Here is a 55,803-nt window from a genome sequence, read left to right as displayed (position 1 = left end):
GGTACGCGTTCCTCGCCAACCGGGGGCACAACAGCCTCGCGCGGTACGCCGTGGAGGCCGACGGGGCCCGGCTTCGGCTGCTCGGCACGGTGCCGGCGGGCGGGGACTTCCCGCGGCAGATCGCGTTCTCGCCGGACGGCCGGCTGCTGTTCGCGGCGAACCAGCGCTCCGGCACGGTCACCGTCTTCGAGGTCGACGCGGACGGCGGCGGACTGCGGCGGACCGGTGAGCCGTTCCGGTCACCCGTCGCCGTCTGCGCGCTGCCGCTGTAGCGCGCGCGGGCAGCCGGCGGCCGCGGCCTGTGCCAGCAGGGCGTGCATGCGCTCGGTGAGCCGGGCGACGTCGTCGGCGGGCGCGTGGAAGGGCAGCCGTACGTCACCGTGGGCGCGGGCGCGTTCGATGCGCAGGGTCAGTCCGTGCCGGTCGACGGCGAGCGGCACCACCCGGGTCGCGGCGTGCAGGCTCTCCGGCCGGACCAGGCGGGTGAGGCGCTCGACGGCGTCCGGGTGGGCGTCGGCCAGGTGGGTGAGCAGCCGGGGCTCGGCCTCGGTGAGCGGGTCGGGCCGGGCGGCGGTGAACTCCTCCGGGTCGACCACCACGGGCCCGGAGGACTGCCTCAGGACGATCCGGGTGGGGTGCAGGACCAGGGCGCCCCCGGACGGGGCGAACCAGCCGGAGAGCCAGAGCCGGGCCCGGATGCGGCCGCGCACGGGTACGGGGGCCGCGTCGGCGAACTCCAGCAGGGCGGAGGGCTCCTGGCGCGGTGCGCACAGGACCGCGGCGAGCAGTCCGCTGTCGTCGGGGACCGTCAGCCGGACCCGGCCGTCCTCGGTCACGGTGTGCGCGCCGGCGTACTCCTCGCGGACGCCGTCCGCGGTCACCGCGCACGACCACGCCGCGGCCAGCACCGAGCGCGCCCGTTCCGCCGCGCCGGGGGCGGCCGTCCAGTCCTGCGTGTCACCCATCCCGGGCCCTCCTTAAGGTAAGCCTTACCTAACCTATCGGAGATCGGGGTGTGCGCCAACCACGCCGTACCGGCGCACGGGGTTACGCGAGGACGCCCAGCAGCGCGCGGGCGCACAGGTCGCGCACCTGCTCGCGGCTCAGCCCGCCCTCCCCGCGCAGCCACTCCAGGCAGACGGCGGTGGTGAAGGCGAGCCAGCCGCGCACCGCCAGGCGCACCTCGGGAGCGGCCTCGTGGGCCGGCCCGAACTCGGGGTCGGCGGCGAGGGCGGCCAGGATCTGCGTCTCCTGGGCGGCCAGCGCCTGCCGGTAGACGCGGCGCACGGCCCGGTCACCGGCCGCGTCGGCGCGATGGAAGGCGCGGAAGCCGTGGGCGTGGGCCTCCACATGGCCGAGGTAGGTGTCGAGGCCGGTGGTGAGCTGTTCGCGCACCGGCACCCCCGGTACGGCCGCCGTCATGCGCAGCATCCGCTCGCTCTCGCGCTCCACGACCGCGGCGAAGAAGTCCCGCTTGGTCGGGAAGTAGTGGTACAGCAGGCCGCGCGACACCCCGGCGATCTCGGCGACCTGCTCGATCCACACGTCGTCGTAGGGGCTCTCCGAGAACAGCTTCGCGCCCACCGACAGCAGTTGCTCTCGGCGTTCCCCGGTGCTGAGGCGGCGCCGGGCGCGTTCCCCCTGGTTCGCGGGCATGGCGTCACTTTACTTGACGTCGGTTCAACGGCGGGATCACACTGGGACACGCTATTGAACTCACGTACAACACATGCTGTGCAGCCTCAACCAGCCGCTTGATCAAGGGAGATCGCGCCATGGCGGGGACGACGGAGACCACCGGGAACGCACTGCCGAAGGGTTTCCGGAGCGCCGGGCAGGGCTGGCCCGAGCTGCACCGCATCCCGCACCCGCCGCGCCGGCTGCCGCTGCTCGGCGATGTGCTCGGTGTCGACCGGCGCACCCCGGTCCAGGACTCGATGCGCTTCGCCCGCGAGCTGGGCCCGATCTTCCGGCGCCGGGTCTTCGGCAAGGAGTTCGTGTTCGTGTGGGGAGCGCCGCTGGTCGCCGACCTCGCCGACGAGGCCCGGTTCGCCAAGCACGTCGGGCTGGGCGTCGCCAACCTGCGGCCGGTGGCCGGCGACGGCCTGTTCACCGCCTACAACCACGAGCCCAACTGGCAGCTGGCGCACGACGTCCTGGCGCCCGGGTTCAGCCGGGAGGCCATGGAGGGCTACCACGCGATGATGCTGGCCGTCGCCGGTCGGCTCACCGACCACTGGGACCGGCGGCTCGCGGCCGGACGGACGGTCGACGTGCCCGGCGACATGACCCGGCTGACCCTGGAGACCATCGCGCGGACCGGCTTCGGACACGACTTCGGCTCCTTCGAACGGGACCGGCCGCACCCGTTCGTCACGGCGATGGTGGGCACGCTCGGCTACGCCCAGCGGCTGAACAGCGTGCCCGGCCCGCTGGCCCCGCTGCTGCTGCGCGCCGCCGCCCGGCGCAACGCCGCCGACATCGCCCACCTCGACCGCACGGTGGACGAGCTGGTCGCGGCCCGGCGCCGGTCCGGGGGCGGCGAGGGGGACCTGCTGGACCGCATGCTGGCCACCGCGCACCCGGTGACCGGCGAGAAGCTGTCCGCGGAGAACGTCCGCAAACAGGTGATCACCTTCCTGGTGGCGGGTCACGAGACCACGTCGGGCGCGCTCTCCTTCGCCCTGTACCACCTCGCCCGGCACCCCGGGATCGCCGCCCGGGCCCGCGCCGAGGTGGACGCCGTCTGGGGCGACGCCCCGCTGCCCGACTACGACCGGGTCGCCAAGCTGCGCTACGTCCGCCGGGTGCTGGACGAGTCGCTGCGGCTGTGGCCGACCGCGCCCGCCTTCGCCCGCGAGGCCCGGCAGGACACCGTGCTCGCCGGGCGGCATCCGATGCGCCGGGGCGCGTGGACCCTGGTGCTGACGCCGATGCTGCACCGGGAGCCGGAGGTGTGGGGCGAGGACCCCGAGCGGTTCGACCCGGACCGTTTCACCCCGGCGGCCGTCCGGGCCCGGCCCCCGCACTCCTTCAAGCCGTTCGGCACCGGCGCGCGGGCCTGCATCGGCCGCCAGTTCGCCCTGCACGAGGCGACGCTGGTCCTCGGCCTGCTGCTGCGCCGCTACGAGCTGCACGCCGACCCCGGCTACCGGCTGACCGTCGCCGAGCGGCTGACGCTGATGCCCGAGGGGCTGCGGCTACGGCTGGAACGGCGGCCGGTACCGCCGGTCGCGACCGGCGAGGACCGCCGCCGAGGAGCGCGGGACGGTGCCGGCCCCACGCTCCGCCCCGCGGGCACGGCCCGCCGCGGCCAGTCCGCCGACGACTGACCGCCCACGAGGGACGGATGACGGCTGCGGCGCGGCACGCACCCGGCGTCAGCGAGCCGCCGTCCAGTGCGCCGGACGGGTAACCGTCCCCGGCAACCGGGTGCCCGCACCGCCCCGAGCCGCGTCGAGCTGCGGCTGGGTGAGGAAGAAGGCGCCGGTGAGATCCGCGTCGGTCAGGTCGGCGTCGCGCAGATCGGCGCCGATCAGGTCCGCGCCGCGCAGATCGGCGCCGGTGAGGTCGGCCGCGATCAGATAGGCGCCGCGCAGGCTCGCCCCGCGCAGGTCCGCGCCCCTGAGCCGGGCCCCCATGAGGTCCGCGCCCCGCCGGTCCTTCCCCCTGCCCTTGCCCTTCCCCTTGCCGCCGGCGCCGGCCCGGGCCAGCTCGCTGGTGCGCAGCAGGAGCACGTTGACCTCCTGCCGGTGCGCGGCCACGTCCAGCGCGGCCAGCTCCTCGGGGGTCCCCGAGGCGAGCCGCTCGGTCTGCTCCAGCGCCTGCCGCAGCTCGGGGTGGACGGGCCGGGCGGCGGGCAGGCCCAGCGCCTCGGTCAGGTACCACAGCAGCTCGTGCAGCTGCCGGACGACCGGGAACACGTCGGACATCAGACGCGTCCGCCCCGCCGGGCCGGTACGCCGGTTCTGGCCCCCGAAGGTCACCTGGGAGACCCTCTGGCCGGCGCCGAAGCAGTCGTAGACCGTGCACCCGGTGAAGCCCTTGCGCCGCAGGTCGGCGTGGATGCCGCAGCGGTGGTCGGCGCCGAGGTTGGGGCACGGCTGACCCGCGGGCTTGTTCAGCGCGAAGTCGGCCGAGCGGGCGAAGGGCAGGGCAACGCAGCACAGCCCGAAGCACTGCGCGCAGTCGCCGCGCAGGTCGGCGAGGTCGGTCGTCTGGTCCGGCATGCCGACCAGCCTACTGACCCGCGGGTCCACCGCGTGCACCGCTGTCCCGGCCCCCCGCTCGCCCGCACCGGACGCCGCGCCCGGCCGCCCGCACCGCTCAGACCTCGTCGCGGACGAGCGCCAGCAGCCGGTCCAGGACCCGGGGCGCGCCCACGCGCAGGCCGTCGTGCTCGAACTCGTCGGTGACCCAGGTGCGCAGGCCCCGGACGGCGCGGGCGGTCGTGAGCGAGTGGGCGGTGTCGACGTACATGTCGTCGTGGTAGACCGCGGCGGCGACGGGGACCTCGTTGGCGGCGAGGCGGGCGGGGTCGTACAGCGGGCGCCAGTCGGTGCGGGCGGCGAGCAGTCCGGCCGTCTCGCGCAGCGGCCGCAGCGCCGGGTCGGTCTCGAACATCCAGGGATGGACGGTCTCGCCGGTGAAGAGCACCGGGCCGTCACCGGTGAGCGCCTTGGCCGCGTCGAACTGCGGGAACTCGGCCCGGACCCGTTCGGCGGCCCAGGCGGTGGGGCGCGCGTCCTGGCCGTAGATCGACTCGTGGACGAGGGCGTAGAGCGGGTTGGCGGCGTACGACAGCAGGGACTGCGCCTGCTCCTGGAAGGCGTCGGACAGTTCGACGCCGGCCGGCGTGCGGACGAAGGCGTCCTCCAGCAGGTGGTGCAGGCGGTGACTGCCGTCGGCGGTGCCGAGCATCAGGCCCAGGGACTGGAAGGCCTCCACCGTGAAGCGGTAGCCGTTCGGCAGGACCACGTCGTGGCCGAGGAGGTGGTCGGCGATCCGCCGGGCCCGCTCCACGTCCTGCGGGTAGCGGTCGTAGTGGGCGGCTACCTTGCGCTCGATGCGCGGGTAGGCGGCGCGGTAGACGTCGTCGGCGTGGGCGTCCAGGGAGGGCAGGCCGCCGGTGACGATCGCGGTGTGCACGCCCTCGGGGGCGAGGGAGAGGTACGACACCGTGCAGAAGCCGCCGAAGCTCTGGCCGAGCACGGTCCACGGGGCGCCGCCGGTGAGCCGGGGGCGGATGGCCTCGCAGTCGCGGACGATCGAGTCGGCGCGGAAGCGGGTGAGGTAGTCGGCCTGTGCGGCGGGGCCGCCGCGCAGCGGGAGCGTCTGCCGGGTGGCGGGCGTGGAGCGTCCGGTGCCCCGCTGGTCGAGCAGCAGGACGCGGTACTCCTTCAGGGCCCGGTCGAGCCAGGACTGCCGTCCGACGAAACGAGTCGCCCCGAACCCGGGGCCGCCCTGGAGGTACAGGAGCCAGGGCAGGTCCTGCCCGGCCTTGTCGCTCGCCACCGCCTCGCGGGCGTACAGCTCGATGGTCTCGCCGTCCGGGTCGGCGTGGTCGAGAGGCACGGTGAAGCGGCGGTCGGTGAGGACGACACCGGGCTGGCGGTAACTGTTGCTCAACGGGGCTCCCGGGACGGGCGGTACGGACGCGTCCCAGTTCAGCACATGCCCCGGCACGGGCCGCGCCCCGGGGATCACCGCCCGGCACGCCCGGCCCCGGGCGCGGCTCGCCGCACCGAGGGCCGCGGTCTGCCCTCGCCGGGAGCCGCCGACTAAGGTCTTCCCTGGATCCGGCTTGACCCAGGCGAGCGGCCATGACCCGCGCTCGTCCGACGACCGACGCCGAGGAGGCGCGATGCGCGTCGCCCTGTTCCTGACCTGTGTCAACGACACGCTGTATCCGGACACCGGCCGGGCCGTGGTGAGGCTGCTGTCCAGACTGGGGGTCGAGGTCGACTTCCCGGCGGCCCAGACCTGTTGCGGGCAGGCGCACTACAACACCGGTTACCGGCACGAGGCGGAGCCGCTGGCCCGGCACTTCTCCGATGTCTTCGCGGAGTACGAGGCGATCGTCACCCCGTCCGGGTCGTGCGCGGCGATGGTGCGCGAGCTGTATCCGCGGCTGGGTGAGCGGGCCCGCGCCGAGGGACGCGGGGACGCGCTCGCCCGGACGCTGGCGCCGGTGGTGCCGAAGACGTACGAGCTGACGGAGTTCCTGGTGGACGTGCTCGGGGTGACCGACGTCGGCGCCTGCTACCCGCACAAGGTCACCTATCACCCGACCTGCCACGGCCTGCGCGGACTCGGGCTCGGCGACCGGCCGCGCCGGCTGCTCGCGGCCGTGAAGGGCCTGGAACTGGTCGAGCTGCCGGGTGCCGAGGAGTGCTGCGGGTTCGGCGGCACGTTCGCGCTGAAGAACCCCGACGTGTCGGCGGCGATGGGCGTGGACAAGGTGCGCAACGCCGAGTCGACCGGCGCCGAGGTGCTGTGCGCGGCCGACAACTCCTGCCTGATGCACCTCGGCGGGACGATGAGCCGGCTGCGCACGGGCCTGCGGCCGGTGCACATCGCGGAGATCCTGGCGAGCACGGAGGAGGAACCGGCGGTATGAGCGGAACGTTCGTGGGCATGCCCGCCTTCCCGGAGGCCGCGCGCGAGGCGGTGCGCGACGCGACCCTGCGCGGCAACCTGCGGCACGCCACGCACACCATCCGCGCCAAACGGGCCCGGGCCGTGGCGGAGTTGTCCGACTGGGCGGAGCTGCGCGAGGCGGGCCGGCGGATCAAGGACCACACCCTGCGCCATCTCGACCGGTACCTGGTGCGGCTGGAGGAGTCGGTCACGGCGGCCGGCGGCACGGTCCACTGGGCGGCGGACGCCGACGAGGCGAACCGGATCGTGGCCGACCTGGTGAAGGAGACCGGCGAGTCGGAGGTCGTCAAGGTCAAGTCGATGGCCACGCAGGAGACCGGGCTCAACGAGGCGCTGGCGGCCGAGGGCATCCGGGCGTACGAGACCGATCTGGCGGAGCTGATCGTGCAGTTGGGGCACGACCGCCCCTCGCACATCCTGGTCCCGGCCATCCACCGCAACCGGGGCGAGATCCGGGACATCTTCCGCTCGGAGATGGGCGCGTGGGGCCGCCCGGCCCCGGACGGCCTGTCGGACGCCCCCGCCGAACTCGCCGAGGCGGCCCGGCTGCACCTGCGGGAGAAGTTCCTGCGGGCGAAGGTCGGTGTCTCCGGCGCCAACTTCATGGTCGCCGAGACCGGCACGCTGGTCGTCGTGGAGTCCGAGGGCAACGGCCGGATGTGCCTGACCCTGCCCGAGACGCTGATCTCGGTGGTCGGCATCGAGAAGGTGGTGCCGACCTGGCGGGACCTGGAGGTCTTCCTCCAGACCCTCCCCCGCTCCTCCACCGCCGAGCGGATGAACCCGTACACCAGCATGTGGACCGGCACCACGGACGGCGACGGCCCGCGCACCTTCCACCTGGTGCTGCTCGACAACGGCCGCACCGACACCCTCGCCGACGAGGTCGGCCGCCAGGCCCTGCGCTGCATCCGCTGCTCCGCCTGTCTGAACGTCTGCCCCGTCTACGAGCGGGCGGGCGGGCACGCCTACGGCTCGGTCTACCCGGGTCCGATCGGCGCCATCCTCAGTCCGCAACTGCGGGGCGTCACCGACGACATCGACGCCTCCCTGCCGTACGCGTCGTCGTTGTGCGGGGCCTGCTACGAGGTCTGCCCGGTCGCCATCGACATCCCCGAGGTACTGGTCCACCTGCGGGAACGAGTGGTCGAGGGCGGCCCGGCGGTGCGCCGGGGCAACCGGGTGGTGCTGCGGCCGGCCAAGGGGCACGCGGCGGAGCGGGCGGCGATGCGGGCGGCCCGCTGGGCGTTCAGCCGTCCGGGCGCCCTGCGCGCGGGCCAGCGGCTGGCCTCCCGGACACGCCGGCTGCACCCGCGCACGCTGCCGGGCCCGGCCGGCGCGTGGACGGACACCCGGGACCTGCCGGCCCTGCCGCCGGAGCCGTTCCGGGACTGGTGGCAGCGCACGCGCGGCGGACAGGAGGGCGCCGAATGAGCAGCAGGGAGCGGATCCTGGGCCGGGTGCGACGGGCGCTCGCGGACGTGCCGCCGGACGAGCGGCCGTACGAGGAGTCGGTGCCCCGGGAGTACCTGCGCCGGCACGGGGAGCGAACGGTCGAACAGACGGTGGAGCTGCTGGCCGGGAACCTCGCGGACTACCGGGCGGTGGTGCACCGCTGCGCCGGGGACGAGGTGCCGGACCTCGTCGCGCGGCTGCTGGCCGCACACGGCTCCCGGGAGGTGCTGGTCCCGCCCGGGCTGCCGTCCGGGTGGCTGGCAGCCGCCGACGCCGTCCGGATCCCGGACCGGACGGCGGACACCGCGGCGCGGCTGGACCGGGTGGACAGCGTGGTGACCGGGTGCGCCGTGGCGATCGCCGAGACCGGCACGATCGTGCTGGACGGCTCCCCGGACCAGGGCCGGCGCCGTATCTCGCTCGTCCCGGACCACCACATCTGCGTGGTCCGCGTCCCGGACCAGGTCGTCGCGTCCGTCCCGCAGGCCCTCGAACGCCTGGACCCGGCCCGCCCGCTGACCTGGATCTCGGGCCCGTCGGCCACCAGCGACATCGAACTGGACCGGGTGGAGGGCGTGCACGGGCCCCGGAAGCTGGAAGTGGTCCTGTGGGGGTCCGCCGGGCGGGGCACGGCGGGATGAGGCCCCGGGCGCCCTGCCGTAATGTGAGGGAATGATCCGGTTCGAGCACGTCACCAAGCGGTTCCCGGACGGTACGACCGCCGTGGACGACCTCTCCTTGGAGGTGTCCGAGGGGGAACTGGTGACGCTCGTCGGGCCGTCCGGGTGCGGCAAGACGACGACCCTGATGATGGTGAACCGGCTCGTCGAGCCGACCACCGGCCGCATCCTGGTCGACGGCGAGGACATCGCGGCCGTCGACCCGGTACGGCTGCGCCGCCGCATCGGGTACGTCATCCAGCAGGTGGGCCTCTTCCCGCACCGCACCGTCCTGGACAACACCGCGACCGTGCCCGCGCTGCTCGGCTGGAAGCGGGCCCGGGCCCGGGCCCGGGCGGCCGAGCTGCTGGAGCTGGTGGGCCTCGACCCGAAGACGTACGGACCGCGCTATCCGCCGCAGTTGTCCGGCGGGCAGCGGCAGCGGGTCGGCGTGGCCCGGGCGCTGGCCGCGGACCCGCCGGTGCTGCTGATGGACGAGCCGTTCGGCGCGGTCGACCCGGTGGTCCGCGAGCAGCTCCAGGAGGAGTTCCTGCGCATGCGGGCCGCGGTGCGCAAGACGGTGCTGCTGGTGACGCACGACATCGAGGAGGCCGTACGGCTCGGCGACCGCATCGCCGTGTACGGACAGGGCCGCGTCGAGCAGTTCGACACGCCCGGCGCGGTACTCGGCGCGCCCGCGACGCCGTACGTCGCCTCCTTCGTGGGCGCCGACCGCGGGCTGAAGCGGCTGTCGGTCACCGCGGTCGAGCCGGCGGACCTGGAGCAGCCGCCCGTGGCCCGCCCCGACGAGCCCGCCGCCCGGGCCCTTGGGCGGCTGCGGTCCGCGGGCGCGCGGTGGGCGGTGGTCCTGGACCGGAACGGTGGACTGCACGGCTGGGTCGGCGTCGAGGAGCTGGCGGCGGGCGGCACGGTCGCCGGTCTCGCCCACCGGATGACCGCCTGGGTGCCGGTCGGCGCGTCGCTGAAGCAGGCGTTCGGGGTGATGCTCCAGTACGACGCCGGGTGGGTCGCCGTGCTGGACGGGGCGCGGTTCCTCGGCGTGCTGACCCCGGCGAAGCTGCACGAGGCGCTGCGCCGCTCGGTCGACGCGGAGGCGCGCGGGGTGCCGCGCGGGCAGGTGCCGTTCGACTCCGTGGCGGGCGCCTGAGGGGGTCGGGCGCACGGGCTCAGTCGGCCAGGCCCTTGTCCTCCAGGTAGGCGCGGGCCACGGCGGCGGGCAGCCGGCGCGCGCTGTCGACCAGCCGGTTCATGGCGGCCAGGTCGCCGGTGGTGAGCACGGCGTCGAGCCTGCCCAGGGCGCGCGCCACGCGTGCGCCGCCGGCCCGGGAGCGGTTGACGACCGGGACGACGTGGTCGGCGTTCTGGAGGTGCCTGTCGTCGGCGAGCAGGACCAGGCCGAACCGGTCGAGGGTGGCGTCGGTGGTGGTGGTCAGCACCATCTGGTCCCGGCCGTCCTGAACGGCCCGCTTGGCCTGGGTAGTGCCGACGCCCAGGGGGTCGATCCCGGTGATGTCGATGCCGTACACCCTCCGCAGCCCCGGGGCGCAGTACGGCCGGCGCACGCACTCGTCGCCCGCCGCGAGCCGTACCGGCAGTTTCGCGGCGCCGAGGTCGCCGAGGGTCCGCAGGCGGTGCCGCCGGGCGTAGGCGGCCCGTACCGCGAAGGCGTTCTGGTCGACGGCCCGGCCCGGCGGGAGCACGGTCAGGCCGCGGGGCGCGGCGAGGGCGCGCAGGGCATTCATCGTGACCTCGAGGTCGGGCGAGCCGACGGGCCGCGCGGCGGCGCCGTGGGTCTTGGCGTTGAGCCAGTCGGCGAGGGTGGCCGCGTACTCGGGGACGACGTCGATCTGCCCGGATTCCAGGGCCGGTTCGTACAGTTCCCGGTTGGCGACGGTGAGGACGGACGTCCGGTAGCCGGCCTGCTGGAGGAGCTGGGCGTACAGCTGGGCGAGCACGTCGCTCTCGGTGAATCCGGCCGAGCCGATGGTCAGGTGGCGGCTGTCGCCGGGCGGCCCCGTGACCCGGCCGCGGTTCTCCAGGGAGGGGCCGGTGGCGCAGGCGGTGAGGGCGAGCAGCGCGACCGCCGTCACCGCGGCCCGGCCGCCCCTCATCGGCCGCCCCCGGCCCAGGCCGGCGCCAGCCGTTCGGCGGTCTCGAAGACGCCCTCCACCACGAGGGCGAACCCGGCCACCAGCAGGGCGCCCGCGACCACCTGGGGGGTGTCGGCCAGGTTGAAGCCCGCCGTGATGATCCGGCCCAGGCCGCCGCCGCCCGCGAGCGCGGCGATGGTGGCGGTGGCGACCAGCTGGACGGCGGCGATCCGGACCCCGTTCAGCAGCAGCGGGAGCGCCAGGGGCAGTTCCACGTGGAACAGCAGTTGCCGACCGGTCATCCCCATGCCGCGGGCGGCCCGTACGACGTCCCGGTCCACCTCGCGCATGCCGACGTAGGCGTTGGTGAGCAGCGGCGGTACGGCGAACAGCACCAGCGCGACCACGGTGGGGCCCTCGCCCCACGTCCCGACGGGGGTCAGCAGGAGCAGGACGAGGACGGCGAAGGTGGGCACGGCACGGCCGACGTTGGCGAGGTTCACGGCGAGTGCGCCGCCCTTGCCGAGATGGCCGAGGACGAGCGCGACGGGCAGCGCGATCAGACAGCTGAGGAGCAGGCAGACGGCGGTGAGCGCCAGGTGCTGGAGCAGCCGGTGCCGGATGCCGTCCTCGCCCGGCCAGTGCGCGGGGTCGGTGAGCCAGTCCCAGGCCGCGGTGAGGGTGCTCATCCGGGGGCCGCCCTGGTCCAGGGGGTGAGCAGCCGCTGCACGCCCAGCAGGAGCAGGTCCGCGGCGACCGCGATCAGTACGCACAGCACGGACGCGGTGAGCACCTGGGCCTTGAAGTAGGTGTTCATGCCCGCGTAGATGAGGTTGCCGAGGCCGCCGTAACCGACGATCGCGCCGACCGTGGCCAGGGAGACCGCCGAGACGGTGGCGATGCGCAGGCCCGCCATCGCGGCGGGCAGGGCGAGGGGCAGTTCCACGGTGAGCAGGAGGCGGACGGGGCCGTAGCCGAGGCCGCGCGCGGCCTGCCGGGTCTCCTCCGGCACCGCGCGCAGGCCGGCGAGGATGTTCCGTACGAGCAGGGTGAGCGAGTACAGCGCCAGCCCGGCGACGACCAGGGTGGGCGAGAGGCCGTAGAGGGGCAGGAGCAGGGAGAACATGGCGAGCGACGGAATGGTGTAGAGGATCGTCGTCACGGCGAGGACCGGTCCGGCCGCCCAGCCCCGGCGCCGGGCCAGCACCGCGAGCGGCAGCGCGACGACCAGGCCGGTCAGGACGGACAGGAAGGTCAGCTGGAGGTGCTGGAGCACCGCGTCGAGCAGGATCTGCCGGCGGGTGGTCAGATAGGCGCCGCAGATCCATTCGTTGCGCGCGAGGCAGTCGTCCGGAGGCGCGGTCACGGGTCCATTGCACCGGCCGGAGGAGGGGGTACGCGCGTCGGGGTGACCCGTACGGGGGGTGCCGGCCCGTCACCCTCGTACCGGGGGGGGCCGGCCCGTTGCCCGCTCGATCCGGCCGGCCGCGTGCGGTGCGCGTCCGCCGGTTTCTTCCGGGGCCGTGCCGTCCGCCGGTTCCGGAAGGTTCCGTCCGGCCCCGCACCGTCCGCTTCCGCCCTGTCCGTCCGGCGCCGCGCCGTCCACGTCCACGTCCACCCGATCTGTCCGGGTCTGCGCTGTCCGGGTCCACGCCGTCCGGGTCCGTTCCGTCTGCTTTCGTCCGCCGTGGCCCGGCGGCGCCCCGGGCGGCGGGTTCAGGCGGCCGGGGCCGGGCGCAGGCCGGCCGCGTCCAGCAGCGCGGACACCGTGGTCGTGACGAGGCCGTCGTCCAGGCGCTCCACCCCGGCGCCGGCCCGGGCGCTGGCGCCGTCGAAGACCAGCAGCAGCTGGCGGGCGAGCAGCCCGGGATCGCGGGCACCGCCCTGCTCCGCGTCGGCACGCAGCCGTGCCGCCAGGGCCTCCTTCACCCCGCGGGCGACCACGCTCGCCGGATGGCCGGGGTCCTTCAGCTCCACCAGCACGGCCAGGTAGGGGCAGCCGTGGTAGTCGGCGTCCACGGAGGCCGCCACCAGCCGCTCGAAGACGTACAGGATGCGTTCGCGCGGGGTCGCGGAGTCCGGGTCGGGGTGGGTGAGCTGGGCGACGTACCACGGGACGCGCCGCTCCAGACTGGCGGCCAGCATCGCGTCCTTGCTGTCGAACAGCTGGTACATCGACCGCTTGGACACGCCCGCCGCCCGGCACAGCGCCTCGATGCCGACGGAGACGCCGTCGCGGTAGGAGAGCCGGCCGGCGGCGTCGAGCAGCCGGTCGCGCGGTGACGCCTTCCGGGGTGCCGCCGTCGTCGACGCCTTCTCAGGCGTCTTCTCCGGCACTGCCTTCGGCGTCTTCTCCGGCACTGTCTCCGGCGTCTTCTCCGGCGCCTTGTCCGTGGTGGCCATAGAGCGAAGGGTACCGTGGCGCGGCCGTGGTGAAACCGATCGGTGTATATCGTGGCGCGGGAACTGAACAAGCGCTTAGATAGGGCCCGGAATCGCTTGCTCGCCCCAGGACTTCGTTCCCGACCCGCCGGAGGCCCCGTTGTTCACGTCCGTCGACGACGTCGCCGCCCGCCTCGCCGACACCGGTTACCTCGCCTCGCCCGCCGTCGCCACGACCGTGTTCCTCGCCGCCCGGCTGGGCAAGCCGCTGCTGGTGGAGGGACCCGCCGGAGTCGGCAAGACCGAGCTGGCCAAGGCCGTCGCCCAGGTGGCCGGGGCCCGGCTGGTGCGGCTCCAGTGCTACGAGGGCGTGGACGAGTCCCGCGCCCTGTACGAGTGGAACCACGCCAAGCAGCTGCTGCGGATCAGCGCGGGCCGCGGCGAGGACTGGGACGAGACCCGCACCGACATCTTCGGCGAGGAGTTCCTGCTCCCCCGCCCGCTGCTGACCGCCATCCGCGGTGACGAGCCGACCGTGCTGCTGATCGACGAGACCGACAAGGCCGACGTCGAGATGGAGGGACTGCTGCTGGAGGTGCTCAGCGACTTCCAGATCACCGTCCCCGAACTGGGCACAGTCACCGCCACCCGCCGCCCCTTCGTCGTCCTCACCTCCAACGCCGGCCGGGAGCTGTCCGAGGCGCTGCGCCGCCGCTGCCTGTTCCTGCACATCGGGTTCCCGGAGGAGGAACTGGAGCGGCGGATCGTACGGCTGAAGGTGCCGGGCCTCGGCCCGGCACTGACCGAGTCGCTGGTCCGGGTGGTCGGGGCGCTGCGCGCGATGGACCTGCGCAAGGCGCCGTCCGTCGCCGAGACCGTCGACTGGGCGCGCACCCTGCTGGCCCTGGGTGCCGGCACCCTGGACGAGACCGTGGTGCGGGACACCCTCGGGGTGATCCTCAAGCACCAGGACGACATCCAGAAGGCGGCGGCCAAACTCGACCTGGACGCGCTGTGACCGCCGTCGCCGACCGGATCACCGGCCTGGTCGGGGCGCTGCGCGCGCACGGGGTGCGGATCGGCACCGGCGAGACGGTGGACGCGGCGCGCGCGGCCGAGGCGCTGGGGCTCGCGGACCGGGCGCTGCTGCGCGAGGGGCTGGCCGCGACGCTGCTGCACGGTCCGGGTCAACGGGCTCTTTTCGACTCGGTCTTCGACCTCTACTTCCCGCGCGGCGTCGGCGGCCCCGAGGGCGCTGCCCCGGACCGGGAGGGGCTGCGCGACCGGCTCGCCGAGGCGCTGGCCGCCGACGACCGGGCGCTGCTGGCCCGGTTGGCGGCCGAGGCGGTGGACGGGCTCGGCGGGTACGGGAGTTCACCGGGCTCGGACGGCTGGTCGGCGTACCAGACCCTGGAACGGCTGCGCCCGCAGACGCTGTTGGCCCGGGTGCGGGCCGACGTCCGGGGCCGGGACGGGGGCGGTGCCACCTTCGCCGACCGGCTGCTGGACGACGAGATCCGGCGCCGGATCGAGGAGTTCCGGCTGATGGTCGGAGCGGAGGCGCGGCGCCGGGTGGCGGAGCGGCGCGGGCGGGACGAGATCGCGCGGCGGGCCGTCCGGCCGACCGCCGACCGGGTCGACTTCCTGTCCGCCGGCCGTGACCAACTGGCCGAGCTGCGCCGGACGGTCGAGCCGCTGGCGCGCAAGCTGGCGACCCGGCTCACCGCGCGCCGCCGCCGGGCCGCGCGCGGCACGGTCGACCTGCGCCGCACCCTGCGCTCCTCGCTGTCCACGGGCGGTGTGCCGATGCGGCCGGTGCTGCGCCGGCGCCGCCCGGTCCGCCCCGAACTGGTGCTCCTGTGCGATGTCTCCGGCTCGGTGTCCGGCTTCTCCGACTTCACCATGCTCCTCGTGCGGGCCCTGCACGACCAGTTCGCCAAGGTGCGCGTGTTCGCCTTCGTCAACCGGCTCGACGAGGTGACCGGCCTCCTCGGCCACGGCCGCGCCGACCCGGACGGGCTCGGCGCCCGCATCCGCGCCGAGGCGACGCTCACCGGCTGGCACGGCAGCAGCGACTACGGGATGGCGCTGGGCGAGTTCGCCGAGCGGTACGGCGGTGCGGTCGGGCCGCGGACGACGGTGTTCGTCCTCGGCGACGCCCGGACGAACATGAGCGACCCGAACCTCCCCGCCGTACGCGACATCGCCCGGCGGGCCCGGCACGTCTACTGGCTGAACCCGGAGCCGCGCGACCGCTGGGGCACCGGCGACTCCGCCGCGCCCGCCTACGCCGGCGTGGTCGAGATGCACGAGTGCCGCACGGCCCGGCAACTCGGCGCGCTGATCTCCCGCCTGCTTCCGGTGTGACGGGGGCACGGGGGCACGGGGGCGGGACGGCCGTACTCCGAAGGCGCCGGGGTGGTCGTGGCATGGGTGACGTCGAGGAGGCCGCCGTGATCGACTGGGCACGGCGCCGGCCGTACCCCGTCGGCCGCCCCCAGCCGACCACCGAGCCGAGGACGTCCCCATGAGCCAGCACCCGCCCGTGCCGCTGGGCACCTTTCCCACCCCCGTCGAACCGGCGCCCCGGCTGGCCGCCGCGCTCGGGCTCGGCCCCGACGACCTGTGGGTGAAGCGGGACGACCTGACCGGCCTGGGCGGCGGCGGGAACAAGATCCGCAAGCTGGAGTGGACGGTGGGTGCCGCCCTCGCCGAGGGCGCGGACACGCTGGTGACGACCGGTGCCCCGCAGAGCAACCACGCCCGGCTGACCGCCGCCGCGGGCGCCCGGCTCGGACTGGACGTCGTCCTCGTGCTGCGCGGCTCCCCGGGCGCCTCACGCTCCGGCAACCTGGCGCTGAACGGGCTGTTCGGGGCGCGGCTCGCCTGGGCCGGCGAGGTGGACCGGGCCGGCCTGGACGCTGCGGCGGCCGAGGTCGGCGCACGGCTGCGGGCCCGCGGCGCCCGGCCGGCGCTGATCCCGTTCGGCGGTTCCAGCACGCCGGCCGCGCAGGGGTACGTGAGCTGTGGCGCGGAACTGCGCGAGCAGCTCCCGGACCTGCGCACGGCGGTGGTCGCGCTCGGCTCGGGCGGCACCATGGCGGGGCTGGTCGCCGCCCTGGGCAGCGGTTCGGTGCTCGGCGTCGACGTGGGCGCGCTGCCCGACCCGGCCGCCGCCGTCGTGGAGTTCGCCACACCGCTCACGGCGGAGCGGATCACGGCGGAGGGGCTGCGGGTACGCCGGGACCAGGTGGGCGCGGGCTACGCCGCGCTGACCGGGCCGGTGGCGGAGGCGCTCCGGCTGGCCGCCCGCACCGAGGGCCTGGTCCTCGACCCGATCTACACGGGCCGGGCCATGGCGGGCCTGCGCGCGGCCGTCCGGGACGGGGACATCCGCCCCGGCGAGCGGACGCTCTTCGTCCACACCGGCGGCCTGCCCGGTCTGTTCGGCCACCCGGCGGCGATCGGCTTCGCGGAGGAGGAGACGGCGGCCTTCGAGGGGTGACGACAGGAATCGGCCGGTGCCGACGGGGATCAGCCGGTGGCGCCAGGGCCCGGCCGGTGACGAGAGGGCTCAGCCCTTCGCGTACTCGTTGGCCATGGTCCCCGCGAAGTCGTAGACCACCACCTGTTCCTCGCCGACCACCCAGGCGTCGTGGCCCGGCGGGCACACGAAGATGTCGCCGGGGCCGACCTCGACCTCGCCGCCGTCGTCCATGCGCAGACGCATCCGTCCCCGCGCCACGAATCCGTTGTGGTGGACCATGCAGCTGTCGGTCCCCGCGATCGGTGCCACGGACTCCGACCAGCGCCAGCCCGGTTCGAAGGTACCCACCGCGAAGTCGAGCCCGGTCAGGTGGAACGCTTCGAGGTGGCCGCGGGGGAAGTCACGCCGTTCGTCCGGCTTGTCGACCGTCTTCACTTCCAACATGACGGTGCCTCCCTTCCGGCCGCTGACCGCGGCCGGGGCCGGCCGCCGGGGGACGGAGGCCGTACCCACGAGACCATCGTCGGCCCGGTGCCCCTGGCTCGCCACCAGGCGGGGACCGGCAGCGCCTACCAGGTGCGCGCCGCCCGCAGCAGGAAGGTGCGGACGCGCGCCACGTCGGGGTTGTCGGAGGCACCCGGGCGCTGGACCAGGAAGCCGGTGTTGATCGGCGGGTCCTCCGGTTCCAGCAGTGCCACGAGCGCGCCGGACTCCAGCGGCTCCCGGCAGAGGTACCGGGGCAGCACGCCGAATCCGGCGCCCGCGACCACGGCCGCGAGAACCCCGCGCAGGTCGGGCACGGTCACTGCGGCGGTACGGGTCAGACGCCGGCCGAAGACGTGCCGCCAGTAGCGGCGGGCGATCGGGAGATCCTCGGCGTAGGTGATGAGCGGCACCCCGTGCAGAGCGGCGGGCTCCAGCGGGCCTTCCGCGAAACCGGGCACCGCCCGCCCCCGTCCTCCCTCCGACCGCGGCCCCCGCACCCCCGCGCCCGTCGGCTCCACGCCCTCCGGCTCCACGACGGCGAAGCCTTCGGCCTCCGTGCCGGGGACGGCGGGGCCGTCGGTCGCGGGTCCCCGCCCGATGGGCCGCGCGTCGGTGTCCCGCGCGGCCCGGCCGTCGGCCTCCGGCTCCCGCCGCCGCCCCCGTATCGCGGGCCGCGGCCGACGCTCGTCCGCGTCCTCCGCGGCGGGCTCCCCTCCCTGGGCTCCTCCCTCCTCTTCCTCCTCCGTCCCGCGTTCGCGCCGCGGTCCCGTCAGTCGCTCGGCCCAGACCGGGGCGGCCACGAGGACGAACTCCTCGTCGGTGAGCGGAACGGCGTGCAGGGTGCGGCCGCGTGGTCGGGTGGTCGCGATCACCAGGTCGTGCCGGCCGGCGCGCAGCTCGTCCAGCAGCGGATCGGTCAGCCCGGTCGACACCCGCAGCCGTACCCCCTCGGCGACCAGCGGGGCCAGGGCCGGCAGGACGGTGGTGCACAGCAGTTCCGCCGGCCCGGCCAGATGCACGGGCTCGGCGCGTGTCCCGGCCGCCGGGGCGGGCCCGGCGACGGTGGCCAGCTCGTCCAGGGGCGCGGCGATCCGGGCCGCCAGCTCGTCGGCCACCAGGGTCGGCGTGACCCCGCGCGGCAGCCGCTCGAACAGCTCCCGGCCGGTCTGCCGCTCCAGCGCGCGCATCTGCGCCGTCACCGTCGGCTGCGACAGCCCGAGCAGACGGGCGGCGCCGGTGAAGGAACCGGAGCGGTACACCGCGAGGAACGTGCGCAGCAGGTTGAGGTCGAGCGAAGCGGTCTCCACGGGTCCGAGTATCGCGCCGCCCCTCCCCCGTCACCCATAGGAGTTCCTATGCCGGACATCAGGTCCTTCATTGGCTGGCCGTGGGTCGTCTCGCTTACGTTCGTTCGCAGACCCCGGCTTCCCGGGACCCCGCCCCTTCCCCTGGAGTGAACCCATGTCGAAGATCCTCTTCGTGCTGACCGGCGCCGATCATTGGACGCTCGCCGACGGCACCGCGCACCCGACCGGCTTCTGGGCCGAGGAGGCCGTGGTGCCCTACCGCGCACTGAAGGCCGCGGGGCACGAGATCGTCGTCGCCACGCCGGGCGGCGTGCTGCCGCCGGTCGACCGGGCCAGCCTGGCCGCCGAGGTCAACGGCGGCCAGGACAAGGCGGACGAGATCGCCCGAGCACTGGAGGAGATGACCGAGCTGCGGACGCCGGTCAAGCTCACGGAGGTGGACCTCGACGACTTCGCCGCCGTCTTCTACCCGGGCGGCCACGGCCCCATGGAGGACCTGGCCGTGGACGCCGAGTCGGGCAGGCTGCTGGTCGCGGCCCTGGACTCGGGCAGGCCGCTGGCCGTGGTGTGCCACGGCCCGGCCGCGCTGCTCGCCGCGGTCCGGCCGGACGGCACCAACGCCTTCGCCGGCTACCGCGCCGCTGCCTTCACCAACGAGGAGGAGACCCAGGGCGGTCTCGCCGGACGGGCCCGGTGGCTGCTTGAGGACCGGCTGACCGAGGCCGGCGTCGACGTCCGCACGGCCGAGCCGTGGGCGCCGCACGTGGTGGTGGACCGCAACCTGGTCACCGGTCAGAACCCGGCCTCCTCGGCGCCGGTCGCCGAGGAACTGCTGAAGCGGCTGGGCTGAGACGCACCGGGCGGGCGCGTCCGGTCGCCGGCACCGGACCGGGCTGACCGGGCACGCCCGGCGGGACCGCCGCCACGACCGGGGGCCGGACCGGGTGACATCCGGGTCTCCGCGCCCCCGGTCCGGCTTCCGCGCCGCTAGGTTGGGCGGCATGAGCAACCTTGACCGCGCGCCCGTGCCCGGTGTCTGCGGTGGCCGTGGATTCGTCGTCGCCGAACCCGTCCGCGAACTGCTGAGTCCGCGCCGCGTCAAGCTCGGCGGCTCGACGGAGGTGCGCCGGCTGCTGCCCAACCTCGGCCGGCGCATGATCGGCGCGTGGGCCTTCGTCGACCACTACGGTCCGGACGACATCGCCGACGAGCCGGGCATGCGGGTGCCGCCGCACCCGCACATGGGCTTGCAGACGGTGAGCTGGCTGCACGAGGGCGAGGTGCTGCACCGCGACTCGACGGGCAGCCGGCAGACCATCGGCCCCCGGCAGCTGGGGCTGATGACCTCGGGGCGCGCGATCAGCCACTCCGAGGAGAGCCCGCGCCCGCACGCCCGCCTCCTGCACGGCGCCCAGCTCTGGATCGCCCTGCCCGACGAGCACCGCGGCACGGAGCCGGCCTTCGAGTACCACCCGGACCTGCCCACGGTCACCGCGCCCGGCCTGTCCGCCACGGTGCTCCTCGGCGACCTCGACGGCTCCGCCTCGCCCGGTACGACGTACACCCCGATCGTCGGCGCCGACCTCACCCTGAGCCGGGGCGCCGAGGCGTGCCTGCCGCTGGAGCCCGACTTCGAGTACGGCGTCCTGGCCATGTCCGGCGAGGTGCACGTGGACGGGGTCCCGGTGCTGCCCGGTTCGCTGCTCTACCTCGGCTGCGGCCGGTCCCGGCTCCCCCTGCGCGCCGAGTCGGACGCCGGGATCATGCTGCTGGGCGGCGAGCCGTTCGCCGAGGAGTTGATCATGTGGTGGAACTTCGTCGCCCGCACCCGGGAGGAGATCGCCCAGGCCCGCGAGGATTGGATGAAGGGGACGCGTTTCGGCGAGGTGAAGGGCTACGACGGGGGCCCGCTGCCCGCGCCGGAGCTGTCACAGATGCCGCTGAAGCCACGCGGAAGGGCGCGCTGACCCGGGGTGATGCTGGCACGCATGGTTCATGCCCACTGCCCTACCTCCGCCTGGGGCGACCATGATGGCCGAGTTTGCCAGATGGGCGCCGAATGGTCCGGGGATTCGGTGTGGCCGCCAGGAGGCTCGGACCGCCTGGCGGAAGGCGGCTCAGCCCGGCGGTCGCCAGGCGGGTCCGGCGCCGCGACGACGCCGGGGAACCCATACCCGCAACGCCCGAGGACTGATGCGGCACCTCACGGGGGTCGGCAGGCTGACGGCTTCGCCGTCCAGCCCGGCGGGGAGAGCCGGGACGTCGGCGTAGACGACGACGTCGCCGGGCGTGGCGAGACGGGTGAGACCGTGCGGTTGCCCGCTGCGCAGCCTCGTGGCGGTCTCGGCGGGCGTCTCCGCCCTGGCGGCCAGTACTCCCAGCAGACCGGAGTCGAGGTGCGCCCGCCTGCTGAGCCCGACCGGCTCGTCGGACTGGTAGGGATTGTTGCTCACCAGCACGGCATCCGGCCCGTCAACGGTGAGCAGCCCGGTGCGGACCACCAGCTCCGGGCCCTCGTGGCGGGCCAGGAATTCCGGAAGTACGCGCGCTGCCGTGCCAAGCTTGTCGTCCCGATAGGCCGGGTCGTGCACCAGGGCGGCATAAGCACCGAACGAGACGTTGTTGACGAACGCCCGCTCGCCTGCGTATCCGAGGTCCACAGGCAGCTCGACGCCGTCCGTGAGAGCCTCCAGCGCGGCCGCAGGGTCCTCCCGGTCCAGGCCGAGATCCATGGCGAAGTGGTTGCGGGTACCCGCCGGAACGACCACGAGGGGCAGGCCGCTCTCCGCGGCCACCTCGGCGACAAGCGCTTGTGTACCGTCTCCGCCGGCCACGCCCAGCAGATCCGCACCGTCGTCCACCGAGCGTCGGGCGACCGTCGCCAGGTCCTGCGGCAGGGAAGGATCGATCAGGACCACCTGGGCTCCGAGCATGCGGGCGCGTTCCGCGATCCGGAAGCGGCTCGCCTTTCCTCCCCCCGAACGCGGATTCACGATCAGACAGGGCCGCCGCGCGCCGGTTGTCGGCCGCGGCGCGTTCTCGGTCACGGCGCGTACCCTGACGCGGCATCCATCAGCCGAGCACCCCTCACTGACGAGAGCAGGTCTGCCGCGCCCACGCGCGCAGCCGACGGCCGGAGCATCCGTACGGTCCGGCTCCGCCGGTCAGTGCTGAGCGTGCGGACGTGCGTGGAACAGGGAGCGCCGCTGGGGGGCCGTGCCGGCAGCCAGATGGCCGATCTCGACGCGTGTCCTGATGGCGCGGACCACTTCGGTCAACCCGACGACAATGGCCATGACGCCCGCCACCAGCGTGAGTGTCGCGATGGAGGCGAACGGCATGACGATCATCACGATGCCGGCCATGGTGCCGATGATGCCGAAGGCCACGTGCCAGCCGCGCGCCGGCATGGTCTGGTCCGAGGCCGCCGCGACCGTCTCCAAGGTGCCCCGGAGCAGCCAGCTGAAGCCGATCCACAGGGCGAGCAGGAAGACCGACTCCAGGGGGCCCCGGAAGCAGACCAGTCCCAACAGGACGGAGGCCGCGCCGCTGATGAAGTGCAGGACGCGAAGATGCCGGGGGACGTGGGTGCCGAAGGCGGCGGCGAGTTGGAAGACACCGGTGGCCAGCAGGTAGACACCGAAGAGCACGCCGACGACGCGGAGCGTCTCGCCCGGCCAGACCAGGGCGATGACGCCCAGGGCGATGGTGGCGAGGCCCATGGTGAGCAGGATCTGCCAGCCCGCGTTCGCCAGGGCGGCGATGCCTTCGGCCGCGGGCCCCTTTGGTGGCTCGGCGCCGCGTGGCGGAACGGCACCGGGGGAATCGGCAGGAGATGTCATGGCACCTACCTCCTAGTGTGAGCAGCGTGGTCACGTCACTACATGTTCATCGTCACCCGATCGGCCTCATGTCGCTCGGCGGGAAGGGCAGGGGCCGTGGGCATGAGGTATGGCGGGCAAGTTCCTCCGTCCTGCGGGAGTCGGGGTGCGTTCCGCCGGACCGCCCGATGGCGGCGGCCGGGCGCAGTCGTGTGGTGGTGTCCCGTCCGGGTTGACGACGGCGTTCACGCGTGGGGGTGATGACGGCGCGTCCCTGGATCCCGCCGTCGTGCAGGAGCTGGTGAGCCTCGTTGGCGCATTGGCGCGTTGCAGGGGCGGGCCGGGCTCGGGTACCGGCACCTCGCGCGGGTCGGGCGGTTGCCGCCGGCCGACGAGCCGGGAAGCCCGCATGGCGATCCTTTGCGCGACGCTGGTCAGTCGCGGATGCCGTCGATGTCGACGAGGACGTGTCGCGGACCGCGGAAGATCTGGTTGTGCCGGTACGGCGGCGGGTCCTCGACCAGCCGGGGATTCTGCACGCGGCGGACGAATTCACCGACCGCGATCTGGACCTCGAGCCGGGCGAGCGGGGCGCCGAAGCAGAAGTGGATGCCCTGGCTGAATCCGAGGTGTTCGTTGTCCCGGCGTTCGAGGTTGAGTCGGTCGGGGTCGGTGAAGCGTTCAGGGTCGCGGTTCGCCGAGCCGTACGCCAGGAAGATCGGTGCGCCTTTCGGGATGGTGGTGCCGGCGATGTCGATGTCCTCCATGGCGGAACGGGTGTGCCAGAACTGCACCGACGACTCGAAGCGCAGCAGCTCCTCCACCGCGGGCACGATCAGCTCGGGCCGGCGGCGCAGCTTCTCCAGCGCGTCGGGGTGGCGCAGCAGGGTGAGGACGCTGTGGGCGATGAGGTTGACCGTGGTTTCGTGTCCCGCGAAGATCAGGAGCAGGGCGTTGCTGGCGAGCACGCCCTTGGACATCCGCCCTTCCGGGCCGTTCTCGTTCGCCATCGCGGAGAGCATGCCCGGGCCGGGCTGCCGGGTGTACCGGTCGAGCAGCTCGTCCGCGAACCGTGCGAACTCCTGCACGGCCTGCCGCCCTCCGGCCTGTCGGCTGCGGATCTCCTCGGAGGCTGCCTCGGGGCCGAAGTCCAGGGCGTCCAGGGCCGTCTCGACCCAGTGGTGGAAGCGTGGCTCGTCCTCCATCGGCACGCCCAGCACCTTGCAGATCACGGTCACCGGCAGGGGGTAGGCGAAGTCGTCGACGGCGTCGATCCGGTTCTTCCCCTTCATGTCGTCCAGGAGGCCGTCGACGATGCGGCGGATGTCGGGCTCCAGGTCGGAGATCAGGTGGGGAGCATGGGGCGGGCCGACGAAGTGCGGCATCATCAGCCGGCGGTCCCGGTCGTGCTCGGGAGGATCGCAGGTGATGATGTTCGGCTCGGTCAGCACCTCCCTGATCGGCTCTGCCGCCTGCTCTCCCGAGCCCTCCGCGTGGGCCGCGGCCGGGGCGGGGCACTTTCGTGGATCGGAACTGACCCGGGGATCGTGCAGCAGCGTGACGACTTCCCTGTACGTGCTGACGACGTAGGTTCCGTCCGGCTGACGTGCCACCGGTGTCTTGCGGAGTTCCTCGTAGAAGGGGTACGGGTTGGCGCGGTTGGCGTAGCGGAGGGCCTGTTGCCAGGGGGTTTCCTCGACCACGAGGCTCCCCTCCTTCCTCCTGTCGGTGCTGTCCGCTTGCACGCTCGCCCCGGCGGGACGCATCAGTGGCGCCGGGGCCGGAACTCGGCCGTCCGCTCGCTCGGGGCGTGGCCGGTCAGGACGACGTCGGGGATCGCCGTCGGGACCCTCGGGTCCGGGAACTCGGCCGGCATCGGCTTGGTGTCGGCCGGCTGGTCCCAGCCCGGCGGCGGAGGCGGGAACGGACCGGACCGCTCGATCAGCTTCCCGTAGTACTCCAGCCACTTTCCGTGGTCGAAGGTCACGGCCGCGACGATGCGGCCCCGGCGCCCGTAAGCGGCGGCGAAACGCCGGTCCGCCATGGACCCTTGGGTGAAGACGATCTCGTCACCGAAGGGAGGCACGCCGACGGACTTGATATTGACGCCGAACTGCCCGGACCAGAAGCCGGGCAGCAGCAGATGCGGCCGGTAGTGGGGCTCGAGGTTCACCATGTTGTGCGCCGCGACCTCGGCGCCGAAGACGGCGTTGTCCCAGTGCTCCATCGCCAGGAACTGGTACTCGTACAGCACATGCGGCGCCCGCGCCACATCGCCTGCCACGAAGATGCTGTCGGTGACCACTCCGTTGATGTCGAAGGCCCGTCCACCGGCGTCGCACCCGACGCCCCAGAATCCGGCCGCCAGCCCGGAGCCCTCCAGCCACTCCACGTTGCGGATCGACCCCAGCGAGGCCACCACCACGTCGGTCTCGACGACCGTTCCATCGGACAGGTGCGCACGCCGCACCTGCCCGCCCGAGTCGCCCTCCAATGACGACACACCCAGCCCGCAGCGCAGGTCCACGCCGTGGTCGCGCTGCATCTGCGCGGCGATCTCCCCGACCACCCCGCCCAACGCGCCGACCAACGGGGCCGACCCCCGCTCGACGACGGTCACCGGGATGTCGAGCTCCCGGCACACAGAAGCCACTTCCGAACCGATGAAGCCGGCACCGATGACCACGACCCGCGACGGCGACCCTGCCAGCTCCTTCTGCAACTGTGCGGCGTCGTCACGCGAGCGAATCGTGTGGACCCCGTGCAGCGCCGCCTCGGCCGGGTTCGGCCACTGCCGCGCGCGGGTGCCGGTGGCGATCAGCAACCGGTCGTACGGCACCTGCTCACCGTCGGCCAGACGCACCCGCTTGGTGGCCCGGTCCAGCCCGACGGCGGCCACCCCGAGCCGCCAGTGCGCATCCACTTCCCGCATACGGGGCAGCTCGGTGTGGTCGGCCGGCACCCAGCCCTTGAGCACCTGCTTGGACAGCGGCGGACGGTCGTAGGGCTCGTACGGCTCGTCCCCGATGATGGTCAGGGAACCGGTGAAGCCCTCCTCGCGCAGTGTCTCCGCCGCCCGGAGCCCCGCCAGGGAGGCCCCCACGATGACGATCCGGCCGCCGGCCCTGAACTCGCGCACCAGCTCCGCGACCGTTGCCGGCAGGCTCATGACGTCTCGCCCCGCTCCGCACCGTCCACGCGGCCGATCATGATCGCCTGCACGGGGCAGGCCGCAGCCGCTCGCTCCACCTGCAGGCGCCGCGCGTCATCGGGGTTCGGCTCATAGGTGAGGGCCTCCTGACCACTCAACCGGAAGACTTCGTGCGCCAGGTACACGCATTGGGCGTATCCCTGGCAACGATTCAGGTCCACGACGATCCGCATGCACCGACTCCTTCAGGCTGGCGCGCTCGGTACGGCGCGGTCTTCAGGTGTCGCCGCAGCGAGATTTCGGGAACGACCTCTTCACCGGTCTCTCGAGGGCCCATCTACGCGTCATTCGCTTGATCAGTTCTGTGGCCGGGAGTCCGGGAAGCCTGTGAGCGATAGACACAGGCCGCGTCGTTCACTGCGGCTTTCGCTCATAAAGGCTAGCCCCGCTTGCGCTGCACGGCATGTCGAGCGAAAGGCGGCGGAAACGACTGGAGTTCTGGAGGCCGCCAGGGGCGTGGATTCGGTGCCCGATGCCACCATGAACCTGAACCGGCACCTCCGCCCTGACAGGGGGATGAATGATCCCCGGGCCCACGCGGGGTTGTCGCGTACCAACCCGGACTCCTAGCCTGACGGCATGCTGGGTATCGGGCACTTCTGGGGCTTCCTTGGCGTGGTCGCTGTGCTGATCGCCGTGCCGGGGCCGAGCGTGGTGTTCGTGGTCGGGCGCGGGGTGGCACTCGGGCGTCGGGCGGCGCTGGCCACGGCGGTGGGCAACAACGGCGGGGTGCTGATCCAGGCCGTGCTGGTGGCCTTCGGGTTGGGAGCAGTCGTCGCGCGGTCGATCGTGGTGTTCTCGGTACTGAAGTTCGCAGGCGCGCTGTATCTGGTCTATCTCGGCGTCCAGACGTGGCGGCATCGCGGGGAACTGGCCGTTCCGGACGCGCAGCAGCGGCCACCCACGAACGTGCGGCGCATCGTCCGGCAGGGTTTCGTCGTCGGAGTGAGCAATCCGAAGGGCTTCCTGATCTTCTCGGCCGTGCTGCCCCAGTTCGTCGACCGCTCGGCGGGGCACGTGACGCTGCAACTCCTGCTCCTCGGCGTCGTCTGCGCCGCTGTCGCTCTGGTTTCCGACTCGGCCTGGGGGCTCCTCGCCGGAACGGCGCGTGGCTGGTTCCTCGGCTCGCCCCGCCGCCTGTCCGCGATTGGCGCAGTGTCCGGGACGGTGATGGTCGGCCTCGGCGTCCGTCTGGCCCTCACCCGGAACGACGTGTGACAACACGGTGCGTGGGGCTCAACATGTGGCGGTTGACCGCATCCAGCAGCGTTCATCCGTCCCGACGAGTGCGCTGACTGCGCTGATGGGCGATCGGTGACCATCGATGTCATGCCCGCGCCCCTTTGAACCGGGGTGAGGCCGGGGAAACACACCCGGATCCAGCGCCGGGCCCATCCCTGACCGTCCCGGGCACCGGCGCTGCCCCAGCTGCCCCAGGGGAGGTGGGGCTACCGCCGGCGGGTTGGCTTTGCGTTATGCGGGTCAGCCCTCGCCGCCCACAACGCCCTGCGGCGGGCCGGGGCGTCTGGGCAGCTCTCGTGGTGTTCCAGCTCGCGGTTCCGGTAGTGCCGGCTGCGAACTCCGCGGTCGCCGCTCCCGCTCCCGACTCCGCGGCGGTCAGGTGCGTGGCGTTGACTTTCGACGACGGCCCCACCCGGTACACGCCGTCCGTCCTGAAGCTGCTGGAGGCGCACCACGCAGTCGCGACATTCAGTGGTCCAACGCGAGCTGCACGACAGTGACGCGATCGGCGACCACACCGTCACCCATCCGCACCTGACAGCCGCCTCCTCCGCCAGGATCCGGTCCGAAGTCGACGGCGCGGCCCGGGACATAGCACCGTCCCCGAGATGTTCGCCGACCGCGGAGGAACTCGGCCGGGCGGGGTCTACCACCACGGCCCGCGAATCTGACCCTGGCCGCCTCGGATGAGAAACCCGCGGGCAGGAGCGAGACTGGGGGCGCGGTGCGCGTCAGCCGGCCTCGTCACCGGCCAGGGCAGCCCTCACGAGGGCGAGCGACGCGTCGAGGTCGGCCAACTGCCGTGGTGCCAGCGAGCCGAAGAGCTGGTGAAGTACGCGCGATCCCGCCTCTTCCGCGGCTGCCAGGGTCGTACGGCCCGCGTGCGTCAGCGCGACGGTCTTGCGGCGGCGGTCCTCGGGGTGGCCGGTGCGGCTGACCAGTCCGAGGCTTTCCAGGCCCTCCACGATCTGGGTGACGGAGCGCGGCGCCTGTCCGAGGACGGCGGCGAGTTCGGCCTGGTGCAGCGCGCCGCGGCCGGCCAGCGCCTGGAGGACCTTGGTGCGGGACAGAGACAGTCCTGCGGTCGCCGTCATGTGTCGGTCGACTTGTTCGCGCACGCTGCGAGCGAGGGTGAGGAAGGACAGGCCCACCTGCTCCGGTGTGCCGGCCGTGGCCGTTGGTTCGTGCTGCTCCATGGTTCAGGTATCCTCCCACAGTGTAATCATGAGGTACCTCACGAATGGAGTGACGAAATGGACCGTCCCGTCGCCGTGATCACCGGAGCCACCTCCGGGCTGGGTCGCATCACCGCCTTCGAGCTGGCCCGGCAGGGCTACCGCATCGGCACCGTTGCCCGCTCGCGCGGCAAGGCCGAAACCCTTGTCGACGAGCTCGGGGCGGTGACGGACGAGCCCGTCGACGTCTTCTACGCCGACCTCGGCCTGATTTCCGACGCACGTCGCGTGGGCGGGGAGATCGCCGCGCACTACCCTCACCTGGACGTCCTGGTCAACAACGCCGGCCTCCACGCCTTCGCGCAGCGCATCACCTCCGAGGGCCTCGCAGAGATGACGGCGGTGAACTATCTGGGCCCGTTCGTCCTGACAGAGGCACTCATGGGCAAGCTCGGCGCCTCGGCGCCGGCCCGGATCGTCAATGTCGCCTCCGAGGCCGCCCGGCAGGCGAAGACCATCACACCGGCCGTGGACCTGCGGCGTACCGACGCATACACCCGCCGGGAGTCGATGTCCCTGTACGGGCGCACCAAGCTGATGACGATCATGTGGACGCAGGAGCTCGCCCGGCGTCTGGACCCGGACAAGGTCACGGTGAATTGCTGCGATCCCGGCTTCAACGCCACCGGCCTGGGCCGAGACCTGCCCGGCTCCGCCGGGCTGCGACGGGTGCTGAACTTCCTGAAGATCGGCGATCCCCGCAAGGGGGCCGGCATCATCACGCGACTCGCCACCGACCCGGCGCTCGCCGGGACCTCCGGGGGCTACTTCTCCGTGCGCGACGCCCGCCCGCTGCCATGCCCCGAGCCCGGCCGGTCCCCGCTCGCGCAGCAGGAGTTGTGGGACGAGACCGTGGCCTTCCTCGCCGCCCGCGCGGCCGACTGAGGCCCAGTGCGCCGTCACCGCCGCGTCATCGTTCGTCCACGTGGCCTCCGGCGCACGGGCTCCGGCACCCATGCCGGGTCCGGGGTGGTGATCGGCTACGCCCACTTCACCGTCTTCCGCGACCGTACGGACGCTCCAGGCGGGCCATCAGTCCGGGGAAGCCGCCGGGCACTTAATGAGGTACCACACATTATGCTAGCGTTCGTGAGGCACCTCACGAATACGGCCACCGTCGGACCCGTCACCGGTGTCGCCTTGATCCGGCCTGCCGCGGCAAGGTCACGGCAAGGGGGCCGCGCGAGACGGCATGCCGTCCCCGACCTGTCCTCCGGGACGCCCTCAGGCATCGCGTCGCGCTCCCCCGAGGCCGCGGACGGGGACTGACCCGCCACTGCGCACGTCCGGCGCACGCGACTTCGGCGTGCGGCACGAACTGCGGTAACCAGCGAAGGAAGACACGCCCATGAGAATCCAGATCGACGAGCACAAGTGCGTGGCCAGCGGACAGTGTGTCCTGGCCGCCCCGGACGTCTTCGACCAGCGGGACGAGGACGGCGTCGCCGTCCTGCTCAACGCCTCACCGCCCGCCGCGAGGAGCAACGACGTGCGGGAAGCAGTCGTCATCTGCCCGGCCGCCGCCATCCGCCTGGAAGACTCATGAACCGAGTGGTCATAGTCGGAGCCGCGGCCGGCGGACTCGCCGTAGCCGGCTCGCTGCGCCAACAGGGCTTCGACGGACGCATCACCCTGATCGGCGACGAACCGCATCTCCCCTACGACCGCCCGCCCCTGTCCAAGCAACTCCTCACCGGCCAATGGGAACCCGAACAGCTTCTGCTGCGCTCCGAGCCGGAGCTCGACGCACTCGACCTCGACCTCCGGCTCGGCACTGCCGCGACCTCCCTCGCTCCGCGTCACGGCACCGTCACCCTGGCCGACGGCAGCACCGTGCCCTACGACGAGTTGGTCATCGCCACCGGCGTACGCCCCCGTTCCCTACCAGGCGGCGCGAACACGGCCGGCGTACATGTCCTGCGCACTCAGGAGGACGCCCTCGCACTGCGGGAGCGCCTGCGACCCGGCCTCCGCCTGGTCATCGTCGGCGGTGGATTCGTGGGCACGGAGGTCGCCGCCGCCTCCCGGCAACGCGACGTCGATGTCACCCTGGTGGAACCCGGGCCCGTGCCTTTGGCCCGCAGCATCGGTGATGACGCCGGCCGCTTCCTCACCGAGGTGCACCGCAGCAACGGTGTGCGTATCCATACCGGGGCGAGAGCCACGGCCCTCGACACGTCCGGTGGCGCCGTCACCGGCATCCGGCTGGACGACGGGATGCGCCTGCCCGCCGACACCGTGCTGATCGCCACCGGCTCCCTGCCCAACGTCGACTGGCTGCGGGACAGCGGACTCGACATCGGCGACGGCGTGCTCTGCGACGCCTACAGCCGCAGCGCACCCGGCATCCACGCGGTCGGCGACGTGGCCCGCTGGTACAACCCTCTCTTCGGCTTCGCCATGCGTGTCGAACACCGCACGACCGCCTCCGAGCAGGGAGTCACCACCGCCCACAACATCCTGCGTCCCGCCTCTCCGCGCCCGTTCGCGCCCGTGCCCTACTTCTGGACCGACCAGTACCACTTGAAGATCCAGGCCTACGGCTACCTACGCGGACACGAGGAGACCGTCCTCCTCGACGGTGACCTGACCGACGGTCGGGCACTGATCGGCTACCGACGGGGACGCCGGCTGTCCGGTGTGCTCGCGGTCGACATGCCCTTCAAAGCCGTCCGCCCCTGGCGCACCGCGCTTGCCCGCCGCACCGAATGGGCCGACGCCATATCCGCTCCAACACCCGCTCGATGAACGGAGAATCCATGACGACCCCCCACGACCACGCCGCCGTACACCCTCGCTTTCCCCAGGCCCGGCCTGCGTCCTGCCCGTTCGACCCGCCCGAGGACTACCGGGACTGGCGCCTGCGCGAAGGGATGCAGCGCGTCACCTTGTGGAACGGCTCGACCGCCTGGGTGGTGACCCGGTTCGAAGACATCCGCGCCGTCCTGAGCGACCCGCGCATCAGCGCTGACGGCCGCAACCCCGGTCTGCCCCGGCTCTCCGCGGCCGGCCAGGACCAGACCGGCGCGGAACCGCCCTTCGTCCGCCTGGACGACCCCGAACACGCCCGGCAACGCCGCATGCTCACCGCGGACTTCACTGCCAAACGCGCCGCGGCACTCCGACCCCAGGTGCAGGCGCTCGTCGACGACGCGCTCGACGAGATGATCGTCAAGGGCCCACCGGCGGACCTCGTCACCGACTTCGCCCTCCCCGTGCCCTCCCGCGTCATCGCGGTACTGCTCGGCGTCCCCTACGAGGACCACGCCTTTTTCCAGCAGTGCAGCAACACGCTCCTCGACATGTCGCTGCCCTCCGACCAGGTCAGGGAGACCAGCGAACACTTCAGCGCCTACCTGCACGAGCTGATCGCCAAGAAGGCGACCGACCCCGGCGACGACCTGCTCAGCCGACTCCTCACCGAACGCGTCGACACCGGTGACCTCACCCGCCGGCAGCTGACCTCCATGGCCCTGCTCATGCTGATCGCCGGGCACGAGACGACCGCCAACACGATCGCCCTGGGCACCCTCGCCCTGCTCCGCCATCCCCGGCAACTCGCCCTGCTGCGCGACACCGAGGACCCGGCCGTCGTCGGCCGGGCCGTCGAGGAACTGCTGCGCTACCTGTCAGTCGTCGAGAACGTCGTCGTCCGGGTCGCCGCCGAGGACCTCACCATCGCGGGACAGGAAATCCGGGCCGGCGACGGCATCATCGTCAGCCTCCCGGCCGGCAACCGCGACACCGCCCTGCTGCCCGACCGGCCCGACGTCCTCGACCTCACCCACAACTCCCGCGCCCACCTGGCCTTCGGCTTCGGTGTTCACCAGTGCCTGGGACAGAACCTCGCCCGGATGGAACTCCAGGTGGCGATACCCGCACTGCTGCGACGCCTCCCCCACCTGAAACTCGCCATCCCCTTCGACGCCGTGCCCTTCCGGCAGCAGATGTCCGTCTACGGCGTCACCCGGCTTCCCGTCACCTGGTAGGCCGGCACGCCGCCCGCATCCCGCGGACGGCATGGGTTCCTCGCCAGGTCGCAGGTGCAGCCGACGGTGGAGCAAGCGGCTGTCAACAGGTCTTCAGGTGGGGCACCTTCGGTGCGGCTCCGCGCACATAGTGGTTGCTCACCCAGGCCGGGTCGCTGCCGGACAGCAGGGAGACCTTCGTCCACCACTTGTTTCCCGAGACCTTGCTGGTGTGCCGGTCCGTCTGGCAGTACGCCCGGAGCGTCGCATTGGACACCCTGACGGCGACCCCGCAGCTCGTGCGCGGGCACTCCCGCAGGGCCACGTGCGTACCCTTCACGCGGATCTTCTTCACCGCGGCGGCCGACACGTCGGACACCGGTGCCGAGGCGAGGCGTTGGTCCCGGCGCTCGTCGCAGGTCTTGCCTCCTCCGCTCCTGGCGTCGAGGGAGAGGCCCGTGCGCGTGTCCTGCCACGCGGCCTTCTGCGCGCAGCGGTGGGCCGCCGCGGGTGCGACCGTGGGGGCCGCGGCCGCGGGCAGTGCGCCCAGGCCCCCGGCCAGGACGGCTCCGGCTGCTGCGACGGCGATGCTCTTGATCCGCACGATGCTTCCTCCCGTTGGTGTCGCGGCACGGCGGCTCGGACCGCCCGGCTGGTGGCCGGCACACCCGCCGCTCGGTATCCCATAGGGCGAAGGTGTGCCTGAATCGGCCGCGGTCACTCGATCATCGCCAAAAGGCGTCCGCGGAGCCTTGGCCGGGTGCGCCAGGTACTTGGCTTTGTGTGCCAGTTCGGGAGCCGTGGCGGTGTACGTGGTTGCGGTAGTCGCTGGGGGTGATGCCGTGCGCGGTTCGGAAGGCACGGGTGAAGTCCGCGGGCTGGGGGAATCCCCAGCGTGCCGCGATGGCGTGAATGGGCACGTGACGCTTCAACGGGTCGGCCAGGTCGCGACGGCAGCGTTCGAGCCGTCGGCCGCGTATCCAGGAACGGACAGTCACTCCGTGCTGCTGGAAAATCCTGTGCAGTGAACGAACAGAGATGTGGTGCGCTGCTGCTACCTCAGCCGCGGTAAGGCGCGAGTCGGCGAGGTGACGCTCGATGAAGGAGGTGATCCGCATGTACAGGACGCGTTGACGGGAGTCGGAGGGCATGTCGTCCTCGCGCTCCAGGAAGTGCGCCAGTGTGGCGGTGACCAAGTCCAGGCCCACGGTGCCGAGTCGCGCGGCGTCACCCGGCGTGTAGCTCGTGCTGTCTTCCGCCAGGTGGGTGAGGAAGGCTGTGAGCAGCCGTCCCATGCCCTGGTCTCCGGGAAGGGCCTGGCAGATGAGCCGAGTGACGTGGCGGTTCGGCAGGGGAAGCAGCGTACGGGGGAACTGGATGAGGATGCATTCGCCGTCGGCGTGGGTCTCGAAGGGGCGCGAGCTTTCGAAGAACAGGAGTTCACCCGGTCGGACCGCTGCACGATGGCGATTCTGCTCGATCACATGCGAGCCGGAGCCCGTGACACCGAAGGCAAAGATCTCCGGGTCCGAGACGCGGATCAGCTTCGGTGTCCTCCGGGTGAGGTAGGACGAGTACGCCATCGCCGATACCTGGACCGCTCCCAGCGACATCGTGCTGACCCGTCCACGGAAGACATCCGTACCGATCAGCTTGAAGGATGTCGGCATCACCGCATCCGCGGTCGCCTTCTCCCACGCGGAAAAGGCATCCTCTGCCGGGAAGTCGTCGCTGTCGAAAACCTTCTCCACAATCGCCCCCCGTCACGGGTCGAGGCCGGACCGGGCCTGCGCGTGGCCGTGCACGAAGCACGATACCGACATCCCCTGACAAAGAGCGTCGCAATCGGCCAAGGCACGGAATGGGGACGCTGTGTGGAGACGCCGGCCCCGGCATATCTCGATCCGGGTTTTCCACGTTGGTCGACAGGGTCCGGTGGGGACGACGTGGCATGTGCGCACAGCGGCTGACGCAATGAGGTGGATCGCCCCTCGGCGGTCATGGTGTCGGCCGGTGCGAGTGTGTCAGCTTCACCCGGGTCGTGGTCGTCTCGCCGCCCGGATCCGGCCCGTGGCGCTGTGACGAGCCCGGCCTCGTCCGCCGAAGCCGGGGGCCCGTCGGTCCCCCGGCTTCGGCGGCCTGCCGACGAGGTCGCTCACGCCGCGTTCGGGCCCACGTCGGACACGGTCAGGGGGCGGCGGACCGGGGCCTGGGCCGAGTACTCGTCGGCGCCGACGTCACGGGTGCCGCCGCGCGGGTGGCCGTCGATGTCCTCGCCCGGGAACATGGTTCCCAGCGTCGCCGCGTCGATCGCGGGGCTGCCCGCCGACAGCCGGAGGATTCCGTCGGAATCCTGTCGGAGGAGCGGGTCGACCCGGCGGTAACCGCCGGACGGTATGGTTCCGTTGGACGCCGCACCCCACAGGATGTTGCCCTGCCAACGGAAGCCGCTGGTCTCCCCCATGGCGACCAGGTTGCCGGTACTGCCGACCAGGAGGTTGTCGGCGATGACCGCGTCCTGCGGCGCGTAGGTCCGGTCCTCGCCCGAGATCGGTCTGGCGCTGTCGACGAAGGTGTTGTGCGTGATGAGCGCGCGGTCGCACGCGTCGTTGCCCCGCCTCTCCTCGGTCGTCTCGCCCGAGTGGTGGTCGCGGGTGGTGCCGCTGCCGATCACCATGGCCCGGCCCGACAGGCGGCCGAAGTAGTTGTTGACCACCGTGTGGTCGTTGCCGTAGAGGCGCACACCGTCGGTGCCGTCGAGCAGGTAGTTGGCCTCCACCGTGGACTCGTTGCCGTGCCGCAGCACGATGCCGCCACGGCTGTCGCGGATGGTGTTGTACCGGATGGTGTTCCCGGACGACTTCACGGAAACGGTCTCGGGGTCTCCGTCGCACCGTTCGAACAGGTTGTACTCCACGACGGCGTTGGCGCTGGACAGCGCGCGGCCGCTGACGCCGAGCCGGATGGGCTCGCCACCGTTGTCGCCGGCGTAGCTGTGGTCGGAGAAGTGGTTCTTGAAGATGTGCAGGTTCTGGGCCATGGCGGTCGAGCCCGGACCGTCGACGATGACGAAGATGCCCATGGTCGTCTTGTCGTGGAAACGGTTGCGGTCGATCTTGGTGTCGTCGCCCCGCACGACCACCCAGTCGAGTCCGCTGACGTCGGCGAACCGGAAGTCGTTGCGGGTCAGCCGGATCCCCGTACAGCTCGCCGGAATCTCCAGGGTGGTGCTCTGCCGGAAGGCGAACCCGCTGATGGTGATGTTGCTGGAGTCGCTGAGGACGAAGCTCTGCCCGCCCTGGAGCACCGCTCCGCCACGGGACTGCGCGACGATGGTGATCGGCGCGTCGGCGGTGCCTGCCTTGCCGGAAACGCTGATCGGGTTGTTCGAGGGAACGGTGTACGTACCGTCGGCCAGGACGATCCGGTCGCCGGGCTTCGCCGCGTCGATCGCGCTCTGGAGGCCGGCCAGGGAACCCACGGTCACCGTGGCCGCCGACGCGCCGGACGACAGGGCCGGGACGGAGGCCAGCGCGGCGGCGCCCAGCAGGGTGCCGGTGAGGAACGAGCGTCGTTGCATGATGTCTCCTGAGAAGCGAGAGGTTCCGAGCCGGCCCTCCGGGCAGGGGAAGTGCCGTCGGCTGGAAGGTGTAGGTGTGACCGTCACGCGGCCGTGGATCGGCTACTTCGGGTCCGGGTTGCGGGCCCAGTCGGTCCAGTACCCGTTCACGTCGCGCAGGCGGTACCACCCGAAGCCGTCGGGCATGATGACGTGGATGGCGAACCGCCAGGGCGCTTCGTCCGTTATCACCACGGCGCTCACCGCCACCCCGCCCATCGACTCCCACTCGCTCCAGTCGCCGTCCGAGTCGGTCCAGCGCGTCCACACCGACCGGTCGACACTCACCACGAAGACCTGCTTGGTCCCGTCCGGCAGCTTCTTGGTGGTGATGCCGAACTCGCACATGTAGGACCGGCCGCCGGTCTTGCAGCCGTTCGCGGCCTGCGCGGCCGGCGGGACGGCCACGGCGAGGCCCGCCACGGCGGCGACCGTGACAACGGCGGCCCTGAACTTGTTCACGACGGTGTCCCCCACGAAGGTACGTACTTTCGGTCCTGCCTCCTGACGTCGTACAGCCAACCCGCCGCGCTCGCGTGTGACCAGGAAGTTCCACCAGCAGAAGTCACGCCCTGCCTACTCCTGCCGGATTCCCGCCGGATGGCCGGGAGTGGTGGCCGGGAGCGGTCTTTCGCGGTTGAACGGTCGGTCACCGCCTCAGTAGTCGATGGTGTGGCCCGCGATGATGCTTCTGGCTGTCCCCGTGGTGCTCAGGGGAGGTGAGGCGGTGGGCCGGTCGGTCATGAAGTACTCACGGAAGTCGGTGCCGGCGTTGTAGGTCATCAGGCGGATGGTGCGGTTCCAGTTGCCGCCGTCGGGTCCGTTCGCCGCCCACAGATCGAGCAGGGAACTGCCGACCCTGCCCTGGACCGTGTCACCGGCGTCCCAGCCGGGGGTGGAACGCCCGTTGGCGAAGCTGTACGAGGTGCCGTCGGGATAGACGAAGCGGTAGTCACCCAGGACGTAGGCGGCCACCGCGTCAGCGAATCCCTCGGTCCAGGCGCAGGTGGTGGAGCTGCTCCTGTTGATGTAGTGCGGGTTGCAGTTGGTCACCCGCGGGAACCAGTGGTTGTACAGCTGCCACTGCCACCAGTGGCCCGCCTCGTGCAGGACCAGGTGGTGGGAGTCGGGCATGTCTCCGGCGAGGATGACGTAGTTGGTGTTGCCGTAGTCCCAGTAACCGCCGTCGCCGGCACCCGGGTCCCAGACCACGGTGAGCTGGTCGCAGGCCCCGTTGGCCTGATGGCTGGTCCAGCAGCCGGAGTCAGGGTTGGCGCGGTTCCAGTACAGCAGGTTGAGGGTGTCCTCCACGTTCCAGGCACCCTGGATCGAGCTGGGTACCTTGACCGTGCCCAGGTTCCGGCTGGTGGCGACGTCGGTCAGTGACGCGGTGGTGAACGAGTACGGGGTGGTCGACCGGCGGTCCGGGATGACGCGCCACGTCCGTGTGCTGGCGGAGAGGAATTTCATATGGAGCTCGGGCAGGGACCCGGGGGCCTGGTAGCAGGCGTTGAACGTTCCGCCGTCCACACCGGTGAGTCCGGATGCCAGCAGGCGCGAGGCGGTACCGGGGGACGTCTGGCCCCACAGCTCCCAGTTGGCGTTGCGGGCCGGTGAGGTGACCCAGGGCTTGGCGGTCCCGGCCTCGGCGTCGCGGTGGTCGAACACCAGGGATCCGCTCAGGCAGACGGGGGACGCGGCGGCACTCGCCTGGGGTGTGGCGAGGGGAGTGCCGGACAGGAGAAGGCCCAGCACTGCGGGAACCAGCCCACGGGCGAGGGCACGTGCGCTTCGGCCCCGGTCGGTGAGGGCGTTTCGGTCCGCGGTGTGGTGCGCAGGGCCCGGCCGCCGTCGCTGACGGGGCCACAGGGCGGCCAGCCGCGAGGAGAAGGACGGTTGTGGCATGCGAACTCCCTTGGGGGAAGAGTGAGGGGTGGCGGCTCCCTGGTGGCGGGTGGCACGAGCCGACCGTGCGTGCGTGCGTGCGAGCGAGCGAGCGAGGACGCGACGGTCTGCCCGGTCACCGGTCACGCGGCGCGCGTATGGCGTGGGTGGTGGGTGGGGTGCCTGCCGCCCAGGAACACGGTTGAGCTGGATCTGGAAGACGGTCGTCAGAGGCACGCCGCCGAGGCTGACGATCTGCTCGGAGCCGCCCGGGACGCCTCCGGCGGGAGGACATCACAGCGCATGCGTCTGATCGGGGAAAGCGGCCGATCGCTTCTCCCGGCCAATTCAGCGACGCCGGTTTATCAGGCACTTGCCCGATACGCGGCGGAGCGCCGGCTCGGTCCGACCCATCTTCATTTCACTCGGACCACAGATGCCCGGGTGCTACCGACTGCCGCAACGTGAATGGCCGGGAAGTGATGATCGATACGTCGGGCGCATCGTCCGCAGGAGTGAATAGTCGCACCACGAGTTGACGGTGTCCGGCGGGCCGGACCAGGCACCCGGTCGTCCTGACCATCCCAGCGCGCTCACCGGCCCTGTGCGGCCGATCCGCAAATTTCGTTGAGCCCGCGCCCCGCGATCGTGTTGGCTGGCGGCTTCGAACTGTCGGTACCGCAGGTGTCCGCCTGCCTGTAGCAGGGAGTTGAACGTGCAGGACATTGCTGTCGATCCCGTTGCCCATAACCGGGCAGCCTGGGACAAGTACGTCCAAGAGGGCAACGAGTGGTCGAGGCCGGTGAGTACTGAGGATGTCGAGCGCGCCCGCATGGGCGACTGGTCGATTGTTCTCGTCGGGCGTGAGCCGGTCGACCGCTCCTGGCTGCCGGCGGATCTGACCGGCAAGGACGTGTTGTGCCTCGCCTCCGGCGGTGGCCAGCAGGGTCCGATCCTCGCTGCCGCAGGGGCGCGGGTCACCGTGTTCGACAACTCACCCCGCCAGCTCGGCCAGGACCGGATGGTGGCGGCGCGCGACGGACTCGAGCTGCGCACCGTCCTGGGCGACATGCGCGACCTCAACGCCTTCGGCGACGCGACTTTCGACGTCGTATTCCATCCGGTCTCCAACCTGTTCGTACCGGACTTGGCACCGGTGTGGCGTGAGTGCTTCCGCGTCCTGCGACCGGGCGGAACTCTGCTCGCGGGCTTCCTCAATCCTGATGTGTACTTGTTCGACCACGAGGCACTCGACGAGCGCGGCGAGCTGATCGTCGTGCACAAGCTGCCCTACAGCGATGTCACGGAGTACTCCGCCGAGGAACGCGCCACGAAGTTCGGCGCGGATGCCGCTCTTGAATACAGCCACACCCTCACCGACCAGATCGGCGGGCAACTCGCCGCGGGGTTCGTCCTCACCGGCTTCACGGAAGCCCCGCACCAATCCAACGCGTCCGCCGCATACATGTCGAACTATTTCGCGACGCGGGCGGTCAAGCCCGGCTGACCCAGCATGGGGCCGGCCTGGACGTTCGTGTCATCTCTTCGAGGTCGACTCCGGGTGCCGCTTCCGGAACCGGCGCGTCACCGACCTCGAAACCCGCCTCGCCGATCCGGCTTCGACGATCTGATCGCGTCCGGGCGGACCCGGCGGTGTCAGTGGTGCGAGCCATACTCGGGTCGCGGCGCCGCTCGGGCACCGCGCGAGAGGAGTGACATGGCTGAGGTGCTGGTTTTCCACCACGGGTACGGGCTGACCGCCGGCATCCGTGAGTTCGCCGGGCGTCTGGAACAGGCCGGACACACCGTCCACGTCCCGGACCTGTATGAGGGGCACGTGTTCGACAACCTTGAGGAGGGCATGGCTTACGCCGAGAACATCGGGATCGGCACCGTCATCGCGCGCGGAACCGCCGCCGCCGAGGGGCTGCCCGCGGAACTCGTCTACCTCGGGTTCTCGCTCGGCGTGCTGCCGGCGCAGAAGCTGGCCCAGACCTGCCCCCGGGCAAAGGGTGCGCTGCTGCTGGAGGCATGCGTCCCGGTCGCGGAGTTCGGCGGCGCCTGGCCTCACGAGGTCCCGGTCCAGGTCCACGGCATGGACGCCGATCCGTTCTTCGCCGGGGAAGGGGACCTGGAGGCGGCCCGGGCGCTCGTCGACACGGTGGCGGACGCCGAACTGTTCCTCTACCCCGGCGACAGCCACCTGTTCACCGACAGCAGTCTGCCGTCGCATGACGAACACTCCGCACCTCAGGTCACCGAACGGATACTGGGCTTCCTCGGTCGCGTCGAATAGTCCGGCCGCCGGCCACGAAACCGCCTCGACGCCGGCCGGCGATTGACGCGGGGTCCCGCTTGGGGGAGGTGAAGGTCTACGACGCGGGGCCGCTCCCCCCGTCCGAGCTGCCGGTGATGCCGTTGAAGCCCCGGGGAAGGGTGCGCTGCCCCGGGGAAGCGCCGGAACCGTTGTCGAGAGGTCCGCCGGGCACGGCTGCCGTCCAGTAGCTGTCGGCTGCCGGTCGCCACCGGCGGGCCAACGGGTCGTGGAAGAGCCGCAGCAGCAGGCCGACGGGTGCGATCAGCAGGACGTAGGCGAGGAAGAGCAGGAGGGTGCGCATGAGGGAGGGGTCCTTCCTTGGAGGGGGCGCCTTCCGGAGGCGTCGGTCCGGCGTCGGACCTTCCGTCCGGCATCCGTCCGGTGTCAGTCCAGCGGGATGTCCTCGCGCCAGTCGCCTTCCTCGCGCCACGGCGGCTGGGCGCTCTTCTCCAGCAGGAAGTCACCGAGGACGAGCACGTCCATGTCGGTCCGCATGAAGCAGGTGTAGGCGTGCTCTGGTGACTCGACGATCGGTTCACCGCGCACGTTGAACGAGGTGTTGATCAGCACCGGGCAGCCGGTGGCCTCCTTGAACGCGGACAGCAGTCGGTGGTAGGCGGGGTTGGTGTCCTCGCCCACCGTCTGCACCCGGGCGGAGCAGTCGACATGGGTGACCGCGGGAATGGTGGACCTGGGCACGCGCAGGTCGCGCCGGGAGGCGCCGCCCGTTCTCCCGGCCTCCGTCAGCCGGGCGTCGGCGACCTGGCTGACCACCAGCATGTACGGGCTCTCCTGGGGCAGCGCGAAGTAGTCCTTGGCATCGGTGGCGAGCACCGACGGCGCGAACGGCCGGAAGGACTCCCGGAACTTGATCTTCAGGTTCATCTCGGACTGCATGGACGGATTCCGGGGGTCGCCGAGGATCGACCGGGCGCCGAGGGCCCGCGGGCCGAACTCCATCCTGCCCTGGAACCAGCCGACGACGGCTCCGTCGGCGAGTCGGTCGGCGACGGCACGGGCGAGAGGATCGGGTTCGAGCCGGGTGTGCGGGATGGACCGGGCGGTGAGGAACGCCTCGATCTCCTCCGCGGAATAGGACGGTCCGAGCAGCGAACCCGACATGGCGTCCTGCCCGCTCCCCGGTCGGGCCCGCTCGGCGCCGCGCGCCACGGCGACGCTCAGAGCGGCTCCGAGCGCGCCTCCCGCGTCACCCGCGGCGGGCTGGATCCACACCTCGTCGAAGATCTGCTCGTCGATGATCCGGCCGTTGGCCACACAGTTGAGTGCCACGCCGCCGGCCAGGCAGAGCCGGGCCTCCCCCGTCATGCGCCGAGCGGTCCGGGCGAGCCGGACCATCACTTCCTCGGTGACGGCCTGCACGGATGCCGCCAGGTCGAACTCCCGCTCCGTGAGGGGGCCTTCGGGCAGCCGGCGCGGGCCGTCGAAGAGCCGCTCGAAGGCGGCCCCCGTCATGGCCCGTCCCCGCAAGTAGGAGAAGTACCGCAGATTCAGGCGGAAGGAGCCGTCGGCCTTGATGTCGATCAGCTTCTCGCGGATCAGGGCGGCGTAGCGGGGGACGCCGTAGGGGGCGAGGCCCATGAGTTTGTACTCGCCCGAGTCGACCTTGAAGCCGCAGAAGTAGGTGAAGGCGGAGTACAGCAGTCCGAGCGAGTGGGGGAAGCGCAGTTCGGCGAGGGCGCGCAGGTCGTTCCCCTGCCCGTGCCACAAGGTGGTGGTGGCCCACTCCCCCACTCCGTCGACACAGAGCACGGCCGCGGATTCGTACGGACTGGGGAGGAAGGCCGAGGCCGCGTGCGACTCGTGGTGGCGGCGGCGCCGGACCTCGGGCACCGGGCCCAGGCCGAGTCCGGCGAGCTGGTGCCGCACGGTCTTGGTGACGTCGAGTTTCCAGTCGAGCCAGGCCGGAAACGTGTCGCGGAAGAAGCCGAAACCGCGGGGCGCGGTTCCCGCGTACGTGGCCAGGACCCGGCGGAATTTCAGTGCGGAGTCCTCGTAGTAGGCCACCGCGGACACATCGCGCAGGTCCGCTCCGGCCTCGCGCAAGCAGTATGCGACCGCCTTCGCGGGAAAGGACGGGTCGTGACGACGTCGGCTGAAGCGTTCCTCCTGCGCGGCGGCGACGACGCGTCCGTCGGCGACGAGCGCGGCGGCGCTGTCGTGGTAGTAGGCCGAGATGCCCAACACCAGGTCGCTCATGGATCCACTCCTCGGCTGGTCGTGACGTTCAGGAGTACCGGGTGAGGCGCCCTGACCAGCGCGCCAGGATTCCGTTCGGGGGATTCAGCGACCGGTATCCGGTGCGGACGCGGTCCCATGCCTCGCGCCGGGCGTCACCCGGGCCGGACCGGGGGAGGGCGGACATATGGGCGTCGACGGCGTCGGCGGCCCAGGCCGAATGGCCGGTCTCGACATTGTCGATCGTGTTGTGGATGTCCACGAAGCGCGTACTGAACCCATGCGCTTCCAGCGCGATGTGGCCGTGCCGGTACGCTCCGCCCACCCCGGAGAGTTCCATGGCGAGATTCAGTCCGAGTATCTCCGGCCGGAACGACCGCGGGAATCGGCCGATGCTCAGCCAGTACACCGGAAGCTCGAACGAGGTGTCCTCGAACCCGGGCCATTCGGCGAACGCGCGGGTCCCGGTCGGTGGTACGTCCACGCCCATCTGCTCCAGGAGCTGCCGGTAGAGGAGCGGATGGTTCAGCCTCGGCTCGCCGTTTCCGAGTTCGTCCCAGTAGGTCTCGAAGAGGAAGTGCCCGACGTCGGACGACGCGTACGCGTAGTCCGTGAATCCGCTGAGCCAGCTGCCGTCGATCAGGGTCAGCGGGGCCAGTTGCACCGTGGAGTCGATCAGCTCCTCCCGCGCGGGCACCGGGGCGTCCGCCGACTCCTCGAACCCGGTGCCATGGCGGTCGTGCTGTTCCAGCAGCCAGGGGCGCAGGCCCTCTTCGGGCCACCGGTCCGGCAACGGCAGGGCGCACCGGTCGATCCCCCACCGTGACCTGCCGAGCCAGCGGCGGGCGTATCCCAGGGCGAAGCGGCGCAGCGCCTCGGTGCCGTCGCGGCTCTGGAGCCGGTGGTACGCCTCCCTCAGCCCGGTGGGTCCGGCCCCGTCGGCGCGGGGCTCCGGCACCGGGGGGACCGAGAACGTGACGCGGTGCCCCGCGGGCTTGGCACGGTCGGCCGGGGTGGCGGGGAGCGAGGCGATCCAGCGGCGGATGACGGCCAGGTCCTCCGGCGGGAACACGCGGAACATGGGTCCGTCCTCGCCGACCAGCCCGGTGACCAGCGGGCTCGATCCGGGCCGGCCCGGCTTGACCAGGCGGCTGGCGGCCAGCGCGTCCAGCAGGGGGCCGGGATCGGTTCGGCACTCCGTCAGCCATTCCGACAGCGGCCGGTCCGCGAGGGCGAAACCGTGGTGGTAGACGCCGCCCGCCCGGGCCCGGCGCCGCAGGAGTTCACGCATGTCGTGAGCGGGGTCGACGGAGGCCGCGAGTTCCTCGTACAGGGCGTCGCTCCACCCCCGCACCGCGGCCAGCGCCCAGGAGAAACCCCGGGCGATCCGGGCCTCGGCGCCGGGCCCCTGCTCGCTGATCAGCTCATCGACCGCGTCCCGGCACTGACGGCGGGCCGACCGGTCCCCGTGCCGGCCGGTGCTCGGGTCGACAGCGCTCCAGTCGGTCCCGGCGCCCAGCGCGTCCCGCACGAAGCCGAGCGCCGGCGGCAGTCCCACGGTGCGCAGGCACAAGTCGGCGCCGAGTATCTCCTCCCGGAACTCTCGGGGGTACCGGCTCGCCGCCAGCAACAGGGCCGGCAGGTGGAAATCCCGGTCCCGGACGCGTCGTTCGAGGGCGAGCCGGGCGACCGGCACGGCGTTCTCGCACAGCTCCAGCCGGCGGAGCAGCTCCAGATAGGCGCTGCCCCGTGACGCCCGTGGACGGCCGACACCGACGTCCCCCGCGTACAGGGCCAGCGAGCGCAGCGTGTGCGCGCTGTCCGCGTTCCCCGGATCGCTCAGCCACTGGAGCCAGGCGCCGGACACCAACGCGAGCGGTGCGCAGGCCAGAACCGCCCGGTCCACGAGGACCTTCCGCGCGTCGCCGGGGGCCGAGTCGTACAGGGCGTGATGGCGCCGGGTCTCCCGCGCGGCCCAGGAGGCGGCCTCGAGTTCGAGCGCGCCGAGCCCCCCGGGGGCCGGTGGCGGTCCCGCCCCGCGGTCCCACTCGTGCCGGAGTTCCGCGACGAAGCCGCCCGGCGGGAAACACCCCTCCGGGTCGGACGCGGAGACGTAGAGCGCCCGGGCTCCGTCGGGTGTGCCGGAACCACGGCCCGGTCTCGTGGCCGGCGACGTCAACATGTGTGCACCTCGTGCCTCCTGTGCCCTGGTGCCGGTACGCGGGGTGTTCAGAACATGGGGTAGATGGACGCGTCCTGCTTCGCGCGGCCTCGCTTGCGTCCGAACAGCCGGGCCAGGATCTTCCGTACGGTCGCCATGGTGGTCCGCCTCGCTTCCTGTGGTTCTCCGGTCGGGTTTGCAGGGGTTCAGCGCAGGTCCAGGTGGTCGGCGAGGAGCCGGGCGGTCAGGTCGTAGCCGTGGTCGGTGCAGTGCGCGCGGTCCACGTAGAGCCAGTCCTTGGTGGTGGCGGCCCCGGCGAGTGCCGGATTGAGGTCGACGAAGGCCACGTCCTGCTTCTCGCAGGCGACGCGCAGCGCATCGGCGTACGCCCGTCCGGTCTCCATGGTCACGATGTCGCCGAAGAGGTCCTCGAAGATGCCGAGCCTGGACATCTTGTCGAGTTCCTTGAAGAGGGCCGCTTCCTGCTCGGCGGGCTCCTCCCGGACCCAGGTGGCGAGGGGCTGGAGGACGAAGGAGACCCGTGCGCCGGTGGCGGTGGCGAGCCGGCGCCACACCGCGAGGTGGCGCGCGGTGAGCTCGACGGCCCGGGAGATCAGTTCCGGTGTGCCGGGAACGGCGGACCCCGCGTCCTCACCGGTCGGCTGCTTGTCGCCGGCCCGGCGTCCGAAGCCGGGCCGGACCTTGCGGTGGCGGCGGCGCAGCTCCGCCATCTGCTCGTAGTACTCCCCGCAGTAGAAGAACGCCCCGTGCTCGCCCTGCTGGGCGGCGGGCAGCCGGCTGAGGGCCAGGTTGTTGAAACCGGACATGATCACGATGTCCTCGACCGGCGGCAACAGGTGCTGGTGCAGGGTGAAGAGGAGCAGCTCCTGGGTGGAGTTGTAGCTGCGCCCGCCGAAGTTGAGCCAGGGGACCGAGGGCGCGTAGCGGCTCCACAGCCGGGAGGGGATGGTCGTGGCGTCGCCGGTGGCCCCGATGCCGAACGCGGTGGAGCTGCCGACGAACAGCCTGACCGGACCCTCTGGCGGCCGGTCGGCCGACGCGTGTCCGGTGGCGCCCCGCGAGATGCGGAAGCCCAGCCGGTCGGTGTTCAGCACCTCGGACCGGTAGTCGGCACGGTGGAAGTACATGAGGTACGGCAGATGACGCGTCATCCCGGGGTCGTCGAAGTCGTCGTACTGCTGCATCTGCGGGGTGAGTTCGTAACGGCGCAGTCTCACTGGTTCTCTCCCGTCGACACGTTGGTCCGGTCGGCATCGGTGGCGCCCCGCCGGGTGCGCTCCAGTTCGTCGTGGAGGGCCTGGCGGGCGGCCAGGGCTTCCTGTTTCCGGGCCAGGGGCTCGGGCAGGACGCGGATGGTCGTGAATATCTCGGTGGTGAGCCGGCCGTTCTGCCGGAAGGACACGGTGAACTCGACGGTCTCTCCGGCCGGGCCGGTATCCCGCTCCCTCAGGAGGAACTCGACGGTCGCCGGCAGCGGGAAGAGATAGCGGTGGTACACCGCCCTGATGTCGCGCACCTCGCTGATCACGTCCCGCGTCCGTCGCTCGGCGTCGAGCAGGAACTGGTCGGTGACCAGGTTCCACGTCTGCCGGGCCGCCTCGAGCAGGGTGACGGCCGAGATGTGCTGGCTGCTCAGCCGGTCCTGGAGCGGCTCGATCCGTTCGTCGAGCAGCAGGGGGGCGACGAAGCGCTCCTCGGTGACGCGTTCGACCGGCCCGATCAGCGCCGTCCGGGGCTGCCGCGGCCGGACGACGCGGTGCTCGGCGGGTACGGGCACGTCGTCCTGGTGGAGGACGAGCGGGCCCCGCCCCGGGACGGCGTGGGTCCGCAAGGCGGAGAGCTGCCCGGTGAGCAGCCCCTGGCCGATGGAGACGTGCAGCGGATACGGGACGGAACCGGCGCTCAGCCGGTCGAGGAGGTCGGAGGCGCCCACCGTGCCTCGGTTGGTCCGGAAGTCCGTGAACTGGTCCCCCACCACCACCAGGACGTCGTGCGGCATGGCGAAGTCGTTCCTCACGTCGTAGGTGTCCTCACGCGGATGCTTCGACTGTCTGCCGGTAGGCGGCCGTCAGTTCGTCGACGGTGCGGATGTCGGAGACGACGAACCTCTCCTCGAAGGGGTCGACCCCGAAGACCGTCTCCAGGTGGATGATCAACCGGGCGAGCAGGAGGGAAGTGAAGCCGATGTCGGCGAGCCGCTCCGCCCCGGTGAGCTCCAGGGGGTCGAACTCGGCGTCCCGCAGGATGTCGTTGATCGTCTCGTGGACCGGGGTAGCGAAGTCGCCGGTCGTGTTCAGCATGTGATGCCTCCGTCGACGATGAGTGTCTGGCCGGTGATGAAGGACGACCGGGGCGAGGCGAGGAAGGAGATGGCGTCGGCGATCTCCGCCAGGTCCGCCAGCCGGCCGAGCGGGGTGCGCCGTCTGATCCGCTCCCGGCTCTCCTCCGTGACGTCGGTCGTCATGTCGCTTTCGAAGAAACCGGGCACGATGGAATTGACCCGGATGCCCAAGGGTCCGAGTTCGCGTGCCAGACTCCGGCTGAAGCCGTCGAGTCCGGCCTTGGCGGCCGCGTACACCGCCGCGCCGCGGTAGCCCCGTACCGCGTTGACGGAGGAGACGTTCAGGATCGTGCCGCTTTTCCGCCGGGCCATCACCTTGGCGCACGCCTGGGTCAGGATGATCGGTCCGGTCAGGTTCGCGGCGATCAGCTCCTCGGTGCGGCTGACCGCGGTGGTGAGCAGCAGTTCCGGCCTGCCGAGCAGGCCGGCGTTGTTGAGCAGCAGGTCGATCCGGCCGAACCGCTCGGCCGCCGCCGCGGCGAAGGCCCGTGTGCGGTCGTGGTCGGCCAGGTCGACGGGCTGCCACCAGAAGCGGTCCGGGTGCCCGGCGAGGGTGTCCTGGACGAACGCGTTCGCGGACCGGCTGAAGGCCGCGACCCGCCAGCCCTCGCCGAGAAGCCGCTCGACCGCGAGCCGGCCCAGGCCCCGGCTGCCTCCGCTGACGACCGCCACCGGATCACCGGACGTCTCCGGGCGTGTCATGAGGCGGCGCCCCGGATCTTCTTGTAGCGGTCGGAGTACTGGCGGGCCGTGGACACCTCCACCACGGCGGGCACCTTGAACGGCTCCAGCCGCTTCCCGCAGTGCTCTCGCACCCGCCGGGCGACGGTGCGTTCATCCTCCTCCCGGGTGAGCAGCACGGTCGCCTTGACCACCATGCCGGTCACCGGGCTCGGCCGGCCGCTGACCGTGGCCTCGGCTATGCCGGGCATCTCCAGCAGTACGTTCTCGACCTCGCTGGGATAGACCTTCTCGCCGCCCACGTTGATGATTTCCGAGCGGCGTCCGAGGACCCGGACCCATTCCTCGTCGCACACCACCACGTCCTGGGTGTTGAAGAATCCCTCGTCGTCGAAGGGAGCGGGTGCGTTGAGATATCCCAGCATGGCCATCTCCGAGCGTATCCACAGCACGTCGTCGACGATTTTGTAGGCGAATCCCTGACCCCCGAGTTTCAACCACAGTTCCCCGTCGCTCCGGGATCTGGTGGGGAGGATGCCGAGTTCGGACAGCCCGTACGTCTGCTTGAGGCGTACGTGCGGGAAGTCCCGGCGCAGTCGTTCCAGGGTGCTCTGCGGCATGGGTTCCGTGCCGTAGGTGATCAGGCGCAGGGAGGGCGTCTCGTACCGCCTGGCGACATCGGCGATCAGAGCCATGTTGAGGAAGGTGGGGGTGGTGGGCAGCACCTCGGCCCGGTGGTCCGCCACCGCGGAGAACACCGTGTCCGGAGCGCGCTCCGGCACGGAGATCAGGGTGCCTCCGGTACTGAGCGTGTGCCACACCGTGTTGAGGCCGCCGATGTGGTCCAGACTCAGGAAAGAAACGATTCTGCGAGCGGTGCCTCCCGCTTGGTAGCGGCCGAGCATCCTCCCCACGTCCAGCACCGATCCCTTGCTGCGTCCGGTGGTCCCCGAACTGAACAGGACGAGGCCCGCGCGTCCTTCGTCGCGCAACCGGGCGTACAGCGCGTGCCTCGCCGTGCGGCCGGTGCGGGCCGCCCGGAGACCGCCGTCCGCGCCGACCCCGACGGTCACCTCGGCCTCGGCGACCGTGAGGTATTCCTCCCGCTTGAGGCCGGTCGGCGCCCGTAACGGAACCACGATCGCGGCACGTTCGGCCAGGGCCAGCAGACCCGCGACGGCCTGCGGCGAACAGTCTCCCTCCAACGTCACCACCTGCCCTCCGCCGACCCGGTGGGAATCCAGGAAAAGGCGCCATTCATCGACGAGTTCCAGGATGTCCCGGTAACTGTACGTACGGTTTCGGTGGACCATTGCGTCGGTGTCACCGCGGTCGGCCATTCTTGCCAGCAGACGAGATATCACGTCACCCTCCGGAAACACACGGGACGGCAGGACGGCAGGTTACGGAATTCGAGGAATCATCGGGCGCGATACCGGCAGGCGTCAAGCCTGATCTCCGCGACCGCAGGTGAGGCTTCCCCACCCGAACATGGGGTAATCATCGATTTCTGGCGGGGGAAGCGGCGGATGGACACGACATCGGCCGGGAAGATGTGTCCGCTTTTTCCGGACGATACGGAACCGGGCGAGAACGACCGGGAACTCCTTGGCCGGGAACTCCTTTGTTCCGACCGGCCGTGAGACCTGCTACGAGTGACGCCCACCCACGGGCGGTGCCGCACAGCGGGCCACGGTGACCTCGGTGGCCAGGGGCAGGAGGACGGCGAACGTGCGGTTCGTACGGAACTGCATGGGGTCCCTTTCAAGAGGGGCCGGGGAGGTGTGTCGCCTTCAACTTCTCGATCGGCAGCCGATGTTATGGAGGGTGCGCGAACAACCGGTGACGGCGCCAGGGCCGCTGCCTCGATGCCGCTGATGATTGCCCGTTCGTACAGCGGTCCGCGGACGGGGATGCGGAGCGCCGTGAAACGGTGCCGCGTCCTCCGCCGTCCGCGCCCCGTCGCCGCGCGGTCCACCGCCCCGTGGGCACCGATCGCGGCGGCGCTGTCCCGGCATCCCCCTCGTCCGGCCCTCGCCCGATCCTCCCGTTCCGCCCGCCGTGGCGGCTGAGCCCGGACGGGCCTGCCGGGCGCCCGTCAGGGGCGGGCCGGCCGCCTGGGCGCCGGTGCCGCCGTCCGCGCCCCGTCGCCGCCCGCCGCCTCCCGTCATCGGCGCGGCGGGCGGCCGGCGCGTCCGGGGCCTGGTTGGGGGAACCCGCAAGGGGTGGGCCGAGGAGGTGGCGTCGTGGCCGGTGCGGGATTGGGGCTGGACGAGGTGCTGCGAGCGGCGGAGGACGCGGCGCCGGTGGAGTCGGTCGACGTGGTCGCCCGGAACCTGGAGGAACGGTTCTCGGCGTGTGAGGTGTCGTTCTGGTTCGTCGACCTGATCGGGCAGGAAGCCGTACGGCTGCCCAGGGCCGATGGCGCGGACGAGGCCCGGGGCGCGGCGGCGCGGACTCCTCTGCCCGGCAGTGTGTACGACCGCGTACTGCGCACCCAGCGCCTGTACCAGGAGCCCGACGGGCACCGGATGGTGGCGCCGGTGACGAACCGGGGAGACTGCATCGGCGTACTGGACCTGTCGGTGCCGTACGCGGACGACACGGTCCGCGAGGCGGTGGCGCAGGCCGCGCACGCGCTCGCCTACATCGTGGTCACCGACCGCCGCTTCACCGACCTCTACCACTGGGGACGGCGTACCACCAGCGTGAGCCTGGCCGCGGAGATCCAGCACCAGCTGCTGCCGTCGGCGTCCTGCTGCGAGGCGGCCCAGTTCACCCTGGCCTGCGGTCTCGCCCCGGCGGACGACATCGGCGGTGACACCTACGACTACGCCCTGGACCGGGGCACACTCCACCTGTCGATCACGGACGCGATGGGACACGACACCGATTCCGCCCTGCTGGCCACGCTCACGGTCAACGCGCTGCGCGGAGTACGCCGCACCGGGCGCGGCATCCTCGACCAGGCGTATGCCGCCCACAAGGCGCTCGTCGAGCACGCCCGCGGCATGGCCACCGGTCAGCTGCTGTGCGTCACCCTGGAGACGGGCGCCTGCGCACTGGTCAACGCCGGCCACCCCTGGCCGCTGCGGCTGCGCGGGGGGCGGGTCCAGGAGCTGGCCGTCAGGGTCTGCCTGCCGTTCGGGGTTCCCCTCCCGGTCGCCTACGAGGTGCAGCAGCTCGAGCTGCGGCCGGGCGACCGCCTGATCCTGCTCACCGACGGCATGACCGAGCGCGACGCCGCCGCCGTCGACCTGCCGGCCGTCCTCCACGACACCCGCGACGAGCACCCCCGCGAAGTGGTCCGCGCCCTGATCGGCGCAGTCCATGAGGTCTGTCACGGCTCCCTGCCGGACGACGCCACCATCATGGTCCTGGACTGGCACGGAACCTCCGGCCCCCGCCACAGCGACGCCGGCGCCGACATCCGGCGCCAGTGTCCGCCGGACCAGGGCGTACGCGACCGCGGTGACGGGTGAGGCCGCGACCGCGCCGGGACGGCGGGACGTACGTCGGCCACGGCGGGCGGCACAGCGGAGGCCCATGTCCTCACGGTTTCGCGCGGAGGACATCTGTCACGGCGAGCACACATTCGCGTACCCGGCGGAGTTAGGGTTGTCGCAGGACGCGGACGGTGCCGGATCGCTCGGGGACGAGCGCCGGGCCCGCCCGGGTCCCACGTCACATCCGCGAACTGAAGGTGCCATGCCCGCTGAGAACGCCCCCGTCGCCGGCAACCTCGACGATGACGACTATCCCGCGTACACCATGGGGCGGGCCGCCGACATTCTCGGTACCACCCCCGCCTTCCTCCGGGCCGTCGGCGAAGCCGGGCTGATCACTCCGCTGCGTTCGGGAGGCGGCCACCGCCGGTACTCCCGTCACCAGTTGCGCATCGCCGCCCGGGCCCGGGAGCTGGTCGACCAGGGCACGCCCGTCGAGGCCGCGTGCCGCATCGTCACCCTGGAGGACCAGCTCGACGACGCCCTCCGGCTGAACCGGGAAATCACCGGGAAGCTGGCCGAGCGCGGCGCGGATATCTAGTCCCGCCGGTACAGGATTACTGAACCCGGCGGGGTGAGGATCACGAACGGGTGAGAAAACGTACGGCCGTCGGCAGCCGACCTGTGTTAACTTGATGGCAGTTGCAGTCTCGGTTGCCAGGGATTTTTCTCTTTTGTAGAGCTTTCCGGATCTTTCCGGAGGGGTGATCATCGTGGCGACCCGGGTCCGTAAAGTGCGGATTCCGGCACTGCCCCTGAGGGAGATTCAATATGGCATCTGGCACCGTGAAGTGGTTCAACGCGGAAAAGGGCTTCGGCTTCATCGAGCAGGACGGCGGCGGCGCTGACGTGTTCGCCCACTACTCGAACATCGCCACCACCGGCTTCCGTGAGCTTCAGGAAGGCCAGAAGGTGACCTTCGACGTCACGCAGGGCCAGAAGGGCCCGCAGGCCGAGAACATCGTTCCCGCCTGACACTGACGCGAACAGTCGCGAGCCCGTGGCTCGCGCAGCATGTGGCTGGGGCCCGCGCTCTTGGGGTGCGGGCCCCAGCCCATTGCTTTTCCCGCTCTCCGGATATACCGGACCGCCGGCCTTCCGGCCTCAGCGCCCCGACGCCCGGCCTTTCTTATCTTTCTTCGGCTCATTCTTGCGAATCCCCGTGCGGTCGTCACCGCTGGCCGGAATTCCTCGATACGCCGCATCGAGGAAGGTTCTTTCGATGAACCGCACCCGTCGCACCGCCGGAACTCCCGGCGGCTTCCGCGCGGACAGAAGGTCCGCGGGCTCGGCCGACCCCACCCGTTCGGCAGGCACCCGCTCGACCGGCTCCGCCTCCTGGGGCCGCTTCCGCACCCAGGGGGCGGGCCGCCAGGGAGCACGTTCCGCACCGCGCCGGCAGGAGTTCGCCCTGCCGGTCACCCGGACGGAGCCGTTGCCGCCGGTCGAGACGTTCGACGCGCTGGACATGCCCGACCGGCTGCTGGCCGCGCTCCGCACCGAGGGCCTGACCGTGCCCTTCCCGATCCAGGCGGCCACGCTGCCGAACGCCCTGGCCGGCCGGGACGTCCTGGGACGCGGCCGTACCGGCTCGGGCAAGACGCTCGCCTTCGGCCTGCCCCTGCTCGCCCGTCTGGACGGACAGCGCGCCCAGCCCCAGCAGCCGCTCGCCCTCGTCCTGGTCCCCACCCGGGAACTGGCCCAGCAGGTCACCGACGCGCTCACCCCCTACGCCCGCGCCCTGCGGCTGCGGCTCGCCACCGTGGTGGGCGGCATGCCGCTCGGCCGTCAGGCGAGTGCGCTGCGCGGCGGCGCCGAGGTGGTCGTCGCGACACCGGGCCGCCTCACGGACCTCATCGAGCGGGGAGCCTGCCGACTGGAGCAGGTCGCCGTCACCGTCCTGGACGAGGCCGACCAGATGGCCGACATGGGCTTCATGCCGCAGGTGACCGCACTGCTCGGGCAAGTCCCCGCCAGTGGGCAGCGGTTGCTGTTCTCGGCCACCCTGGACCGCAACATCGACCTCCTGGTACGCCGCTACCTGCACGACCCGGTCGTCCACTCGGTCGACCCGTCCGCGGGAGCGGTCACCACCATGGAGCACCATCTGCTGCACTTGCGTGACGCCGACAAGGACACCGCCACCACCGAGATCGCCGCCCGTGACGGCCGCGTGCTCATGTTCCTGGACACCAAGCACGCGGTGGACCGGCTCACCACGCACCTGCTGTCCGTCGGGGTGCGCGCCTCGGCCCTGCACGGCGGCAAGTCCCAGCCGCAGCGCAACCGGACCCTCGCCCAGTTCAAGAACGGCGACGTCACGGTCCTGGTGGCCACCAACGTCGCCGCCCGCGGCATCCACGTCGACAGCCTCGACCTCGTGGTGAACGTCGACCCGCCCAGCGACCACAAGGACTATCTGCACCGCGGCGGCCGTACCGCCCGCGCCGGCGAGTCGGGCACCGTCGTCACCCTCGTTCTGCCGCACCAACGGCGCGCGGTGGACCGGCTGATGGCGGAGGCGGGCATCACCGCGCACAGCGCCCGGATCCGTCCCGGCGACGCCGAGCTGCACCGCGTCACCGGCTCCCGGACCCCCTCCGGCGTGCCCGTCACGCTCCCCGTACCGGCCGGCGAGGGACGCGAGGGCAGCGGGTCCGCCGCCCGGAGCCGCCGGGCCCGGACCGCTCCCAGGGCCCGGAGGAACGACGCCTAGCCCGCCGGGACGCGTTCCCCGGCGGTCGGGACGAGCCATGGCCGTCCTGCCCGACCAGACGAACCCAACGGACCCGACGGACCCGATGACCCTACGGACCGGACGACCCGACGGACCCGACGGACCCGACGGACCCGACGACCCTGCGGACCCGACGAAGGGGAGAAGCCCTTGACGCCCCTCCCGCCCCGGACGCGTCAGGCCGGACGTGCCTACGGCACCGGTCCGACCGTCCACGACGCCACGCACGCCCCCGGTACCCCGGCCGTGTCCCCCATGTACCCCCTGTCCCCCGCGTCCCCCGTGGCCGGCGGACAGGGCCACGCCCTCGGCGTTCCCGCCCCCTGACCGCCCCCTGACCGCCACCCGACCGCCGCGCGGTCGACCGACGTCCCCGACGCTTTTCCGCCCTCGTGGAGGCATCCATGCGCTGTGTCATCGCCCGCTACCCCTTCGACCTGACCAAGAGCGAGGTCGAGCAGTCGATGGGCGACCTCACGCCCGAACCCGTCACCGGCGTCTCCGTGACCATCGGCCAGCGGATCTACCCCGTGCTCCAGGTCGGGGAGGTGATCACCCGGCAGAGCCGCCGGGACTTCACCACGCTGGAGATGCGCCGGGCGCTGACCCGTCTCGGCTTCACCTGTCACGACGCCCGTCCGACCGGCACGGCCGTGGCCACGCCCCCCGAGGGGAATCCGCTCGGCTGGTGAGCTTCCTTCCCGAGCGGCCGCAGGCCATGGGCCGTAGGCGGGTTGGAAGGCCGAGGATGTGGCACTCGGATCCTCGGCGGGCCGGACACGCGAACCATGTCCCGTACGGGCCGACGGTTCGGCAAGGAGCCGCGAGCCGCGCGAGGCCGTCACGGCCCGTCCCCCCGGTTGTCGCCGCGGGGCTGCCCGGCGGCAACCGGCGTGGCCCGCCGCGCCCGTAACCGAGCGCGCCGGGATCACCGTCCTGCCGTACCGCCGTGCCCGCGTCCGGAAGTGACGGCCCCTCAGACCGCTCGTCGGCCGGACATCGTGTCGGGCCGGGACACCTCGGCCGACCGGGCCCGGGGCGCTCTCCGGGAGCCGTCACACGCGCCGCCCGCCCGCGGAGACGGCGGCAGGGCGCGAGAGGTGGCGCGCGTCGGCATTCCGGCTAGGCTGGTGAACGTACGGCGAAGGAACGCGGCCGGACACGCACCGCGGCGGCGGGTTCCGACGAACAGCCGTGTCCACCCGAGTGAGCGAGAGGCGTGTCCGCCTGAGCGCGTACGCACTGCCGGTACGCGCCGCACACCGCCGGGACCGACGCGATGGCGTCGACGTCAGACGTCTCCCCGAACCGGCCGACCGGCGGACAGCACCCGACCGTCGCCGAAGGGCGGGCCCCCGGCCGCTCCCGGTCGTCCGGCCCGCCGGGTGGCGACGCTTCGGCACAGGAAGAAGCGGATCATGAGTCAGCCGGGCACCGTGGCACTCACCGTCGAACACGACGGCTCGGTCCAGGCCATCGCCTTCACTCCGGACAGCACCCGGTTCGCCAGTGGCGGTGGTGGCACGCTGGTGCGGGTGCGGACCGTCGGCGTCGGCGCGCCGCTTGACGTGCCCGGCCAGGGTTTCGTGACCGGCATCGACTTCAGTCCCGACGGCACCGCGTTCGCGGTTGCCGACCTGGAACAGGTGCTGCTGCGCTCCGGCTCGACCGGGCAGGCGGTCTGGCAGGGACCGGTGGATCCGGGCAACTCGGTGAACACCGTGCGCTTCGTCCGGGACGGGACGGTCGTCGCCGCCACCGACACACTGGTCGCCGTGCTCGAGGGCGCGACCGGGGCGACCAGGCGGCGGATCCCCGTGGACACCCCGCAGATCGCCGGTGTCGACCTGAGCCGTGACGGCACCCGGATCGCGCTGGCCATCGACGAGCGCCACGGCGGCGACCACCGGTTCGCCGGGTCCGCGCGGGTGCTGACACTGGCCACGGGCGCCGAACTCGGGCGGCTGACCCCGGACAACGCCGTCTTCGCCGTCGCGTTCAGCCCGGACGCCTCCCTCGTGCTGTGCTGCTCCGCCGACGACACCGTCCGGATGTTCGAGGCGGAGGGCGGGTCGCAGCTGTGGCCCGCCGAGGACGAGACCGACGAGGACACCACCGCCCCGAACTGCCTGGCCTTCGACCCCAAGGGCCGGTGGACCGTGGTCGGCGGGGCGGACGGGTTCGCCCGGGTGCTGGAAGCGGAGACCGGCGTGGAGCGGGGCCGGGCGCCGAAGCTGGACCCCGGTGCGCCCGACTCGCAGTTCGGCGCCGTCACCCATGTGGCGTTCGCCCCGAACGGCAAGGTGGCGGCCAGCG

General features: G+C 72.1%; 53 protein-coding genes and 1 pseudogene (2 of these 54 only partly in view). 25 read left to right on the top strand and 29 right to left on the bottom strand.

The window, feature by feature from the left end; translation table 11 throughout:
• A protein-coding gene (locus IF37_RS0105010) for a lactonase family protein (RefSeq protein WP_253915645.1) crosses the window boundary here: on the top strand, window positions 1-272 show its 3' portion. Its footprint begins 745 nt before the window's first position; 272 of the gene's 1,017 nt are visible here — the last part of the coding sequence; the start codon falls outside the window, past its left edge; its stop codon occupies window positions 270-272.
• Here IF37_RS0105010 and IF37_RS0105005 read toward each other — a convergent pair.
• Window positions 240-965, bottom strand: coding sequence for a DUF2470 domain-containing protein (locus IF37_RS0105005; RefSeq protein WP_030736730.1), 726 nt, complete (start codon window positions 963-965; stop codon window positions 240-242). The two genes, IF37_RS0105010 and IF37_RS0105005, sit on opposite strands and share 33 nt — an antisense overlap.
• 82 nt (window positions 966-1,047) lie before the next feature.
• A complete protein-coding gene (locus tag IF37_RS0105000) occupies window positions 1,048-1,656 on the bottom strand; it encodes a TetR/AcrR family transcriptional regulator (RefSeq protein ID WP_030736729.1) in 609 nt (202 codons plus the stop codon).
• A 119-nt stretch (window positions 1,657-1,775) separates the two neighbouring features.
• Between IF37_RS0105000 and IF37_RS0104995 the strand changes: the two genes are divergently transcribed.
• Window positions 1,776-3,332: a cytochrome P450 gene (locus tag IF37_RS0104995; RefSeq protein ID WP_030736728.1), complete on the top strand. Its 1,557-nt coding sequence runs from the start codon at window positions 1,776-1,778 to the stop codon at window positions 3,330-3,332.
• A gap of 48 nt (window positions 3,333-3,380) precedes the next feature.
• On the opposite strand, the gene IF37_RS0104990 is transcribed toward IF37_RS0104995, so the two are convergent.
• Window positions 3,381-4,229, bottom strand: coding sequence for a pentapeptide repeat-containing protein (locus IF37_RS0104990; protein WP_030736727.1), 849 nt, complete (start codon window positions 4,227-4,229; stop codon window positions 3,381-3,383).
• A gap of 97 nt (window positions 4,230-4,326) precedes the next feature.
• Window positions 4,327-5,628: an alpha/beta fold hydrolase gene (locus tag IF37_RS0104985; RefSeq protein WP_030736726.1), complete on the bottom strand. Its 1,302-nt coding sequence runs from the start codon at window positions 5,626-5,628 to the stop codon at window positions 4,327-4,329.
• A gap of 235 nt (window positions 5,629-5,863) precedes the next feature.
• Between IF37_RS0104985 and IF37_RS0104980 the strand changes: the two genes are divergently transcribed.
• From IF37_RS0104980 to IF37_RS0104965, 4 genes are read left to right on the top strand one after another with little or no spacing between them, the layout of a single operon-like run.
• Window positions 5,864-6,619, top strand: coding sequence for a (Fe-S)-binding protein (locus IF37_RS0104980; protein ID WP_030736725.1), 756 nt, complete (start codon window positions 5,864-5,866; stop codon window positions 6,617-6,619).
• The gene (locus IF37_RS0104975) at window positions 6,616-8,094 is read left to right on the top strand and encodes a LutB/LldF family L-lactate oxidation iron-sulfur protein (RefSeq protein ID WP_030736724.1); all 1,479 of its coding nucleotides are present in this window, start codon (window positions 6,616-6,618) and stop codon (window positions 8,092-8,094) included. The genes IF37_RS0104980 and IF37_RS0104975 overlap by 4 nt, the downstream gene beginning before the upstream one ends.
• Window positions 8,091-8,756, top strand: a complete 666-nt coding sequence (locus tag IF37_RS0104970; RefSeq protein ID WP_030736723.1) for a lactate utilization protein C — start codon at window positions 8,091-8,093, stop codon at window positions 8,754-8,756. Before IF37_RS0104975 ends, IF37_RS0104970 begins: the two co-directional genes overlap by 4 nt.
• A 31-nt stretch (window positions 8,757-8,787) precedes the next feature.
• Window positions 8,788-9,942: an ATP-binding cassette domain-containing protein gene (locus IF37_RS0104965; RefSeq protein ID WP_030736721.1), complete on the top strand. Its 1,155-nt coding sequence runs from the start codon at window positions 8,788-8,790 to the stop codon at window positions 9,940-9,942.
• Between the two features lie 19 nt (window positions 9,943-9,961).
• Here the strand turns inward: IF37_RS0104965 and IF37_RS0104960 are convergent, their stop codons facing one another.
• From IF37_RS0104960 to IF37_RS0104945, 4 genes are all read right to left on the bottom strand, one after another.
• Entirely contained in the window at window positions 9,962-10,906 is a 945-nt protein-coding gene (locus IF37_RS0104960) for an ABC transporter substrate-binding protein (protein ID WP_030736719.1), read from the bottom strand.
• Window positions 10,903-11,574, bottom strand: a complete 672-nt coding sequence (locus IF37_RS0104955) for an ABC transporter permease (RefSeq protein ID WP_030736718.1) — start codon at window positions 11,572-11,574, stop codon at window positions 10,903-10,905. The genes IF37_RS0104960 and IF37_RS0104955 overlap by 4 nt, the downstream gene beginning before the upstream one ends.
• Window positions 11,571-12,251, bottom strand: coding sequence for an ABC transporter permease (locus tag IF37_RS0104950; RefSeq protein WP_030736716.1), 681 nt, complete (start codon window positions 12,249-12,251; stop codon window positions 11,571-11,573). The genes IF37_RS0104955 and IF37_RS0104950 overlap by 4 nt, the downstream gene beginning before the upstream one ends.
• A gap of 350 nt (window positions 12,252-12,601) precedes the next feature.
• Entirely contained in the window at window positions 12,602-13,288 is a 687-nt protein-coding gene (locus tag IF37_RS0104945) for a TetR/AcrR family transcriptional regulator (protein ID WP_079165552.1), read from the bottom strand.
• 139 nt (window positions 13,289-13,427) lie between these two features.
• On the opposite strand from IF37_RS0104945, the gene IF37_RS0104940 reads away from it, so the two are divergent.
• The 3 genes from IF37_RS0104940 (at window position 13,428) to IF37_RS0104930 (ending at window position 16,772) form a co-directional block, all read left to right on the top strand.
• The gene (locus IF37_RS0104940) at window positions 13,428-14,285 is read left to right on the top strand and encodes a MoxR family ATPase (protein WP_030736711.1); all 858 of its coding nucleotides are present in this window, start codon (window positions 13,428-13,430) and stop codon (window positions 14,283-14,285) included.
• Window positions 14,282-15,634, top strand: coding sequence for a VWA domain-containing protein (locus tag IF37_RS0104935; protein ID WP_030736708.1), 1,353 nt, complete (start codon window positions 14,282-14,284; stop codon window positions 15,632-15,634). Before IF37_RS0104940 ends, IF37_RS0104935 begins: the two co-directional genes overlap by 4 nt.
• 160 nt (window positions 15,635-15,794) lie before the next feature.
• On the top strand, window positions 15,795-16,772 hold the full coding sequence (locus IF37_RS0104930) for a D-cysteine desulfhydrase family protein (RefSeq protein WP_030736705.1): 978 nt from the start codon (window positions 15,795-15,797) through the stop codon (window positions 16,770-16,772).
• Window positions 16,773-16,841: 69 nt separating this feature from the next.
• Here IF37_RS0104930 and IF37_RS0104925 read toward each other — a convergent pair whose 3' ends face one another.
• On the bottom strand, window positions 16,842-17,198 hold the full coding sequence (locus IF37_RS0104925) for a cupin domain-containing protein (protein ID WP_030736702.1): 357 nt from the start codon (window positions 17,196-17,198) through the stop codon (window positions 16,842-16,844).
• Window positions 17,199-17,323: 125 nt separating this feature from the next.
• Window positions 17,324-18,547 carry a LysR substrate-binding domain-containing protein gene (locus IF37_RS0104920; protein ID WP_253915644.1) on the bottom strand — a complete coding sequence of 408 codons (1,224 nt, stop codon included), beginning with the start codon at window positions 18,545-18,547 and terminating at the stop codon, window positions 17,324-17,326.
• A 154-nt stretch (window positions 18,548-18,701) separates the two neighbouring features.
• Here IF37_RS0104920 and IF37_RS0104915 point away from each other — a divergent pair, with 154 nt between their 5' ends.
• Together IF37_RS0104915 and IF37_RS0104910 are read left to right on the top strand one after the other, a co-directional pair.
• Window positions 18,702-19,397 carry a type 1 glutamine amidotransferase domain-containing protein gene (locus tag IF37_RS0104915; RefSeq protein WP_030736695.1) on the top strand — a complete coding sequence of 232 codons (696 nt, stop codon included), beginning with the start codon at window positions 18,702-18,704 and terminating at the stop codon, window positions 19,395-19,397.
• Between the two features lie 151 nt (window positions 19,398-19,548).
• A complete protein-coding gene (locus IF37_RS0104910) occupies window positions 19,549-20,514 on the top strand; it encodes a pirin family protein (RefSeq protein WP_030736692.1) in 966 nt (321 codons plus the stop codon).
• 150 nt (window positions 20,515-20,664) lie between these two features.
• Here IF37_RS0104910 and IF37_RS0104905 read toward each other — a convergent pair whose 3' ends face one another.
• The 5 genes from IF37_RS0104905 to IF37_RS0104885 form a co-directional block, all read right to left on the bottom strand.
• Window positions 20,665-21,540: a diacylglycerol kinase family protein gene (locus tag IF37_RS0104905; RefSeq protein ID WP_079165557.1), complete on the bottom strand. Its 876-nt coding sequence runs from the start codon at window positions 21,538-21,540 to the stop codon at window positions 20,665-20,667.
• 171 nt (window positions 21,541-21,711) lie between these two features.
• Window positions 21,712-22,389, bottom strand: a complete 678-nt coding sequence (locus tag IF37_RS0104900; protein ID WP_030736686.1) for an HdeD family acid-resistance protein — start codon at window positions 22,387-22,389, stop codon at window positions 21,712-21,714.
• Between the two features lie 413 nt (window positions 22,390-22,802).
• Window positions 22,803-24,071, bottom strand: coding sequence for a cytochrome P450 (locus tag IF37_RS0104895; protein WP_030736684.1), 1,269 nt, complete (start codon window positions 24,069-24,071; stop codon window positions 22,803-22,805).
• A 62-nt stretch (window positions 24,072-24,133) separates the two neighbouring features.
• A complete protein-coding gene (locus IF37_RS0104890) occupies window positions 24,134-25,537 on the bottom strand; it encodes an NAD(P)/FAD-dependent oxidoreductase (protein WP_030736681.1) in 1,404 nt (467 codons plus the stop codon).
• The gene (locus IF37_RS0104885; RefSeq protein WP_030736678.1) at window positions 25,534-25,752 is read right to left on the bottom strand and encodes a ferredoxin; all 219 of its coding nucleotides are present in this window, start codon (window positions 25,750-25,752) and stop codon (window positions 25,534-25,536) included. Before IF37_RS0104885 ends, IF37_RS0104890 begins: the two co-directional genes overlap by 4 nt.
• A gap of 406 nt (window positions 25,753-26,158) precedes the next feature.
• Here IF37_RS0104885 and IF37_RS0104880 point away from each other — a divergent pair, with 406 nt between their 5' ends.
• Together IF37_RS0104880 and IF37_RS46555 are read left to right on the top strand one after the other, a co-directional pair.
• A complete protein-coding gene (locus IF37_RS0104880; protein ID WP_030736676.1) occupies window positions 26,159-26,797 on the top strand; it encodes a LysE family translocator in 639 nt (212 codons plus the stop codon).
• 257 nt (window positions 26,798-27,054) lie between these two features.
• Window positions 27,055-27,511: pseudogene (locus IF37_RS46555) on the top strand (polysaccharide deacetylase family protein).
• Between the two features lie 41 nt (window positions 27,512-27,552).
• On the opposite strand, the gene IF37_RS39000 reads toward IF37_RS46555, so the two are convergent.
• Window positions 27,553-28,017 (bottom strand): MarR family winged helix-turn-helix transcriptional regulator, encoded by a 465-nt coding sequence (locus tag IF37_RS39000; RefSeq protein ID WP_052844974.1) that lies wholly within the window; start codon window positions 28,015-28,017, stop codon window positions 27,553-27,555.
• 57 nt (window positions 28,018-28,074) lie between these two features.
• Here IF37_RS39000 and IF37_RS0104870 point away from each other — a divergent pair, with 57 nt between their 5' ends.
• The 4 genes from IF37_RS0104870 (at window position 28,075) to IF37_RS0104855 (ending at window position 32,045) form a co-directional block, all read left to right on the top strand.
• On the top strand, window positions 28,075-28,941 hold the full coding sequence (locus IF37_RS0104870; protein WP_030736670.1) for an SDR family NAD(P)-dependent oxidoreductase: 867 nt from the start codon (window positions 28,075-28,077) through the stop codon (window positions 28,939-28,941).
• Window positions 28,942-29,404: 463 nt separating this feature from the next.
• Window positions 29,405-29,602 (top strand): ferredoxin, encoded by a 198-nt coding sequence (locus tag IF37_RS0104865; RefSeq protein WP_030736667.1) that lies wholly within the window; start codon window positions 29,405-29,407, stop codon window positions 29,600-29,602.
• The gene (locus tag IF37_RS0104860) at window positions 29,599-30,804 is read left to right on the top strand and encodes an NAD(P)/FAD-dependent oxidoreductase (RefSeq protein ID WP_037855677.1); all 1,206 of its coding nucleotides are present in this window, start codon (window positions 29,599-29,601) and stop codon (window positions 30,802-30,804) included. The genes IF37_RS0104865 and IF37_RS0104860 overlap by 4 nt, the downstream gene beginning before the upstream one ends.
• Before the next feature lie 11 nt (window positions 30,805-30,815).
• Window positions 30,816-32,045: a cytochrome P450 gene (locus IF37_RS0104855; RefSeq protein ID WP_030736662.1), complete on the top strand. Its 1,230-nt coding sequence runs from the start codon at window positions 30,816-30,818 to the stop codon at window positions 32,043-32,045.
• An 82-nt stretch (window positions 32,046-32,127) separates the two neighbouring features.
• Here the strand turns inward: IF37_RS0104855 and IF37_RS0104850 are convergent, their stop codons facing one another.
• The 5 genes from IF37_RS0104850 to IF37_RS0104830 form a co-directional block, all read right to left on the bottom strand.
• Entirely contained in the window at window positions 32,128-32,628 is a 501-nt protein-coding gene (locus tag IF37_RS0104850; protein WP_030736661.1) for a hypothetical protein, read from the bottom strand.
• Between the two features lie 121 nt (window positions 32,629-32,749).
• Complete coding sequence (locus IF37_RS0104845) at window positions 32,750-33,775, bottom strand: helix-turn-helix domain-containing protein (RefSeq protein WP_063886357.1); 1,026 nt, start codon at window positions 33,773-33,775, stop codon at window positions 32,750-32,752.
• Window positions 33,776-34,179: 404 nt separating this feature from the next.
• Window positions 34,180-35,604, bottom strand: coding sequence for a polysaccharide lyase 6 family protein (locus IF37_RS0104840; protein WP_030736656.1), 1,425 nt, complete (start codon window positions 35,602-35,604; stop codon window positions 34,180-34,182).
• Window positions 35,605-35,706: 102 nt separating this feature from the next.
• Complete coding sequence (locus IF37_RS0104835; protein WP_158727281.1) at window positions 35,707-36,105, bottom strand: hypothetical protein; 399 nt, start codon at window positions 36,103-36,105, stop codon at window positions 35,707-35,709.
• A gap of 195 nt (window positions 36,106-36,300) precedes the next feature.
• A complete protein-coding gene (locus IF37_RS0104830; RefSeq protein ID WP_253915643.1) occupies window positions 36,301-37,398 on the bottom strand; it encodes a metalloprotease in 1,098 nt (365 codons plus the stop codon).
• A gap of 844 nt (window positions 37,399-38,242) precedes the next feature.
• On the opposite strand from IF37_RS0104830, the gene IF37_RS0104825 reads away from it, so the two are divergent.
• A complete protein-coding gene (locus IF37_RS0104825; protein ID WP_030736650.1) occupies window positions 38,243-39,034 on the top strand; it encodes a class I SAM-dependent methyltransferase in 792 nt (263 codons plus the stop codon).
• A gap of 210 nt (window positions 39,035-39,244) precedes the next feature.
• A complete protein-coding gene (locus tag IF37_RS0104820) occupies window positions 39,245-39,823 on the top strand; it encodes a dienelactone hydrolase family protein (RefSeq protein ID WP_030736648.1) in 579 nt (192 codons plus the stop codon).
• Window positions 39,824-39,899: 76 nt separating this feature from the next.
• Here IF37_RS0104820 and IF37_RS44295 read toward each other — a convergent pair whose 3' ends face one another.
• The 8 genes from IF37_RS44295 to IF37_RS0104775 form a co-directional block, all read right to left on the bottom strand.
• Window positions 39,900-40,145, bottom strand: coding sequence for a hypothetical protein (locus IF37_RS44295; protein WP_037855676.1), 246 nt, complete (start codon window positions 40,143-40,145; stop codon window positions 39,900-39,902).
• A gap of 83 nt (window positions 40,146-40,228) precedes the next feature.
• The gene (locus IF37_RS0104810; RefSeq protein ID WP_030736645.1) at window positions 40,229-42,061 is read right to left on the bottom strand and encodes a carbamoyltransferase; all 1,833 of its coding nucleotides are present in this window, start codon (window positions 42,059-42,061) and stop codon (window positions 40,229-40,231) included.
• 28 nt (window positions 42,062-42,089) lie between these two features.
• Entirely contained in the window at window positions 42,090-44,222 is a 2,133-nt protein-coding gene (locus tag IF37_RS0104805) for an iron-containing redox enzyme family protein (protein WP_030736642.1), read from the bottom strand.
• Between the two features lie 185 nt (window positions 44,223-44,407).
• Window positions 44,408-45,439, bottom strand: coding sequence for a GDSL-type esterase/lipase family protein (locus tag IF37_RS0104795; protein WP_037855675.1), 1,032 nt, complete (start codon window positions 45,437-45,439; stop codon window positions 44,408-44,410).
• Window positions 45,436-46,239, bottom strand: coding sequence for a hypothetical protein (locus tag IF37_RS0104790; protein WP_052844973.1), 804 nt, complete (start codon window positions 46,237-46,239; stop codon window positions 45,436-45,438). The genes IF37_RS0104795 and IF37_RS0104790 overlap by 4 nt, the downstream gene beginning before the upstream one ends.
• 13 nt (window positions 46,240-46,252) lie before the next feature.
• On the bottom strand, window positions 46,253-46,522 hold the full coding sequence (locus IF37_RS0104785) for a phosphopantetheine-binding protein (RefSeq protein ID WP_030736631.1): 270 nt from the start codon (window positions 46,520-46,522) through the stop codon (window positions 46,253-46,255).
• A complete protein-coding gene (locus tag IF37_RS0104780; protein WP_030736628.1) occupies window positions 46,516-47,265 on the bottom strand; it encodes an SDR family NAD(P)-dependent oxidoreductase in 750 nt (249 codons plus the stop codon). Before IF37_RS0104780 ends, IF37_RS0104785 begins: the two co-directional genes overlap by 7 nt.
• A complete protein-coding gene (locus tag IF37_RS0104775; protein ID WP_030736625.1) occupies window positions 47,262-48,584 on the bottom strand; it encodes a class I adenylate-forming enzyme family protein in 1,323 nt (440 codons plus the stop codon). Before IF37_RS0104775 ends, IF37_RS0104780 begins: the two co-directional genes overlap by 4 nt.
• 906 nt (window positions 48,585-49,490) lie before the next feature.
• On the opposite strand from IF37_RS0104775, the gene IF37_RS0104765 reads away from it, so the two are divergent.
• From IF37_RS0104765 to IF37_RS0104735, 6 genes are all read left to right on the top strand, one after another.
• Window positions 49,491-50,726 carry a PP2C family protein-serine/threonine phosphatase gene (locus IF37_RS0104765; RefSeq protein WP_052844972.1) on the top strand — a complete coding sequence of 412 codons (1,236 nt, stop codon included), beginning with the start codon at window positions 49,491-49,493 and terminating at the stop codon, window positions 50,724-50,726.
• Window positions 50,727-50,952: 226 nt separating this feature from the next.
• Window positions 50,953-51,291 carry a MerR family transcriptional regulator gene (locus IF37_RS0104760; protein WP_030736620.1) on the top strand — a complete coding sequence of 113 codons (339 nt, stop codon included), beginning with the start codon at window positions 50,953-50,955 and terminating at the stop codon, window positions 51,289-51,291.
• 230 nt (window positions 51,292-51,521) lie between these two features.
• Window positions 51,522-51,725, top strand: coding sequence for a cold-shock protein (locus tag IF37_RS0104755; RefSeq protein WP_030736617.1), 204 nt, complete (start codon window positions 51,522-51,524; stop codon window positions 51,723-51,725).
• A gap of 247 nt (window positions 51,726-51,972) precedes the next feature.
• Window positions 51,973-53,466 (top strand): DEAD/DEAH box helicase, encoded by a 1,494-nt coding sequence (locus IF37_RS0104750; protein ID WP_030736614.1) that lies wholly within the window; start codon window positions 51,973-51,975, stop codon window positions 53,464-53,466.
• A gap of 425 nt (window positions 53,467-53,891) precedes the next feature.
• Window positions 53,892-54,179 carry an SCO5918 family protein gene (locus tag IF37_RS0104740; RefSeq protein ID WP_030736611.1) on the top strand — a complete coding sequence of 96 codons (288 nt, stop codon included), beginning with the start codon at window positions 53,892-53,894 and terminating at the stop codon, window positions 54,177-54,179.
• A gap of 726 nt (window positions 54,180-54,905) precedes the next feature.
• Window positions 54,906-55,803, top strand: partial view of a WD40 repeat domain-containing protein gene (locus tag IF37_RS0104735; protein WP_030736609.1) — the 5' portion only. 170 nt of this gene lie beyond the right edge of the window; only the first 898 of its 1,068 coding nucleotides appear in the window; its start codon is at window positions 54,906-54,908; the stop codon falls past the right edge of the window.

This window comes from Streptomyces sp. NRRL S-31, from assembly GCF_000718775.1.
GTDB lineage: Bacteria > Actinomycetota > Actinomycetes > Streptomycetales > Streptomycetaceae > Streptomyces.
Note: the sequence above shows the minus strand (reverse complement) of the source record. Positions and strands in the feature narration are given on the sequence as shown.

Excerpts from the sequence above, each read along its gene's own strand:
- IF37_RS0105005 (WP_030736730.1), bottom strand. The coding sequence starts at position 965 with ATGGGTGACACGCAGGACTGGACGGCCGCCCCCGGCGCGGCGGAACGG.
- IF37_RS0105000 (WP_030736729.1), bottom strand. The coding sequence starts at position 1,656 with ATGCCCGCGAACCAGGGGGAACGCGCCCGGCGCCGCCTCAGCACCGGG.
- IF37_RS0104995 (WP_030736728.1), top strand. The coding sequence starts at position 1,776 with ATGGCGGGGACGACGGAGACCACCGGGAACGCACTGCCGAAGGGTTTC.
- IF37_RS0104990 (WP_030736727.1), bottom strand. The coding sequence starts at position 4,229 with ATGCCGGACCAGACGACCGACCTCGCCGACCTGCGCGGCGACTGCGCG.
- IF37_RS0104980 (WP_030736725.1), top strand. The coding sequence starts at position 5,864 with ATGCGCGTCGCCCTGTTCCTGACCTGTGTCAACGACACGCTGTATCCG.
- IF37_RS0104975 (WP_030736724.1), top strand. The coding sequence starts at position 6,616 with ATGAGCGGAACGTTCGTGGGCATGCCCGCCTTCCCGGAGGCCGCGCGC.
- IF37_RS0104970 (WP_030736723.1), top strand. The coding sequence starts at position 8,091 with ATGAGCAGCAGGGAGCGGATCCTGGGCCGGGTGCGACGGGCGCTCGCG.
- IF37_RS0104965 (WP_030736721.1), top strand. The coding sequence starts at position 8,788 with ATGATCCGGTTCGAGCACGTCACCAAGCGGTTCCCGGACGGTACGACC.
- IF37_RS0104960 (WP_030736719.1), bottom strand. The coding sequence starts at position 10,906 with ATGAGGGGCGGCCGGGCCGCGGTGACGGCGGTCGCGCTGCTCGCCCTC.
- IF37_RS0104955 (WP_030736718.1), bottom strand. The coding sequence starts at position 11,574 with ATGAGCACCCTCACCGCGGCCTGGGACTGGCTCACCGACCCCGCGCAC.
- IF37_RS0104945 (WP_079165552.1), bottom strand. The coding sequence starts at position 13,288 with ATGGCCACCACGGACAAGGCGCCGGAGAAGACGCCGGAGACAGTGCCG.
- IF37_RS0104930 (WP_030736705.1), top strand. The coding sequence starts at position 15,795 with ATGAGCCAGCACCCGCCCGTGCCGCTGGGCACCTTTCCCACCCCCGTC.
- IF37_RS0104925 (WP_030736702.1), bottom strand. The coding sequence starts at position 17,198 with ATGTTGGAAGTGAAGACGGTCGACAAGCCGGACGAACGGCGTGACTTC.
- IF37_RS0104915 (WP_030736695.1), top strand. The coding sequence starts at position 18,702 with ATGTCGAAGATCCTCTTCGTGCTGACCGGCGCCGATCATTGGACGCTC.
- IF37_RS0104910 (WP_030736692.1), top strand. The coding sequence starts at position 19,549 with ATGAGCAACCTTGACCGCGCGCCCGTGCCCGGTGTCTGCGGTGGCCGT.
- IF37_RS0104900 (WP_030736686.1), bottom strand. The coding sequence starts at position 22,389 with ATGACATCTCCTGCCGATTCCCCCGGTGCCGTTCCGCCACGCGGCGCC.
- IF37_RS0104890 (WP_030736681.1), bottom strand. The coding sequence starts at position 25,537 with ATGAGCCTGCCGGCAACGGTCGCGGAGCTGGTGCGCGAGTTCAGGGCC.
- IF37_RS0104885 (WP_030736678.1), bottom strand. The coding sequence starts at position 25,752 with ATGCGGATCGTCGTGGACCTGAATCGTTGCCAGGGATACGCCCAATGC.
- IF37_RS0104880 (WP_030736676.1), top strand. The coding sequence starts at position 26,159 with ATGCTGGGTATCGGGCACTTCTGGGGCTTCCTTGGCGTGGTCGCTGTG.
- IF37_RS39000 (WP_052844974.1), bottom strand. The coding sequence starts at position 28,017 with ATGGAGCAGCACGAACCAACGGCCACGGCCGGCACACCGGAGCAGGTG.
- IF37_RS0104870 (WP_030736670.1), top strand. The coding sequence starts at position 28,075 with ATGGACCGTCCCGTCGCCGTGATCACCGGAGCCACCTCCGGGCTGGGT.
- IF37_RS0104865 (WP_030736667.1), top strand. The coding sequence starts at position 29,405 with ATGAGAATCCAGATCGACGAGCACAAGTGCGTGGCCAGCGGACAGTGT.
- IF37_RS0104860 (WP_037855677.1), top strand. The coding sequence starts at position 29,599 with ATGAACCGAGTGGTCATAGTCGGAGCCGCGGCCGGCGGACTCGCCGTA.
- IF37_RS0104855 (WP_030736662.1), top strand. The coding sequence starts at position 30,816 with ATGACGACCCCCCACGACCACGCCGCCGTACACCCTCGCTTTCCCCAG.
- IF37_RS0104840 (WP_030736656.1), bottom strand. The coding sequence starts at position 35,604 with ATGCAACGACGCTCGTTCCTCACCGGCACCCTGCTGGGCGCCGCCGCG.
- IF37_RS0104820 (WP_030736648.1), top strand. The coding sequence starts at position 39,245 with ATGGCTGAGGTGCTGGTTTTCCACCACGGGTACGGGCTGACCGCCGGC.
- IF37_RS44295 (WP_037855676.1), bottom strand. The coding sequence starts at position 40,145 with ATGCGCACCCTCCTGCTCTTCCTCGCCTACGTCCTGCTGATCGCACCC.
- IF37_RS0104810 (WP_030736645.1), bottom strand. The coding sequence starts at position 42,061 with ATGAGCGACCTGGTGTTGGGCATCTCGGCCTACTACCACGACAGCGCC.
- IF37_RS0104805 (WP_030736642.1), bottom strand. The coding sequence starts at position 44,222 with ATGTTGACGTCGCCGGCCACGAGACCGGGCCGTGGTTCCGGCACACCC.
- IF37_RS0104785 (WP_030736631.1), bottom strand. The coding sequence starts at position 46,522 with ATGCTGAACACGACCGGCGACTTCGCTACCCCGGTCCACGAGACGATC.
- IF37_RS0104780 (WP_030736628.1), bottom strand. The coding sequence starts at position 47,265 with ATGACACGCCCGGAGACGTCCGGTGATCCGGTGGCGGTCGTCAGCGGA.
- IF37_RS0104775 (WP_030736625.1), bottom strand. The coding sequence starts at position 48,584 with ATGGCCGACCGCGGTGACACCGACGCAATGGTCCACCGAAACCGTACG.
- IF37_RS0104760 (WP_030736620.1), top strand. The coding sequence starts at position 50,953 with ATGCCCGCTGAGAACGCCCCCGTCGCCGGCAACCTCGACGATGACGAC.
- IF37_RS0104755 (WP_030736617.1), top strand. The coding sequence starts at position 51,522 with ATGGCATCTGGCACCGTGAAGTGGTTCAACGCGGAAAAGGGCTTCGGC.
- IF37_RS0104750 (WP_030736614.1), top strand. The coding sequence starts at position 51,973 with ATGAACCGCACCCGTCGCACCGCCGGAACTCCCGGCGGCTTCCGCGCG.
- IF37_RS0104740 (WP_030736611.1), top strand. The coding sequence starts at position 53,892 with ATGCGCTGTGTCATCGCCCGCTACCCCTTCGACCTGACCAAGAGCGAG.